Raw genomic sequence first — 56,792 nt, forward strand, 5'->3', positions numbered from 1 at the left:
AGATATATGCAAAAAAATGCTAAGCATTTTTTAATTTTTACAGATAATCCAGATTTTGGCTTGGAGCTCAAGATTAAAATTATGGCAGCAAGTAAATTTCACAATGTGGTGATTTTCCAAAAAGAGATTGAATATTTCAGTGCCGTAAATCGTCAAGCTTTTGAGCTTATTTATATTGATTCTGAACTTAGATTCCAAAAACCTGCATCTATTATAAAAATCGGTAAAGAATCTAAACGTAATAAAGAAACCAATTTTGCACTTCTTTCTCTAAGTGAAGTGAAAGCACTTGAACTTTGAGAGAGAAGGTTTGTAGAATTTATGTTAGATTTTGCATAAAAAGCCTTGTTTTATTTAAGGCTACTTAGGGAAAGTTAGCAAACTTTTGCTACAATCTAGCACATTATTCTAAAATACAATGAGGGGTTTTCTATGAAAGAAGCACAATTTATTTGGAAAGATGGCACTCTTGTGCCGTGGGCTGAAGCTACGACACATATTTTGAGCCATACATTACATTATGGTAATGCTGCCTTTGAAGGCACAAGAGCCTATATGACAAAGCAGGGATTAGCTATTTTTCGTCTAAAAGATCACACAAAGCGACTTTTAGATTCTGCTAAAATTGTATGTATTAAGTCTCCTTATACACAGCAAGAACTAGAACGCGCACACATTGAACTCTTAAGGGCAAATAGAAATGATTATCAAGGCAATGTGTATATGCGCCCGATTATTTATTTGGGCTATGGTGTTATGGGAGTTAGTCATATTAAAGCTCCTGTAAATGTTGCAATTGCTGCGTGGGAGTGGGGAGCATATCTTGGTGATGAGGGCATAAATAATGGTATTAGAGTCAAAACAAGCTCTTTTGTTCGTAATCCCGCAAAAGCTTTTATGGGCAAGGCAAAGGTAGCTGCTAATTATCTTAATTCTCAAATGGCAAAGCACGAGGCGCTTTCTTGTGGTTGTGATGAGGCATTGCTCCTTGATGATAATGGTTTTGTGGCAGAAGGGAGTGGCGAATGCTTTTTTATTGTGCGAAATGGTAAGCTCATCACTCCACCACACGCGAATACTTTAGAATCTATCACTCAAGCGACAACCATAGAAATTGCTAAAGATATGGGAATACCATTTGAGCAGCGAAATATTACGCGCGATGAGGTATATATTGCTGATGAAGCCTTTTTTACAGGCACAGCAGCAGAGATTACACCTATAAGAGAGCTTGATGCTCGTATCATTGGTAATGGCACAGCAGGGGAGATTACAAAATCTCTCCAAAGAGCATATTTTGCTGTTGTTAATGGAGAGAATCCGCGTTATGAGCATTATTTGACTTATATTGACAAGGAGAAATAAAATGCCTATTGACTTAAATGAGCACCTCAAGAAAAAACGTGCGCAGCTTGATGAAAACAAAGCTGAATCCAAAAATGAATCCACAAAAGGTGGCAATGGTGGTGGGAATCGTCCAAGTGGGAATAACAATCGGGGGAATAATAATGGTGGATTCAATATAGAATCTTTCCCTATGCCTTCTATGCCAAGCGGTAAGTCTCTTGGTGTACTTGTGGTTATTGTGTTGTTAATTATTATTTTTATTGCAGCGCGTCCATTTGTGATTGTCAATGCTGGAGAAGTAGGGATTAAAGTAACCACAGGGAAATATGACCCAAAGCCTCTTGACCCGGGATTGCACTTTTTTGTGCCTATCATTCAAGATGTAATCCTTGTAGATGCAAAAGTGAGGACTATCAATTTTTCGCGTAGCGAGGATATGGGTAATGTAGGGCGAGAGCAGAGCATATTACGCAATGATGCGATAAATGTTATGGATACAAGCGGTATGACAATTTCTATTGAACTTACCGTGCAATATCAGCTTGAACGCGATAAAGTTCCTGCAACTATTGCAGAATACGGCACTTTATGGGAGCAAAAAATTATCAATCCTGTTATTCGTGATGTGGTGCGAAGTGCAGTAGGTAATTATCCCACAGAAGAGCTTCCTACTAAACGCGATGAAGTAGCGAGTCTTATTTACACAGGTTTTAAAAGCAAACTTGATGCTACGCCCAATCAGCCTGTAAAGCTTGTATCAATTCAACTCCGCGAGATTGTGTTGCCAGAACAGGTTAAAACGCGTATTGAAGGTGTTGAGCTTGCAAAAAGAGATGCGCAAAAGGCTAAGGAAGAAGCAAATGCTTTGCGTGAGCGTGCAAAAGGTAAGGCTGATGCTTTAGAGATTGAAGCAAAAGGTCAAAGTGAAGCAAACCGACTTGTAAATGAAAGCCTTTCACAACGTTTGCTTGATTTGCGCCAAATTGAAACACAAGGAAAATTTAATGAGGCATTAAAAGAAAATACAAATGCACAAATCTTCCTTACACCCGGTGGAGCAGTGCCAAATATTTGGGTAGATTCCAAAAATAAGCAAAAAAGCACCGCAATAGGACAATAATTTTATGCAAGATGTGGTTGGGCAAATTGATTGGAAACGTTATGAGCTTATTCCAACTATCGTGCAAGAAAAGCAATCTCAACAGATTCTTATGTTGGCTTATTCGTCAAAGCAATCTCTTGAATTGAGTTTGCAAACACATCTTGGACATTACTTTTCACGTTCTAAACAGAGAATCTGGCAAAAAGGTGAGCAAAGTGGGCACATACAACATATCAAAGAAGTAAGGCTTGATTGTGATAATGATAGCTTGCTTTTTATTGTAGAGCAAGTAGGTGCGGCTTGTCATACGGGAGCGCAAAGCTGCTTTTTTCATACATTTTCACTTGATAAGAGTTGTCAAAATATTCCTATTTTTTCACCACAAAAATATCCTATGGGCATATATCATATACTTGATGAGCTTTATCATATTATAGAACAAAGAAGGTATGAGAGCGTAAAGGATTCTTATAGTGCTTCACTTCTTGCCAAAGGTGCAAATGGTATAGGCAAAAAAATCATTGAAGAGGCAGGGGAATTGTGCTTTGCGCTTAAGGATAGAGATGAGGAAGCTATTATCTATGAATGCGCAGATTTATTTTATCATATACTTGTAGGCTTAGCTTTAGAGCATATTGCACCAGAGCGTATTTTGCAAGAGCTTCGTAGGCGTATGGGGCAAAGTGGCATAGAGGAAAAAGCCTCACGAAAGCATTAAAGCATTCATATAGGAATCTAAATGGTAGAAAAACTCAAAACACTCCTTATACAAATGGTGTCTTATTTGTCTATATATGAGATTGCAGTATTGCTTGGGATTTTTTTTGTTTTTATTATGATTTTTACACTTGGTTTATTGCTGCGAGGAAGGAGATTTATCGCAAGTTTTTTCTTTTTTCTTTCTATATTGGTGATTTTTTCTGCTCCTATTGTATTGCAATTTGTAATGCAACGCGTGTTATACCCCATAGATGTAGGTATCACAAGTGCGCACGCTATGCAATATACCAAAGGTTTTTTTGTGGCAGGGCATATCACACATAAGGGAAAAATTGCCATTAATGAATGTCATATTGCTGTGAATGAGGTGCGTGATGATAAGAATAATAAGGTTTTGCAAGTGTTGAATACGATTATGCCAAAAAGCTCATCGGGGACAACTATTAGCATTGATATTGGAGTAGGGCAGAGCAATGATTTTGCGGTAATTGTCCCACATTTTGAAGCAAAAGAACCATTTTTATATAGAATCTATGTGGATTGTTATTTTTCAAATAAATTCGCACAAAAAATGCAAAAAAATAATCACAAGCAAGATATAGATATTTTAAAGCCACAAATTCCACAGCCTGAAGTTTTACCTCAAGCTCCAAAACAAGAAGAACAAGAAAAAGAATCTGAACAAGAGGAACACATAACAGAGCCGATACAAGATTTATCACAAGAGACACAAGAGCGTAGGGAGGAGCAAAATTCTCAACACAATATAGCCGATGAGAGTAGCGAAACTAGTGAAGATAAGAATCTTAACGAGGAGGCACAAGTTCAAGGAGCGTAATTTCGTGCTTGCTCCCTATACGCATAGGTGGTCCCCAAAACCCTGTGCCTTGTGAGACATATACTTTTGTTTGATAAAGATTCTTTAATGTATGTAATTCGGAGATAAAAGGTTGCTGCAAGAGCATAGCAAGGGAGAATGGAAAAATTTGTCCGCCGTGTGTATGTCCGCTTACTACTAAATCAACTTTATCATAAGGTGCTTTGAGGTAATCAATGATTTTAGGTTGATGTGCGAGGAGAATTGTAGGGAGATGAGGATCTATATTTTTAAATGCCTCATCAATATTTGGTTCTAAATATCCTACTCGCCAACCCATAAAATCAGCTATTCCTACAATATTGAGTGTATTTTTGAGAGTGTAATTTTGATTGACAAGTATATGGAATCCAAATGATTTGAGCTCTTTAAGGATATTTTCTACATCGTGGAAGTATTCGTGATTGCCCAATACATAGAATATGCCCTCATTTGCCCTAAGATTTTTGAGCTCTTTGAGGGCATTTTGCACATTTTTTAGTGGTGCATCTACGATGTCTCCGATGAGAAATATCATATCTGCATTAAGCTCATTTGTCATTTTGACAATTTGTTTGACTTTACTTTCCTCCATAAGCCCACCGATATGCACATCACTTAAAACTGCTGCTTTAATAGGTGTGTTTAATCCTTCTAATTCAATATTTATATGCACAATATCAGGTTTTTTTGCGCCATTATAAGTGCCAAAGACAAGGACGATAAGAGTAAGGAGCAAAATACTTACTTTTGTCCTGTGTCTCCAGCGAGCACGAGCGGATTTGGTGCGCAGTGTGATTATGATAATGGAGCAGCATTGATACAAAAAAGCAGCCATTGCAAACAAAAAGGTAATGCCTAAGCAAAGCGAAAGCAGAAAATAAATTACTTGTGGCACATAAGCACTATTGCGTAAAAAGAGATATGCTATACAACTTATAGCATTAAAGTAGGTAAAGATTTTCCACATAAAGCGCACAAAAAGTTTAGCGGAAAGCGATTTGAGTAGTGCTTTGTAAATATAAATATGGAGCACAATAAAAACAAATGAACCTATAAAAGGAAATATAGCATTTTGCATCTGCGCAAAATGTGGTATATCCTGCATAAATGCTCCTTGTAAAGGTTATTTTTGAAGTGAGTGAGATTCTATCAATGTAGGACTTAAAAGTTTATAAGCAAGATTATCAAATCTTGCTTTGTATTTGAGATTATTTGAGTTTATCTTGGACACTCGCAAGGACAGCATTAAATGCATTTATGTCATTCATTGCCATATCTGCAAGCGTTTTTCTATCAAGCTCAATATTTGCAAGTTTAAGAGCGTGTATAAAGCGTGAATAGCTTACTCCATTCATTTTACACGCAGCATTAATGCGCGTAATCCATAATCGCCTAAAATCGCGTTTCTTTTGCTTTCTATCGCGGAAAGCATAGCACATACTGCGTTCAAGCTGTTCTTTTGCTTTTCTAAAATGTTTGCGGCGTCCGCTGTAAAAGCCTCGCGCAAGTTTTAGAATCTTTTTATGTCTTCTTCTTCGGACAACGCCTGTTTTTACTCTCATTATTTCTCCTTTACCTTAATTGAGGTGTAAGCTATCGCTTCTCTTGCCCATAAGTTTTATTTATGGGGAGTGGATTCTCTAAACCATACAAAGTAGGCTTTTTACAGAATCAACATTAGTGCTGTGAACATATTTTGGTGCATTCAAGTTTGCTTTGCGTTGAGGTGATTTTTTTGTTAAGATATGATTTTTAAACGCACTACCACGTTTAATTGCATTTTTCTTAAACTTAAATCGTTTTGCTGCACCGCGATTTGTCTTCATCTTTGGCATTATCTCTCCTTTCATAAGATTTAGTGTTTATCTTTTTTCTTTGGCACATACAGCACATTGAGGTATTTTCCCTCTAGTTTGGGCTCTTTTTCTGCCGTGGCAATATCTTCAAGCATCAGCGCGACTTTGCCAAGTGTCTCCATTCCTGCATCAGGAATATTGAGTTCGCGCTGTTTGAGAAATACTTTAAATTTCACGTGTTTGCCAGATTCTAAAAATTCAATCGCGTGTTTTACTTTATAATTAATGTCGTTTTGGGCAATTTGCGTTGAGAGCTTAATCTCTTTAATCTCAATTTGCTTTTGCTTTTTGCGCGCCTCTTTTTGTTTTTTTTCAGCTTGGTAACGAAACTTACCATAGTCCATTATTTTACACACAGGTGGCTTAGCATTGGGTGAAATGAGTACTAAATCAAGCCCAGCCTTGTTGGCGAGATTCAAAGCTTCTTTAGATGAAATAATGCCATACACTTCACCACTATCACTTACGCAACGCACTTCTTTAAAATCTATCTCCTCATTGAGTAATACTTCTTCTTTGCTCAAAAGCTAACCTCTCCTATTTTTGTTTTTAATGTAGCGATGAACGCTTCTTCAGGGAGTTCATATTGCGATTTCTCCCGCCTATCTCGGATTGAAAGAATCTTGCTTTCTACTTCTTTTGCACCAATAACGACAATCAAAGGCACTCGTTGTTTTTCAGCAAGTCGTATTTTTTTGTTTAGGCTTTCATTTTTATCCATAAGCTCGGCATATGCGCCACTTTGAACAATAATTTTATCACGCAAGATTCTTGCATATTCAAGCTGTGCTTCACCAATAGGAATTAAAATTACTTGTGTAGGTGCGATAAAAAGCGGAAACTCACCACCAAAATGCTCTGTTAATATTGCCACAAATCGCTCAAATGAACCAAGAATGGCGCGATGAATCATAACAGGTTGCACTTGAGTATTATGCTCATCAGTATAGCTAAGCTCAAAACGTTCAGGGAGATTCATATCAATTTGTATTGTGCCACATTGCCATTTGCGTTTAAGCGCATCAGTAATTTTAATATCAATTTTAGGACCATAGAATGCCCCGCCTCCCTCATCAATTTGATAATGTATGTGATTTTCCTCAAGCGCATTTTTGAGTGCAGCTGTGGCATTTTCCCATATTTCATCATTACCGATAGATTTTTGCGGACGCGTGGAGAGTTCCATTTCATAATGGAATCCAAAAGCATTCATAATGCCTTTTGTAAAGTTAAGAATCTGATGAACTTCAGATTTGATTTGGCTTGTCATACAAAAAATATGTGCATCATCTTGCGTAAATTCCCTCACACGCAACAACCCGTGTAACACGCCACTTCGTTCGTGTCTATGCACTATACCATATTCATAAAATCGCAATGGCAATTCTTTGTAACTTCGTGGAGAGCTTTGATAGACTTTAATATGTCCGACACAATTCATCGGCTTAATGCCATATTCTTGTTCATCAATAATTGTAAAATACATATTTTCTTTGTAATTGCTATAATGTCCGCTTTTTTTCCATACATCACTTTTGAGAATCTCTGGTCCTCTGACAGGCTCATAGCCTCGCTCTTTGAGTGCTTTGGTAAGTAAATGCTCAATATTATGCCTTAATCTCGCTCCTTTGGGTAGCCATATAGGCAGTCCTGCACCAATTTCTTCATCAAAGGTAAAAAGTCCCATTTCTTGCCCAAGTTTGCGATGGTCGCGTTTTTTAGCTTCTTCAAGGGCGAAAAGATAATCTTTGAGTGATTGTTTATCGGCAAAAGCAATACCATAGATTCTAATAAGCATTTGAGCATTTTCATCACCACCAAGATACGCACCTGCAACTTTAGTAAGTTTGAAATGTTCTAAAAGTTTTGTATTAGGGAGATGGGGTCCTCTGCATAAATCCTCAAAATCGCCTTGTGTATAAATACTAAGGCGTTCGTCTGGAATGCGACTTATTACCGCAGCTTTAAGCTCATCGTGAGCGAATCGTGTTTGCACTTCTTTGCGCGAAAGTGTCATTTTGGTGATAGGATAGGCATTTTTAGCAACTTCTTTCATTTTTGATTCTATCACTGGGAGGTCTTCTTCGCTGATTTTGGCATTGACTTTGAAATCATAATAAAAGCCTTCATCAACGACAGGACCGACAAAGAATTGTGCTTCAGGATAAAGGATTTTAATTGCTTGAGCCATTAGATGTGCGCAAGAGTGGCGGATAATTGCTAAAGATTCTTCTGAATTGTCAAAAATAATGCAATCCCCGCTAATACCAAGCTCATCTGCTGTGCAGAGGTCATAAATGTGTTGATTGTGTTTGATGCCTATAATTTCACTCATTGCTATACTTTCATCACCTCTTCTTCTTTATGCTTCACCATTTCATCACATTTTTTGACAAATTCATCAGTATATTTTTGAATCTCTTCAAGTGCTTTTTTATTTTCATCTTCAGTAATGCTTTTGTCTTTTTCTAGCTTTTTGATAGCATTATTTGCATCTTGTCGGATATTGCGGATAGCAACTTTTGCCTTTTCGCCCATAGATCTAGCATTTTTGGCTATCTCTTTGCGTTGCTCTTGTGTCATAGGAGGAAAAAAGAGTTTGACGCATTCGCTATCACTATTTGGATTCACTCCGATATTTGCCTCTTGGATAGACTTTTCAATTTCTTTAATGAGTGGCTTTTCCCAAGGAGTGATGATGATGGTTGTAGCATCTTGAGCAATCACAGAGCTTACTTGATTAAGCGGTGTAGGGGTATCATAATAATCTACGCGAATATTATCTAAAATACTTACACTCACTTTTCCGCTTCGCAATGTGCCAAAATCTCTACGTAAAGATTCTATTGTTTTATCCATATGTGATTTAGCATTTTGGTAAATCTCATTGAGCATTCATTATTCCTTTTGGTGCGTGTCTTGATTTTGCCCTTGAATAGGCTCTTGCTGCAAGAGTGGGGCAGATGGAGCAGCATTTTCATCAAGAATGAATGGATTTTGGGTTTGCGCATTTGGTGCAGTTGGCGCTGCAGGGGCTAATGTATTGCTTGGGATAGAATCAAGAATACTTTTTTGGCTTTGGGTATTATAGGTATAGCTTAAAGCAATGGTATTTAACACAAAAAGTAGTCCTAAAAACATAGTAAATTTGGCTAGAAATCCAGCAGGACCCTTTGCTCCAAAGACAGATTCATTACTACCGCTATATGCGCCAAGCCCGATACTTGAGCTTTTTTGCAAAAGCACAATAATAGTGATAAATATCGCTAAGACAATTTGCACAACAAAAAGAGTGGTTGTCATTTATTACTCCAACAAAAATAAGTATTTTCAAAATAAAGCATACGATTGTAGCAAAAAATTCTTATAACAAACTTGTAATGCCTTATTTTTGTGCTACTAAAAAATAAGCTATAATCATACCACAAAATGAAATTCATAAGGAACAAAATTGAGAATTATAGCAATTTTACTGCTTGAAGTATTTTTAACTTTAGGTTGTAGTATGTATTCGGAATATCAGCAAGGACGAGACAATATAGCACGAGAAAAAGAGAACATAAAGCAAGATTGTCTTAAAGAGCATAGTGAAGCTTATTGTAAAGTATTGCTATTAACAATAGAGTAGTGAAAAGAGCAACTATGCAAGAGATACATTATTAATGATTTTTGTTGCTATTACTCTTTTGTAGTAGCTTCCACAGCTGGTTATACCTATGAAAAATATACAATTTATTGTAGAATCTGCACTTCGCATTCTAAAACTATACCGCTTGCCTCAAATACACGCTTTTTGGCAAGTGTAATGAGAGAGAGTGCATCATCAAAAGTGGCTTTGCCTTTATTGATAAGAAAATTTGCGTGTTTTTCGCTAAAGGCTGCATCGCCAATATGATAACCCTTTAAGCCTACAGATTCTAAAAGTCTTCCGGCAAAATCACCTTGGGGATTCTTAAAACAGCTTCCACAGCTTGGTTCTTTAGGGTGGTGTTTGCGCAGGGCGAGAAAATCTGCTTGAAGTGTATTATCAAAACCCTCGCGTTTATAGAATCTAGCAGCAAGAATCACACCCTCTATACCACTATTGCGATAATTCATAGGGAAGGATTCGCTATTGTGCCACTCTCCATTGATATTGACAGCTTGAAGAATCTGTTTGATTTCATAGCTTTTCATTCCTGCATTCATTTTGACTAATCCACCCAAACTTCCCGGTAAAGCTTGAAGGAACTCTGCTCCAGCAAGATTGTGTGATTTAAAATAGCTAAAAATGCGCCCAGAACTATATGCACCGCCAATTTCAAGATAATCACCGCAATCCTTAAGATAGGCAAAATTTTTATCAAGCATAGCAAGGTTTTGTGCAGTAGGCGATATGAGCAGATTATTCGCTTTGCCAATAAGGTGCATATTTTGTGAAAGAGCAGTAATGGCGTCTTGTGGGGTTTGTATGATGGACACCTCAAGTGGCACACCGATTTTGAGGCTTGAATACTTTGCAAAGTTAATAATGTGAGTTTGCACGAGCTTAAAAATTGATATTAGAAATCATCGTAAAAAGCATACGCGTATAGTCTGTTATCATATTTATCATCCACGGCATAGTAAATATGATAACGGCGACAACTGCAAGAATCTTTGGCACAAAGGTAAGTGTCATCTCATTAATTTGGGTAGTTGCTTGAAAAATACTAATAAGCAAACCCACAATAAGTCCAGCTAAAAGCATAGGAAGCGAGAGAATAAGAGTAAGCTTATAAGTCTGAATCGCAAGTGCCATAAGTTGAGCTTCCATAGAGAATCCTTAATGATGTATTTGCAAATCTATTGGCAGGAGAGCGAGAGAATCGAACTCCCCAAGAATTAGACACCTAATCCTTCAATGGGTTTGAAGCCCAAGACGCCCACCAGAGACGTTTGCTCTCCTTGATTTAAGAATCTAAGAAATTCCTCTTAGATTCTGTATATTTTGCTTCCTTAAGCTCTAGTGGCTACAACCACAGCCCCCACCACTATGTCCGCCTCCACCACAGCAGCCACCGCCACTATGCCCACTACCACTACTACAACCACAGCCCCCACCAACACCACCTTGCAAAATTTCCATTTCTGTTGCTTCGCGCACATCAATGACTTTGACATCAAAGTTGAGTGTTTTACCTGCTAGAGGGTGATTATAATCAATAATCACAAACTTATCATTAAAGTCTTTTACGCTTACTTGCACGGTTTGTCCATCTTCTCCCTGTCCAAAGAGTGTCATACCAGCCTTAAGGTCAATACCTTCAAACTGCTCTCGTGCTACCTCTTGGACAAAGTCGCTTTGATAAACGCCATAGGCATCTTCAGGTTTGATAGTAGCTTTGACATTATCTCCTATACTTGCTCCCATAAGAGCGTTTTCAAGCCCACTGATGACTTGTCCTGAACCGACAAGAAATTCAAGTGGCGCACCATTTTTATTTGAATCAAGTAATGTATCATCTGCTTGATTAAAGACTTCGTATTCAATACTGACGATTTTGTTTTGAGCAATCATTTTTTTTCCTTATTTTGAGCTTTAAGTTTTTTGGCATTTTGTGCTTCTTTGCTTGAGGGGTAATTCCCTATCAAAGAATCCAAAAACTTATTATAGTTTTTTATATCTTTGATAGCGTTGAAAGATTGAGCGGTATGAAGCAAAAGTGTAGGCATATATTTTGTTTTATCATTTGCCATTGCGCTTTCTTTATAGTGATAGATAGCAGTATTATAGGATTTATCTGCAAAAGCAATTTCACCAAGATAAAAATGACTATCGGCTTTTTTGTAATCTATTTCAAGTAACCATTCAAAACGTTCTTTAGCAGATTCATATTCTGATTTTTTAAACATTTCTTGAGCTTGGGTAAAAATTTCTGATTTTTTATTTTTATCTTTGAGAAAGGTAGGTTTGTTTGTTGTGTTCTTAGTGGTTTGATTTGCAGGTGTATTATTAAGCTGTTTAAGTCCATCAAGAATGGCTTCATTAAGAGTAGAGAGGCTTTTGTTGATTTCTTGAATCTGTGTAGTAAGCATTTTTATTTCTTGTGTATTTTCATCAACTTTTTGCTTGAGGTTTTTGTATAGTTCATTTAATTCTTCAATGTTTTTTGCTTGTTGGGTAGTTTGGATAACTTGTTGTTGTAGCTTAGAACTTTGCGATTCATAGAGGCTTGAAACTCCCTCTTGTGCTTGCTGAATTGTATCAACTTTTTGCTGAAGATGAGTGATAAGGCTTTGAAGAGTTTTTATATCATTTTTTGTAACACCACTCTGCTTTTCAAAAGCAGAGGGCTCATTTGCATAAAATAAAAGAGGGATAAAAGCGACAAAAAGATAACGCTCTATCAACTCTATTTCCCATTAAATTTATTTTGCAAGTTTAAATTCAACGCGTCTATTTTCTTGATTACATTCAGGTGTATCACTTGTGCAAGTAGGTTTGCTTTCACCATAGCTCACTGTTTTAATTTGAGAAGCATTTACGCCACGTGTTGTCAAAGCATTTTTAACTGCATTTGCTCTTTTTGTGCCAAGCGCATAGTTATAGGCATCTGAACCATAAGAGTCAGTATGTCCTTCAAGCACAATTTTTGCACCTGTTCCTTTAAGGGCAATGGCACTCTTTTCAACACGATCTTCCATATCAGAACGAATATCATATTTGTCAAAATCAAATAAAACTTTTGCATAACCAGCAGCAGCTCCACCAGCTAAATCTACAAAATTATCTCCACCTGCAGCTTTTCCAGAACCAGAATCCGCTGCATCGGGCTCTGAACAACCCACTGAAATTAGTGCAGCTAAAACACCCATTGTAATATATTTTTTCATCATCAATCTCCTTAAAAATAAAATAGCGAGATTCTACGCTATAAAAGTAAATATCTTACCAATCAAAAGCTTGGATTTTCATTTTGGTGAGGGGGAAAAAGTAATTTGTATTATAATCTATGCGAATTATGCCCAAAGCACTTTGTGCTTTATAATATTTAAGATACATAATTGTTCCACCATCATTTGAATATTTGGGCATTTGATTTTTGCCACTTGCTGTTAGTCGGCGGATATAATTTGAGCCCGGTGCGAGTGAAATAAGGTAGAGATTGAAAGTATTAGCACCAAATTCATTATTTGTTTCGCGACTTGTATAAACTGCGTATTTGCCATTTGAGGTAACTGCGCTATTATTGCGTCCGTGAAGTACAACTTGTTCTGTTCCACCTCCATCTACGCGCATCATAAAGATATTAGGATAACCAAGCCTATCGGAGACAAAGATAATTTCTTTTTCATTATTAACAAATTTTCCATCAACATCAATGCCTGAATAGTTTGTAAGCTTACGCAAATTTTTGCTCTTTGTATTGTAAAGATATAAATCAGAAAGAGCAGTGGGAGAGAGACTAAGTATAAGATTCTCTCCATTTTTACTCACATCAGAAACTATGGCAATGCCTTCGCTGCCGACAAGCTGTTCAATGTGTCCTGTGGTAAGATTATGTTTAAGAATTGTTGGGACGTCAAGATATTTTGTGTAGTAAATGCTTTCTTGTTTAGAATCTGCCCATTTAGGGAAAATATTGAGCCCACCTTTAACAACAACTTTTTGATAAGTGAGAGTATAATCAGCTATAAGAATCTCGCTATTGCCTGAAGATGTGTATTGTGAAAGCACAACAAGACGCTGCATCCATTGAATGCTTGGAGCTTGGATATAACTATTAATATCAATGCACATACGATGAGCAATAAAAGGAAAACGTTTGACATCATTTTCTGTGTAATCTTTGACATAGATGCGTTTTGAGGTATTAATATCATAAAGTGATATTGTGCCTGTGAGATTGTTTGCAGATTTACTGACTTTGATTTGAGCGAGCAGGTCAATTTTTTTGTCCGCATAATCTTTATATGCAACTTCTGAATTTTTATTCACCCCGCCATCATACACTTGGAAATGCCCACTTACCTTTAAATCAGCCGCAAGCATTTTTAGCACTTTTGTGCCAAAATCTGTATTCTCACTATCTAATCTTTCAACCACAATATATGGAATCTTGTTGGTATTTTTGATAATCTCCAATGTTGCGTCAATTCCAAATGATTTGACACTTAGTAATAATAGAATTAAACCAATAAATCTCATACAACTCCTTTAGTTTTTAAAAGTTATAGCAATCTCCCTTGTTCCCTTTGGGTGAGGTGGAAAGTGCATTTGTGTACATTCTTCAAGCATCATTTTGAGAGAATCATCAAAAGCTATATTGCTAGAATATTTTACAATTTTATAACTAAAAACTCCATTGTCTGTAATACGAATATGAACTAATGCCTGCATTTTATCTTCAACATAGAATGTTTGCTGCCATTTTTGGTGGATTATTTTTTCAATTTGTGCATACCACTCATCATATTCCCCATCATTTTGAGCACTATTGGTGCTGATAGTCAAATTGCTGAGAGTATTAAGTTTATTCTGCAACTCTTGAGCTGTCGATTGTAGATCTTTGATTTGTTGCTCTTTAGCATTTTGTTCTACTCTATCGCGATTGTCTCCTATGGGGGTATTTTGTGAGGGTTGATTGCTATCTATTCTATCAAATATATCTTTGATTCCTGAACCTGCAAGAGGATTATTTGTTGATGAAGAGTTCTTATTTGGACTTGGAGTGGGCTTATCATCAATAATAGCCTCAATGCTAAGGGCATTGAGTGAAATTGCTGATTCTTTAAGAGAAGAATAGTGTATGGGCGAAACAAAAAGAGTAAAAACAAAAGCAATAATAATAAAACAATAAATACAGAGTGAAATGATGCCACTTGTGATAAATAACAGAGCATTATTCATTTTAGCTACTAGTAACAAGAGATACTTTAAGAAAACCGGATTCTTTGGCAACTTTAAGAATATAAATAATATCTTCATATTTAAGATTTTTATCCGCTCGGATAAAAATATGTATATCTTTATCAAAGTTTTTACTAAAAAGCACGAAGCTATCCGCAAAATTTTTAAATTCATATACTTTATCGCGTATATAGATTTTTCTGTGAGCACTCACACGTATTTCAAGCATAGTATCTTTAGCAATTTTTTTTGTTTTAGAGCCTTTGGGGAGTGTAATATCTTCTTGATAAGTGATTGTAGGTGTGCTGACCATAAGGATTGCCAAAAGCACCAACATAATATCTACAAGTGGTGTGATATTAAGTTCAGGCTTTTCTTCCCAATCAAACTCTTCCATTAGAATCCTATTTGCTTGAAAGCATAATATCAATTTGCATTTGAATACAGGTAATAATATGGTATGACTTGCGTTTAAGAAGTAAATGAAATGAATAGGCAGGAATTGCTACAAGAATGCCTGTTGCAGTCGCTACAAGAGCTTTTGATATAACAGGTGCTATTACATCAAAAGATACATTGCCACCACCAAGATAACTAAAAGCTTCTAAAATTTCAACTACCGTTCCAAAAAGCCCTATAAAAGGTGCAGTAGAAGCTATAATGCTTAAAAATACAAGAGATGAGGTAGCTTTTTGAGTTGCTTTAAGTTTCCATACTTGACATATTTCTTTTGAGATATGTCCTCCACTTTTTTCAAGCAAAGCATTGATAAAAGTATTTTTTGGAACAAGAATACTTTTGGCTAAGAGCATATCAAGATGGTATTTTTCTGATGCTAACCAATCGCCAAGTGTAAAATTTTTATAGATATAAATCCAAAATGTAACAAGAAAATATACAGAAAGCCAGCAAAGCACAAGAATAGTTGTTATTGTGCTTTCTTCAAAAAAAGTTTTAAAAACACTCATAATGCTGCATTTTCTATTCTATGAATTTTTTATAACCACTTTCAACACGAGAAACTACCATACCAAATAAGGCATCATCGTCTGAAGCTTCTTTAAGAAGGGTTTTGGCATCATCAATGGCTAAAGCAATTTCGGATTCCGTATTACCTGCAATAGCGACTGCACCATCAGCAATAATTTTTACATCAGCATTTGATATTTGGGCGTGTCCCCAATTAATTGCTATAAGTCCTTTATCACCTTCTAAGCTTTCAAATTCAATAACACCAACCTTAAGAAGTGAGAGAAGATTACAATGTCCCGGAAAAACACCAAACTCTCCTTCGCTACCGGGCATAATGACGTGTTTGACCGTGCCATTATAGATACTCCCATAAGGAGTTACAATACTGAGTGTGAGACTTTCCATATTATCACCTACGCATTTTTAAGCTTTTGAGCTTTTTCTAGTGCTTCTTGAATATTGCCCACCAAATAGAAAGCATTTTCAGGAATATCATCATATCTGCCTTCTAAAATACCTTTAAATCCTTCAAGTGTTTCTTCAAGTGTTACATACTTGCCGGGGCTACCTGTAAAAATTTCTGCAACAAAGAAAGGTTGGGATAAGAATCTTTCAATCTTTCTTGCTCGAGCAACCACTTGTTTGTCTTCTTCTGAAAGTTCATCCATACCCAAAATAGCAATGATGTCTTGCAAGTCTTTGTATTTTTGTAGCACTTGTTGCACACCTGTTGCAATTTTATGGTGTTCTTCGCCGACAATTTGAGGGTCAAGGATTCTTGATGTTGAACCAAGAGGATCTACTGCAGGGTAGATTCCTTTTTCGGCAATTTTTCTATCAAGCACTGTTGTCGCATCAAGATGTGCAAATACAGATGCAGGAGCTGGGTCAGTTAAGTCATCTGCTGGCACATATACAGCTTGAACCGAAGTAATTGAACCTTTTTTGGTTGAGGTGATACGTTCTTGAAGTTTGCCCATTTCACCTGCAAGTGTAGGCTGATAACCAACTGCCGAAGGAATGCGTCCAAGAAGTGCTGACATTTCAGAACCAGATTGTGCATATCTAAAAATATTATCAATAAACATAAGCACATCAAGTCCTTTTTCATCGCGGAAGTATTCTGCCATTGTCAAACCTGTAAAAGCAATGCGATTCCTTGCTCCCGGTGGTTCATTCATTTGACCATAGCAAAGGGCAACTTTATCTAAAACACCGCCTTCTTTCATTTCGTGATACAAGTCGTTTCCTTCCCTTGTGCGCTCACCCACACCTGCAAAAACAGAATAACCACTGTGTTTATAGGCAACATTGTGGATAAGCTCCATAATAACAACTGTTTTACCTACGCCTGCACCACCAAACAATCCAACTTTTCCACCCTTAGAATAAGGAGCAAGAAGATCAACGACTTTAATGCCTGTTTCAAACATTTCTGTTCTTGTGCTTTGATTCTCAAAGCTTGGGGCTTCTCTGTGAATAGCCCACTTAAGGTCGCTATCAAGAGGTTTGCCTCCATCAATAACATCACCAGTAACATTGAATATTCTTCCTAAGACAGCTTCCCCCACAGGCACTTCAATGGGTTTGCCGCGTGCCTTAACTCCCTGTCCGCGTATAAGCCCTTCTGTCATATCCATAGCAATTGTTCTTACACGATTGTCTCCAAGATGTGCTGCAACTTCTAGAACGAGATTATTTTTTCGTCCCTCTACGTCAAAATCTACATCAATAGCCTCATTAATCATTGGTAAATAGGAGCTGAACTCAACATCTACCACTGGACCCATTACCTGTGTAATTTTACCTTCCATTTATTCTCCTTTGCAAAATTTATTTTATGGCTTCAGCACCAGCATTAATCTCAACGAGTTCTGTCGTGATTGCTTCTTGCCGAGCTTTATTAAGAGAGATTGTGAGGCTTTTGACCAAATCTCCGGCATTATTAGTTGCTGCGTCCATAGCTTGGATTCTCGCGCTGTGTTCGGCAGCTAGAGAATCAACGAGAGCGTAATACATATTGTATTGCACATACTTTTTTGCAAGCTCATCTAGTATGGTATTTTCTTCATCTTCTGGCTCAATATTGAGGATAGAAAATTGTTCATCTTGTTTGATATTGATTGTAAGAGGTAGAATAGCTTGTGATTCTAATTCTTGAGAAATCATATTCTTGAACCCATTATGCACAATTATTACCTGATCAGTCGCACCATTAAGAAAATCCTCAACTACATTTTCTATAAATGCTTCGGCTCTTTCAAAAGTTGGTGTAGCACTTAAGCCTATAGCTTTATCTAGCACTTCAATATCGTTGAACGCAAAAAATGAAATTCCTGTTTTGCCAATACCTCTTAATCGCACTTTAATACCTTGCTGCTTATATGTCTCCATAAGTCGCAGCACTTCTTTGATGGTTGTGATATTAAATCCACCACACAAACCTTTATCAGCAGTAATAAATATAATATCAAGTTTTTTAATTTCACGACCTTCAGAGTTGGCAAAATAGCGACTATTAATATTATCAAGTCCTCGTACGCGAATCTTTGCTACCACATCGTGAAATACTGCGCTTAGTTGCTTGGCATACACTTTTGAGCGTCTTGCAAGCTCTTCGGCTTTTTTTAACTTAGAGCTAGAGACAAGTTTCATAGCCTTAGTTGTTTTTTGTGTGTTTTTAACACTGCTGATTTTTCTTTTAATATCTTTAAGGTTGCCTCCCATAATAGCTCCTCATTACGCTCCAAAGTTAATTTTAAATTCTTCAAGAGCCTTACTAAGCTCAGCTTCAGTTTCTTTATCAAGTGCCTTTTTTGCGCTAATATCTTCAAAAATTTTGGGATATTTTGCTTCAAGGAATGGATAAAGCTCGGCTTCAAATTTTGTAACCCTACTAGCTTGGATATCATCAAGGTATCCGTTTGCACCAGCATAAATAATGATTACCTGCTTTTCAATTGAAAGAGGAGAATAAGGAGGTTGTTTGAGGATTTCTACCATTCTTTGTCCTCGTTCAAGTTGTTTGCGGCTTGATTCATCAAGGTCAGATGCGAATTGAGAAAATGCTTGAAGTTCTCTATATTGAGCCAAATCAAGGCGCAATGTTCCAGCTACTTGCTTCGTAGCCTTAATTTGGGCAGCTCCTCCTACGCGTGAAACAGATAATCCTACATTAATAGCAGGGCGAATACCGGAGTTGAATAAATCTGTTTCAAGGAATATTTGTCCATCAGTAATTGAAATAACATTTGTTGGAATATAAGCTGCCACATCTCCCGCTTGTGTTTCAATAATAGGGAGTGCTGTTAAAGAACCTGCACCAAGCTCATCATTGAGTTTTGCTGCCCTTTCAAGGAGGCGAGAATGGAGATAAAATACATCGCCGGGGAATGCTTCACGTCCGGGAGGTCTTCTTAAAATAAGAGACATTTCACGATATGCCACAGCGTGCTTACTTAAGTCATCATAGATGATAAGGGCGTGTCGTGCATTGTCTCTAAAATATTCTCCAATTGTAACACCTGTATATGGAGCAAGAAATTGCATTGCTGCAGAAAAAGAAGCAGGAGCATTCACTACAACGGTATAGTCCATAGCCCCGTGTTCCTCAAGTTTGCGCACAACTTGAGCAACGGTTGATTCTTTTTGCCCCACAGCGACATAGATACAAATGACATCTTGTCCCTTTTGGTTGATAATTGTATCTATGGCAACTGTTGTTTTACCTGTCTGCCTATCGCCTATGATAAGCTCTCTTTGTCCTCGTCCGATTGGCACAAGCGCATCAATAGCCTTAAGACCTGTTTGAAGAGGTTGATGAACAGATTTGCGTGCCATAATGCCCGGAGCCTTTTCTTCAACAAAGCGATATTCAGTTGCTTCAATTGTTCCTTTTCCGTCAATAGGCTCACCTAGTGTATTAATAACACGTCCAACTACGGCATCTCCTACCGGCACTTTCATTAGTTTTTTGAGACGTTTGACAGAAGTTCCTTCTTTGATTGTGCGTCCAGAACCAAGCACAACCACACCTACACTACTTTCTTCAAGGTTAAAGGCAATGCCTGTATCACCCGTATCAAATTCTACCATCTCATAATACATCACATTATTAAGCCCATATACTTTTGCCACACCATCAGCATAGGCGATAACCTTACCTGTTTCGCTAATATCAATGTTGATATTAAAATTCTCAATTCTCTCTTTGATGATTGAGCTGATTTCTTCTGATTTGATTTTTGTTGTCACTTTTCTCTCCTTGTGTTAAAATTAAAGTGCTTTGAGTATATGATGTTTTAAATCATTGCTAAAGCGTTCTTTGGAAAAAGACACTTCAATACCCAAGTCCTCAACGCTTAACTTAATACCATCTACCTCGTTCAGCTTTTGCTTAATGCTAAGTTTGACACCAAGTTTTTTAGCTAGAGAATCTTGAATTTTCTCCAATGTTTTGGTGTCTAAGTCTTCTCTAGTAGTAAGTGTTGCTGCATATTCTTTTTTGCGTGCAAGCAAACGTTTTTCAAGCTCATCACTGATGTATGGAATAAGTAATATTCTATCAGATTGTGCTAAGAGGCGGAAAAAATTTTGGAGTTTTGTATCAACCTTACCTACAGATTCTAGTAAGAATTGTTCTTTTTGTGTTTTGCTTAAAAATGGTGAAGCAATAATATCAGCATTCTTTTTATTTTTAAGCACAGCAGAGAATCCTTTGAGGATATTCAAAACTTCATCTAAATCACTAACAGAATCCACAAGAGCTTGAGTATATTTTTTTGAGATGATATGGAGCATTATGAAATCCTTTTTGTAATGATATTAACATAATCTTCTTTATTAAGTTGAATATCACCACTTTGTATCAATTTGTTTAAGAGCTCATCAACAGCTTCGTGAGTAACTTTTCTACGCTCAAACTCAATATTTGATTCAAGCATATATTTGAGAGTTTCTATATCTTTTTTAATTTGGTCATTATATTTTTGTTCTACTAAATACGCTTCTTGTTTAGCAGCATTAACAATACTTTTAGCTTTCTCTTTGCTTTCTTCTAAGCGCTTTTGAGTAGCTTCTTTTTCTCGTTTTGCTTTGTGGAGATTTTCTTGTACTTCTTGCAAACGAGCTGAAATAGCATTTCTTCTTTTTACAAAAATACCTTTGATAGAATCAAATGCAAAATACCATAAAATCGCAACAAATATCACAAAATTAATAACGCGCTGAATAAAGTCGCTTTCTTCAATGTTTGCCGATGCAAAAATTAAAGAAGGAAAACTCACGCATATTGCAAAAAAAACTATTTTTTTCATTATCCCCTCCTAAATTTGTTTAAGTTTTGTATTGAGTATTGTTTGAAACAAAGGAAGCTGCTCAAGCAATTCTGCATAAAGCTGCGATTTTTGTTCTTGTAGTTCCTGTTTGTATTGTGTAAGTTTGCTTTCATTTTCGGCTTTTTTTGCATTCATTTTGTGTTCGTATGCAGTTTTTGCTTCTTTTGTTGCAGATTCTAGAATCTGCGCTGCTTCTTTTCTAGCAAGAGAAAGTATTTGAGCAATTTCTTCCTCAAGATGTTGAGTATCACTTTTATAAGTTTGGGTGCTTAATAAATCACGTTCTATGGAATTATCGCGATTATTCATAAAAGTAAGAATAGGTTTAAAAAGCCACTGGTTAAGGAGGTAGATTAAGGCTATAAAAGTTATAAAAACAAGCAACATAAGATAAGGGTTAAGAGTGATACTCATCTAATCTCCTTTAATTCAAGATAAAATTGTAAATATTTTAACAAGTTAAAATATATTAAACCTTAAAGCAAACATTATTTTGACATTTTTTTTATTAAGGTGGTAATTTCCGCATCACTTTGAAAGATAATGCTTATCTTAGATGTATTGATATGACTTTGGATACCCATATCTTTAAATATGTTCTGAAGCGCATACAAAAGCTCTTTGTCAAGGATTTGAGTATGTTTTAAAATATTTTTTTTGGAAAGTGTTTCTTTTTTGTCTTTAATTTTCTTAATTAATGTTTCAGTATCACGCACATTTAATTTTTGCCCGATAATTGAATCTGCTACAAGTTTTTGTTCTTTTTCACCAAGTGTAACAAGCATTTTTGCGTGTCCTTGACTGATTTTGTTTTCATTCAGCAAATCCTTAACTTCATCACTTAATTGCAATAAACGCAAAGTATTGGTAATTTGTGTGCGTGATTTATTGATACGTTTAGAAAGCTCTTCGTGAGTCATATCATATTCTTCAAGTAACTCTTGGTAAGAAAGAGCAAGCTCAATCGCCCCTAAATCTTCTCGTTGAATATTCTCAATAATAGCTAATTCGCGCATATATTTGAAATCAATTTCTGCTACAATCGCTTTAATATTGCTCAATCCTGCGAGTTTAGAAGCGCGCAGCCTACGTTCCCCAGCGATAAGCACATAGTCTCCATCGCCATTATCATATACAATTACAGGTTGGAGCAACCCGTGTTCTTTAATAGATTCTGAAAGTTCTTGAAGTGCTTGTGGATTAAAAGTTTTTCTTGGTTGGTAAGGATTGGGTTTGATAATATCAACATCAAGCTCTAATACAAGTGAAGAATTATCGCTAAGATTCTGTTCATATGCTTCTGCGGTTTCAGAGAGTATTGCTCCAAGTCCCCTACCCATTGCCAATTTTTTTTTAGCCATTACTTTTACGCTCCTTGCAAAATGACACGAGCAAGATTCTCATAAGCTATACTTCCATTAGAGCGAGTATCATAAAGCATAATGGGTTTGCCAAAACTTGGAGATTCGGCAAGCTTGACACTACGCGGGACTATGATAAATTCATCTTTGTCTTTGAAAAGCTCTCTGCTAAAATGTTGTGCAAGCTCTTCAAATACTTGTCTTGAAAGATTGTGTTGCCCTGAATACATAGTGGGCAAAAATCCTTTAATGCTTAATCTCGGATTAATCGTATCTTTAAGAAGTTTAATCGTATTGAGCAGTTGGGCTAAGCCCTCAAGTGCAAAAAATTCACATTGAATTGGCACAATCACAGAATCTGCAGCAGCCAAAGCATTCACGGTAAGCGAGCCAAGTGCGGGTGGAGAATCAATGACAATAAAATCATATTGATTTTTTATTTCTTCAATTTTTTTACTTAAAAGGAGCTCTCGCCCTTTCATATTATTTTTATTATAAAATTCTTTTTCAATACCTGCTAAACCAATATTTGAAGGTGCAATATCAAGATTTGGAATGTCAGTTTTGAGTATGATTTGAGAAAGTTTTTTTGAGCCTGTAAGCACGTGATACATATCAGATTCTATTTTATTGCGGCGGATACCAAAACTTGTTGTTGCATTCGCTTGTGGGTCATAATCAATGATTAACACACTTTTATTTGCTGAAGCCAAAAAGGCTGCCAAATTCACAGTGGTAGTTGTTTTGCCTACACCACCTTTTTGGTTTGCTATGGTTATAATTTCACTCATTTTCTCCCCTTTAACGTAAGCTATAAATTTTATGTCCATCAATGCTCAAAGAACCATCTTCGTTGAGCATTGTATCTTTCAGATAAATGCGTTTATCCTGAAAATGAAAAAAATAAGAGTTATTTTTGTGAAATTCTAACTTATAAATACTAAAAATCTGCTTCCACGATATAAATTTTTCAAAGCTTTGAAAAAAATCGCTTAAAAAGCCCAAGTGTTCTATATTGGCGCTGATTGATTTTTCTAAAGTGGCGTAGTGTTGGCTCTTTGGAACATTAGAAGAATCATAAAGATTTATGCCCATACCACATACAAGGCTATTGCGTATTTTTTGTGTGAGGATACCGCCAATTTTGTGTGTATCTCTATATAAATCGTTAGGGTATTTAAGCCACACATTTGCACCAAGTGAGAGAAGAAATTGTTGCAAAATTACACCAAAAAATATGGAGCTTGATTCTATCTTTAAATCTTGAGGCAAACTCGCTAGCGGCAGGGCAAATGAAAACATAAGTCCTCGTGGCACACTTTCCCATTGATTGCCTCGGCTTCCTATGCCTTGTGTTTGTTGTGTAGCGTGGATACAAAAAGGTGCTTTAAGCGTTTTTGATTTAATTTTTTCAATCGCATAAGTTTGGGTAGAGGGTAATGTATCAAAATGGTATATATGTTCTTTAAGGAGCGCAATAAAAGAAGTTGTAAAAAAGCCTTGTGATGCATTTGAGTTATTGGGACTCTCTTGTGAGTTTAGCATAATATATCACCCACATTCAGTCGTTTGCCGCGCAAATAAATTGCAGCAGTGAGCCTTTCTTTTCCCTCTTGCTGTAATGCACCAATGCATACGCTTCCTTGCTTGCAGCCTATAACAATACCTTGAGTGTCAATGTTTAGAATCTCTCCCATTTTGTGTGAATGAGTAGATTCTATAAGGGTAACATCAAAGAGTTTCAGTATGTAACCTTTTGTGCTTTTGATAAAAATATGGGGCCACTCACAATATGCTAAATATTTATAATACACATTTGTAGCGCAGCTTAAATCTACATAGCCATCAGATTTTTTAATTTTAGTGCAATAGCTTGTATCTGCATTGATTTGCTCTAATGGCTCAATCTCTTGTAAATGTGTGAGAACATATAATGCGAGTTTTGACCCTGCATAGCTTAGTTGAGCAGAGAGTTGAGTGATATTTTGTCGTGTATTTGGCACATAATGTAGTCCTAAAATTGCTCCTTTATCAAGTTCTTCATTCATTTTGATAGCACTTACCCCAAAATAGAGAGGTTGAGTAAGTATCATTTGTTGAATCGGACTTGCACCGCGCCATAAAGGTAAAATTGAGGCGTGAATATTAATACAGGGTGCAATGTCTAAAAATGCTCTAGGCAATATTTTTCCATAAGCTACCACGAGTATCATATCAGGTTTTAATGCTTGAATATGGGCAGTAAATGCTTCATCAATCTTGTTAGGTTGTAAAATTTCTATACCCAAATGGGCGAAACTTTCTTTAGTATGAGGAGCTTTAAGCTCACCTTTGCGCCCAAATGGCTTATCAGGCTGACAGATAAGGGCGAGAATCTTAAATATATTGCTTTCTATTATAGGTGCAAATATTGCCGATGCAAATGCAGGCGTTCCAGCCAAAATGAGTGTCATATAAATGTCTTTATATCTTGAGAATCTGCGGGACAAAAAAGTGTGCCTGAACTTTGTTTCTTATGCAAAAGAAAGTCTCTTAATACATCAAGTTTGCGTCCGTGGCTTAAAAACATCATACATTTGCGTTGAAGTAAAAAGTCTGCCGCGATGAGTTTTGTAACAATCCCTCCTGTGGCAAAATCTCCGTGTGGGCTATGAGTTTGCTCTAATGCGCTTGCAGGGATAGAATGCACGATAGGGAGGATTTGTGCATCATCGTATTGATGAGGGTTTTTGTCAAAATAGCCATCAATATCGCTTAAAATAATAAGGAGTTTTGCACCAAAATAATATGTTACATACGCGCCAAGCCTATCATTGTCGCCAAAAACCATTTCATCTGTGGCGATAGTATCATTTTCATTAATGATAGGTAGCACATTATGTGCTAAAAGGGTATCAATCGTATCTTTTGCAAAAGCTGTATTTCGGCGAGAATCAAAATCACGCCACACAAGAAGCAATTGTGCAGTAGGAATACCATAATCTTTCAATGCCTCACGATAAGATTCCATTAATAAAGGCTGTCCAATACTTGCAAGAGCTTGTTTGTTTTGCAAAGAGTTTCTCTCTATATGGAGTGTAGTATGTCCGCTTGCTACAGCCCCAGAGCTAACAAGAATGACATCATAACGCACTTTAAGCTCACTGATAATGTGTGCAAGTGCTTTAATTTGCATTTTATCAATGATTTTGCCATTGCAGAGATTTGAAGAGCCAATTTTAAGAACTATTCGTGGCTTTTGCATATTGAGAATCTCCATTATAATTTGTAGTATAAGTGTAAAAGCAGATTATATCCTTAAGTCGCTTAAAAACACTTCTTTAAATTATAATTTGTATCGTAGTTGTAACGAATAACTTGCTCCAGCTACTTGGTAAAAATCATAATAGCGATTGTTGGTAATATTAGCAAAACTTGCAGATATATCAATACCATTTTTAAAATTATAGCCACACTTGGCATTGAGCGTAAATTGAGATTCGTAATTACCATAGGTGTCGCTTAAAGCGGGAGTATTAAGATCATCAGCATAAAATGCGGGCGCATAATATGCCCACATTGAAGCATATAATCCATATTGTGGAAGATAATTAAGTGCGATATTTACCATATGTTTTGGTGTTGCTGCGAGTTGTTTGCCCTCTGTATCTTTTTTTGCATTATTTTTGATAATCGTAGCAAGGGTGAGGGTATAATTGCTTTCTATATACAAATCACTAAGAATAGGCACTTGTGCGCTTATTTCTACGCCATGAATGCGTCCGCGCCCAGCATTGACATTTTGATAAGGATTATTTTCCTTGCCTGTGCCAGAGCGATATATCATATCCCATAGCTCTGTATCATAATAATAGAATTTTCCCTCAAATCCTTTATGTTGGTATTCTACGCCAATATCAAAGCTCAATGCACTCTCTTGTTTCAAATCGGGATTAATCTTCCAATATGTATTAGAATGTGTGAATTGATACATATCACGCATAGTTGGCATTCTAAAGCCAGAACCAATGGAGCTTTTAAGTATGATATTTTGCAAAAAGTTTGGAGCATAATTAATGGAGGCTTTAGGACTAAACACAGAGGATATTGCTCCTTGATTGTTGCGATTTGTTGCAGGATTATTATTATCTAAGAGGTATCCATCAAAGTTTTTCCAATAATCATAACGCATTCCAAGAGTGCTAGAGAGATGAGGCAACCACTCTGAATCTACGCTCATATAAGCAGAAGCGACAAAGGCTTTCCCGCCATAGCTACGATAGACATCAGTGCGGCTTTTGTAGTCTTTCCAGTTTGTCATATTGGCATTAAGTTGTGTAAATGTGTAATAACGAAATTGCATTGCGGTGTTTAAAGAATGAATAGAGTTTAAATTGACACGATAGAACATATCAAGATAATTACTTGTAGAATCTATATCTTGTGTTGTCCCTGCACCACCATATCTATCGCCTTCTCCTTGTTTTGCATCTTGCCAGAGGCTAAAAAGATTTAATGTTGAAAAAGCAATTTTAAAATAAGATTCTAAAAAATCGTGTTGATAGGTGAGATTCCCTAATAAATGTGAATATGTCCCCATACCACCAAGTCCAGAGCCCACAAAATAATCTTTGCCATTGATAAGATGAATGTCTTGTCCAGCGCTATCTTTGACAGAGCTTTTAAAATGTCCAAAGGTGTAGTTGTGATTAGAAAAGCTTATCATACTTGAGAGCATATCAGAATCACTTATATCATATTCTGCCCTCAAACGAATGTCATAAATAGCGTAGTCTCGTCTGCCACCATCACCAAGAATATGATTTCCTGCTTTATCGGTGGGTATATTGATATTATTTGGTGCTGTTTCAGAGCTTGGAAGTAGAGTAGGGAAACTAGAATATCCATCGCTATGTGTAAGTCCTGCGCTAAGCTTTACTCTCAATCTTTTATCTATAAATACATCACCCACACTTGCAAATGCACGAATGAGATTTTTTTCGGCGGTGTCTTTATACAATTCATTGCCATAGCTAAGTAGAAATTGAGATTGGAATTGTGTAGGCATAGCAGTGATGAAATGAACTACGCCACCAATTGCTCCAGCACCATAGAGGCTAGAAAGCGCTCCACGAGCTACCTCTACGCGTTCTACATCATAGAGGGAAATTTGATTTAAGATTCTATTCTCTCCCTCTAAATCACTTAGAATCACGCCATCAAGCATAAGGAGAGTGCCATAATTAATGCCACGAATTTTCACTTTTGGACGCGGATTAAATCCTACATCATTATCTACACGCACACCAGAAAGCTTTTTAATTGTATCAGTGATTTTAGTATTTGGTATATATTGAATGTGTTTGTTATCTACCACACTTACATTGCTCGGGATTTTTTCCACATCAGTTGCAAGCGTATTGCCTGTAATAATTGATTTATTGAGAGTGTAAGATTGCATTGAATAAGCAAAACCCATACAAAATGCAAGGTTACATAGGATTTTAAACATCATTTATCCTTTCATATTTTAATATTATTGTAGCATATAGGCTAATTAAATATTACTTAATTAATTTTTTTATGTAATAAATATGATATACTATAATATTTTAGATATTTTGAAGTTATATTTGAAAAGATTAAGGGTATTGAACGAGGAGAAAATATGCGTGTCATAGTAATAGTTTTTATTTGTATAGGTGTATTGTGGGGAAAAAATACATTGATTATGGCAGTGTCTGAAAATATAGGCGCACTGAATCCACAAGGTTATCAAGGTAATGCAATGTTTGCGCAAAATGCTATTTATGAGGGTTTGGTGCGTGTAGATAAGCAAGGGAAAATTATACCAAGCTTGGCACTTTCGTGGCATATAAGCCAAGATGGTTTAAGTTATGAATTTACATTGCGTGAGGGAGTGAAGTTTTCAAATGGTGAAACATTTAATGCTGATGCAGTGGTGCTCAATTTTCAATCTATCCTTAAAAATAGAGCAAGGCATTCGTGGAGTGGCTTGGCTATGGCAATTAAAGACATACAAAAAGTGAGTGAATACAAAGTGCGTCTCCTCCTCAAGCACCCATATAGTCCAACGCTTAATGAGCTCTCTGTAGCACGTCCTTTTAGATTCTTAGCTCCGAGTGCAATGCCTAAGGACTTAGATTTGATTAAGCACAATCCAAAGCCTATTGGCACAGGGGCTTATATGTTAAGTGATTCTAAACTTGGCGTGAGCGATACATTACTTAAGAATCCACATTATTGGGATAAAGAGGCTTATAATGGAATTTATTATGATGAGGTTATTTTAAAGGTAATTTTTGACCCTAATGCTAAGCTTGCGGCACTTAAATCAAAACAAATAGATATGATTTATGGATATGACCAGATTCCATTAGAAATATTTAAAAATATGCAAAATGATAAACATTTTAATACTTACCTTAGCCCTTCTATTTATAGCACGAGCCTTGTCATTAATTCTGCTTCGCCCATTCTTGCTTTGAGCAATGAGAAGTCTTCGCAGAGTTTGCGCAAAATTATTGCGCTTGGCATTGATAAAGCAAAAATTACTCAAGCAGTCTATGGGGGATTACAAGAGAGGGCAGATATGATTTTTGCACCTACTTTTGTTCATTCACTTGGCTCACATAATGCCCCAAAAATACTTCCCTATAAACCAAAAGAGGCTAAAGGGGCTATCGCATTACTCTTACAAGATTCTCAAGCTGTCTTATTGCGCCATAGAGGTGTAGAGATACTTTTTAGTGGAGATAATCCAGCCCATAAGATGATGGCAGAAATTTTACAAAGTGAGTTTAAAACCATTGGTATCAAAGCGCGTTTAAGTGCAAGTGAGCCCACCATTTATCGTAATCGCTTGGTTAAGGGCGCATTTGATATGGCTTTTAGTGAGACTTGGGGTGCGCCCTATGAGCCTTTGAGTATGCTGTATTCTATGCTCATTCCTAGTCATATTGATTTTGCAGCACAAGCAGGTTTAAGTCAAAAACCTTATATTGATAAGCTCATTAGAGAACTCATTGCTCTTAATCCTCGCTCTCAAATATTTTATACCACCTTGAGTGAAGTAATAGCCCTATTGCAAGAGAGTGGTGTGTATATCCCGCTCACTTATCAAAGAAATAAGGCAATCGCCCATAAGAAAATTAAAGGCATTAAAATGGGTGTGGTAAGCTATGAAGTGCCATTTTGGGAAATGTATGAATAAACAAAGGTAAGGTATGAAACGTATTATTTTGTATAGAATCTTATCTCTCGTGCCTATTATGCTTATAACTTCTTTTGGGGTATTTTGTTTGTTAAGATTGGGTGGGAGCGACCCTGTAATGGCATATATCATTCATTCAAATCTCCCTGCTACTCCCGAACTTATTACAGAAATTACACATAGTTTTGGACTTGATAAACCACTTTTGGAGCAATATTTTACTTGGCTGTGCAATGCGCTAAGGCTTGATTTTGGTATTTCTTATATGAATGGGCGAAGCGTAAGTGCGGATTTTTTATATTTTTTGCCCAATACCCTCATACTTGTGGCTTGTGGCTTTGGATTAACTTTTTTGTGTTCTGTGCCGCTTGGGATTATAAGTGTGTATTATCATAATAAATTACCTGATTTTTTGATTAGATTTTTTTGTTTTGTGGGTGTGAGTATGCCAAATTTTTGGCTCGCATTTTTGCTTATTTTGGTTTTTAGTGTATATCTTAACTGGTTACCCGCAGTTGGTATGGAGGGCGTGCAGAGCTTTATTTTGCCAAGTATAAGCATTGCGCTGATGTCTATATGTATTAATGCGCGACTTATCCGAGCAAATATGCTTGAAGTGCAAAAAGAGAGGCATATTATTTATGCAAAAATGCGTGGTGTTAATGGGTGGAGACTTCATATAAAACATATTTTTTATAATGCTTTTCTCCCTATTCTTACAGCAATGGGTATGCACATTGGTGAGCTCCTTGGTGGTGCGCTTGTGATAGAGAGTGTATTTGCATTACCCGGCATTGGGCTTTATAGTATTCAAGGTATTGCAAATCACGATTACCCTGTGATTGAATGTTTTATTGTGGTATTAAGTTTTTGTTTTGTGCTTTGTAATGGCGTAGTAGATGTTTTCTATGGATTGCTTGACCCGCGCATACGCAAGCAAATGGAAAACACACAAAATGCATCAAAAGAGGGGATATGAATAATACTATTAAGATGAGTTGGTGGGGCAAAGGTGCATTTGTAGGTGTTGGGATTCTTATGCTCTTGGCTCTTTTTACTCCATTTCTTGCTCCATATACCCCAGATATGCAGGATTTGGAATATCGGTTTGCACCTATAAGTGTGCAACATTGGCTTGGCACAGATTATTTAGGGAGGGATATATTTTCCCGACTTTTATATGGTGCAAGACTTTCGCTTGGTTGTGCATTTGTTATTTTAGGTTGGATTGTGCTGTTGGGCATAAGTGTAGGTGGGTTATGTGGCTTTATTGGTGGGCGCATTGATACTCTATGTATGCGTGTGTGTGATGTATTCTTGAGTGTGCCAACTATTGCTCTGTCATTGTTTTTGATAGGTATTTTAGGTGCTGGATTAGAAAATGTGATAATTGCCATTGTGCTTACACATTGGGCTTGGTATGCAAGAATTGTGCGTAGCATTGTATTTAGTCTCAAAAATAAAGAATATGTCTTGCTCTCCTATACCTTTGGCACAAGTGGGTGGCAGAGATTTAGGCGACATATTCTCACTCCTATCCTCTGTCAATGTGTGGTGCTTGCAAGTATGGATATAGGGCATATTATGCTTCATATTGCTGGATTGTCATTTTTAGGACTTGGTGTGCAACCACCTACGCCTGAATGGGGCATTATGCTTAGTGAAGCTAAAGATTATATGTGGGATTACCCCTCGCTTATTATTTATCCGGGAATAGCACTTTTTATCAGCGTGGCTTTATGTAATTTATTAGGTGAAGCATTAAGAGATTATTTTGGTGTGCAAAATAGCCTTGATGACCAATCAAGTGAAGAATCTAAACATATAAAAGATACCAAAATACATCTTGATTCTAAGATAACCCCTCTTACTCAAGCACAAATTTTGCACATTCACGATTTAAGTATTTGCCTAGATTCTCATCATCTTGTCTCTCATCTTAATGTATCTATGAAACGCGGTGAATGTGTGGCATTACTTGGCAAAAGCGGAAGTGGAAAGTCTATAAGTGCCCTTGCTTTGCAAGGATTCCTTGCTTCTAATTTAAGCCAGATAAGTGGTAAGATTATGCTTGATGATAAAGTGATTAATCCTGCACTTTATCGCTCGCTTGCTTTTTCTTGCATTATGCAGAATCCACGCACTTGTTTTAATCCACTTTTAAGTATCGCTCATCATTTTAAAGAAACACTTAAATCTCTTCATAAGCCTTATAATCAAACCTTTGTCGCACAATGTGTTAGAGAATCTGGATTAGATGAGCAAGTGCTTACTATGTATCCATTTGAATTAAGCGGCGGTATGTTGCAACGCGTAATGATAGCCTTAGCATTGCTCACCCAAGCTCCATTCATCATCGCTGATGAACCAAGTAGCGATTTGGATAGAGATATAGCATTTGAGATTCTTCAAACCTTGCGTAGGTTACAACAACAGCGAGGACTTGGTATTTTGCTTATCACACACGATTTGGAAGTAGTTGCCTATATGGCTCAATATGTGTATGTAATGGATAAAGGCAAGGTTATAGAAGAAGTTTCTCTTAGCAAAGATTTTTGTTCTTATGTGCCTAAGAGCGCGACTCTAAAGCACTTAAAAGATATATGTGAGAGTAATTTGCTCACAAAGGAAAGTGCGCTATGTTAAGGCTCTGTAATGTATCATATCAATATAAATCATACAGATTCTTTAGCACGACACAAAAAGCAGTGCTCAAGCATATCTCTTTGAATCTTTGTGCGGGAGAGAGTCTTGCAATAATGGGGGCAAGTGGTTGTGGTAAAAGCACATTGGCACAAATTGCTTGTGGATTACTCACTCCAACGCGTGATGAATTAGGGCAAGTGGGCAAGGTATATGTAAATGAACAATTACTTAACCTTAATTCACTTCGTGCAAGACGTTTATTTTATGCACAAGTGCAGATTCTCTTTCAAGATGCCATAGGTTCGCTTAATCCGCGTTTGAATTGTTTTGAGAATCTTATTGAGCCACTTTTGTATTTGCGTGGCATAGCCTATAAAGATTGTTTAAAATATATTGAGCCATTGCTTGAGCGTGTGGGATTACATACAGAGATTTTGGACAAAAATGTAGCAATGATTTCAGGAGGTGAAGCACAAAGAATCTGCCTTATACGCGCTTTGCTCGTTAATCCAAAACTCCTTATCCTTGATGAGAGCACTTCGGGACTTGATTATGAGCTATGTTTGGAGGTTATTGCATTTCTTAAAGCTTGGCAAAAACAACACAAAAGTGCTATTTTGCTTATCACACACGATAAGCATATCGCTCAAAAATTATGCGAGAATCTCAAATATATAAAAAATGGAGCATTATGTGATTTAGCTTAAAGCCAAATCTTTTTTGAATTGAAGCAATCGCTCGCTTTGGGTATCTAATGCTTTAATGATAATAGCTCCATTATTTGTGCTTATACCGACATTTAAGGAGCTATTTTTGATTTTTTCCTCTAAGATGTGAAGGTCTAGTAAATCATCACATATCACCATACTCAAGGTGTGGGTATATTTATCAAAGAGGCAGGGATTTTGCATATCCATTTGCGTGGGTTTAAGATGAGTGTTTTCAAAAAAAACCAATTCATTTTCTTTGTATATGCGAAGCCTTGAGCAGAGTTCCGTAAAATCAAATATTTCACCGCACGCTACTCTGCCTGCGCATATTATCTCGCTGTAATGCAATCTAGCATTTTTACTCAAATAAACATCAGTAGTATTTTTAAATGAAGAATCTTTAAAGGGCAAAAGAGGCAAGGGTGCATAATCTAAAAAGGCATTTTCCTCTACTTGAATGTGAGTATGTTTGCTTGCATAGCCATCTTGTGTGTCGTGTATTTTTTCATAACTTTGTGAGATTAATCGGATTTTGCTTTCTTTGCCAATGTGTATGTGAATATCTTGACAATCATCTTTAAGTAGTCCAGCAGAGACTGATATAAGCATAATTTCAGCTATATCCTCATCTTCTAATGGGCTTATTATCTTAAGAGGAGGCGTAAAAAACATCTCCTCAATGATATTTTTACCATTTAAGCCTTTTTTTGTTTTGAGTTTTAAAGTGCTTTTTTGTGCAAAGTTACTCATATATCTTCCAAAAGCGCATATTTTTTTATCCATTCCACGACAGCACCAATGCCTTCTTTGGCACGGATATTTGTGAATAAAAAAGGCTTATCCCCGCGCATTTTTCTTGCATCTGATTCCATTATGTGCAGATTTGCACCAACATAAGGAGCTAAGTCAATTTTGTTGATAATAAGCAAATCTGAACGCATAATACCCGGTCCGCCTTTTCTTGGGATTTTATCCCCTTGTGCTACATCAATGACAAAGATTGTAAAATCTGCTAATTCTGGACTAAATGTAGCAGAGAGATTATCGCCACCACTTTCTATAAAGAGAATCTCAATATCAGGAAATCGCTCCAGCATTTCCTCTACTGCTTCAAGATTCATAGAGGCATCTTCTCTAATGGCTGTGTGAGGACAACCACCTGTTTCTACGCCGATAATTCTTTCATTTGGAAGCACAGAATTTTTGCTCATAAATTCTGCGTCTTCGTGCGTATAAATATCATTAGTAATAACAGCAAGAGAGTATTGTGTGTGCATTAAACGCGTAAGAGATTCTATTAAAGCAGTTTTGCCGCTTCCCACAGGTCCGCATATACCTATTTTTACCATTTATTCTCCTTTATGACATATATAATCTTGTGTGCAAATATTGATGTTGCATTGCTTTAATATCACTTGCAATAGCGCTATTGCACAAATCTTGCTTTGTGAGAGATGTAAGCTTTTGACATAATATAAAAAATTCCTCGTGTAAAGAAGCAAGTATCTCCTGCCCATCGCTTTGGGCAAGTGGGATAAGTTTCACGCAATTTGTGAGGGTATGAGAGGCTTGAGCATATAAGTAATGTTGTATGCACTCTTGCTCATTAAGTTGATATGAGGTGCAAAATACACCATAGGCAACTGCATAAATATGATGAATGCTTGCTTGTGTATATGATTGAAATAAGGCATTTTGTTGCAACTTCATAGCTTGAATAGTTTTTATAAAACGCGCTCCAAGCTTTTGTATAGCACTTTTTACTTGTTTTGCCACACTTGCTGCTGCGATGATAGATTCTATTTCAAGGATTTCCTCCAAAGAATGAGATTGCTGAATAAGCTTTATAGCTAATAAGTCTGTATGCAAAACTTGAGTATGCAAATAGGCTTTAAGATAATCTTTTGCATCATATTTATTTTTTATCCTTCCTGATTGCACATAGCTCTCTAGTCCAAAAGAATGCGTGTAATTGCCTATGGGAAAAAGCGCATCATTAATTTGTAGAAGCAAAAAATTCACCTTAATCCTTTTTGCATAATTTTATACCAAAATGCGGACTTTGAGTAAGCTTTGGCTCACGCATAAGAGGAGAGGTAAGATTGATTCTATTTTGAGAATCTAACACACACCATTTTTTTTCAAATGCAATACCTCTTTTTTGGCAGATTCTTTGCAATGGCATCTCAAAAGGTGCTTGAAGCTCCATTGTATTTTTATCATAAAAAAGCGGTATATGCAAATTGCCAATTTCATAACAGAGTGTTATCATAGTATCCCAATCTATTGGCTGCATAGAAAGCACCCAAGTGGGCAAAATAGAGATAATAATTGCCCTATGCGTATCTAAAAAGAGTATATCCCCATCATTTAAGCCACCTTTTGGCACTTGGGCAAGCTTCATCGCTATAACTTGCCCATTTTGTGAGCTTAAACGCGCAATTTTTTTTCTTGTATCATACCAATCCACTTGCACTCTATCAATTTCTAAATGTGTTGTATCTATGTCTTTGATATTGCCAAGAATATGCTCCACTTGCATTAATGCCAATATCCTATAAGGATAAGCCACGCAGGAATCCACGCGGTAAAGATTCCCTCTGCAATAGCTAAGTAAGGCACGAATTTAAGTTCAATTTTTAAAACACTTTCAATCCAGCCTGTGAGCCACAAAATGCCCCAAGCAATCCATATATAAGCAAAGGCTATACTTTCTTGTGTGCCTTCGTTATAGCTTAGATAGGCTGCGGGGATAGCATTTATTGCAACAAACAAACTATACCAACCATAAGCTCTTATATCAAGGTTAAAAAGATTGTTGCAGGCTATAAAAAGATAAGTAAAACCAAAGAGTAATCCAGTAGCCGCCGCATAAAAGTCATCAAAGCCATTATCGCTTACACTTCCATGCACAATCACTATGATATTTATAAAAACAGAGAGCAATCCTACAAAAATATTCATTATTGAAGCACTTTTGCCATCAATTTGCGTGAGGCGACAAATGCCATTATTGATAAGCACAATAGCTACATACATTAATACAATACCTAACATATTTTCTCCTTAAAATAAACAATAAAGTTGTCCCAAAGATACCTTATCAACAGGCTTAGAAGTAATTTTTGTATTATTTACTTTCACCTCATAAGTTTCAGGATTGACTTCAATGGGCGTAATCACATCATTAAACTTCATATCTTTTTTTGCAATAGTGCGACAATTTTTTACAGGCAAAAGCATTCTTTCAAGTCCAAGTTCCTCCTTGAGACGAGAATCATAAGCAATTTGTGAGACAAAAGTAATGGCACAATTATATTTTGCTTTGCCATAGCTACCAAACATTGGCGCATAATGAACGGGTTCGGGAGTAGGGATAGAAGCATTAGCATCTCCTATTTTTGCTGCCACAATCATTCCATTTTTAAGAATCATCTCTGGCTTTATACCAAACATACTTGGTTTCCAAAGCACCAAGTCCGCAAATTTACCTACTTCAACAGAGCCTACATATTCTGAAATCCCGTGAGCAATGGCTGGGTTAATAGTGTATTTGGAAATATATCTTTTGATTCTAAAATTATCATTTTCCCCATTTTCTTCTTTTAAAGCTCCAAATTCATTTTTGCATTTATCTGCGGTTTGCCAAGTTCTCGTGATGACTTCGCCCACTCTACCCATAGCTTGAGAATCCGAGCTTGTAATTGAGAAAATCCCCATATCGTGGAGTGTGTCTTCTGCGGCAATGGTTTCTGGGCGGATTCTGCTATCAGCAAATGCGACATCTTCTTTGATTTTTTTATCTAAGTGATGACATACCATAAGCATATCTAAATGCTCATCGGCTGTATTTTTTGTAAATGGAATTGTGGGATTTGTAGAAGCAGGGAGGATATTTGGTTCTCCTGCAGCCTTAATAATATCTGGGGCGTGTCCTCCACCAGCACCTTCTGTGTGGAATGTGTGGATAGTTCTCCCTGCGATTGCCCTCATCGTATCTTCAACACAGCCACTTTCATTGAGTGTGTCTGTATGAATAGCTACTTGCACATCATATTTTTGGGCAACATTTAAGGCGTGATTAATCGCAGCAGGAGTAGAACCCCAATCTTCATGAACCTTTAATCCCAATGCTCCAGCTTTAATTTGCTCCTCTAATGCTTCTTCATTGGAGCTATTGCCTTTGCCCAAAAATCCTAGATTCATAGCATAGCCTTCAGCAGCACGCAACATTTGGTGCATATTCCACTTTCCGGGTGTGCAGGTAGTCGCATTTGTGCCTGCTGCTGGTCCTGTGCCTCCGCCAATCATTGTTGTTATGCCACTATAAAGTGCAGTTGGAATCTGCGTAGGAGAGATAAAATGAATATGCGTATCAATGCCACCAGCAGTAATAATTTGTCCCTCTCCTGCTATAACTTCTGTTGCTGTTCCTACAACCATTGCTTCAGACACATTATCTTGTGTATCTGGATTTCCAGCTTTGCCAATACCCACGATTTTTCCATTTTTAATGCCAATATCAGCCTTGTAAATCCCTGTATAATCAATAATCATTGCATTTGTGATGACTACATCAAGCTCATTTTCATAAGTGCTTGCGCTTTGAGCCATACCATCGCGGATAGTTTTCCCTCCACCAAATTTAATCTCCTCACCATAAAGTGTCCAGTCTTTTTCAATTTCTGCAAATAAGTTTGTATCGCCTAAGCGCACCTTATCTCCTGTGGTTGGTCCATACATAGAAACATATTGTTTTCTTGAAATCTTAATCATTTTTTCTCCTTAATATAAATTAGTGTATAAAATGCTTTTTTGCAGCGTTTGTGAGACATTGTTCTTTGTTTTTTTCGCTTGTGTGCATATTTGTTAAGTCGTTAAATCCAATAATTGTTTGTTTGCCACCAAAATCAATAAGATTCACACTTTTTTCCTCACCGGGTTCAAAACGCACAGATGTGCCAGAGGGAATATCTAAGCGTTTGCCAAAGCTTTGAGCCCTATCAAATTCTAAGAGCGCATTGACTTCAAAGAAATGAAAATGAGAGCCTACTTGTATCGGTCTATCGCCTTTGTGAGTAACTTTGATGCTTATAGATTCTTTATTGGCATTAAGCGTGATGTCCTCATCTTTGAGGATATATTCTCCGGGCGTGAGTTTGCCATTATCTTCAATGGGATTATGAATTGTAACAAGCTTTGTTCCATCAGGAAAACTCACTTCTACCTGCACTTCATCAACCATACTCGCTACACCTTCCATTACCTCATCAGCTTTGAGAATCTCTCTACCTTGCTGCATAAGTTCTGCTACGCTTTTGTTACCCTCTCGCGCAAGCTCCATAATTTCCATACTGATAAGGGCTATGGATTCAACATAATTCAGTTTAATACCTCGTTCTTTGCGGCTTTTGGCTAATGCCCCAGCATAATGTAACATTAGTTTATCTAATTCTTTAGGTGTTAATCTCATACTCTATCCTTTATTTTATAATTTTTACTCTCTTTAGAGGCGCGAGGATTGTAAAATCTTATGATAAATACTTATTAAATAGTGTGTTTTATGGCATCTAAGTATTAAAGGCAGCAAGTTATAATGTTAGTATTTATAAAATGAAAGAATATAGGGTGCAAAATGAGAATCTTAATGAATTGTGTAAAGAAATTGCTTCAAAAAAGGTGCGCTGATGAGACTTTGAATAAAACGCTTCATTATAAAAAATTAAAGATAAAACCTCCAACAAAACTAAAGCCTTTTGAATGGCAGGAGCAGAAACTCAAAAAGAAAGGCTATAAGGGCGATGAGATTTATAAGATTATTATCAATACTGCCACAAACCCAATAAATCAAAAAATGAGCGATAAACCTCAAAAGTGCAAAGAGGATTTGCCTACCCCAAGAGAAGCAGCAGAGCGTGAAAATCTCAATTATCTTATGTGGTGCGATAAAGAATGGAATGAAGATGATGAGGGCAATATGCGCTGGGAGTTTGAGCTGTGGAATTTTGGCTATGAAGATGCCTTGAATTTGTGTGGGGCTATATGGACGATATTTGATTGTAACATTGTTTTATTAGATTTTTATGATTTGGTAGAAACAAAAATTTGGCGTTTTAGTATTAATGATATGCCTTGTTTGTGGTATTTTAATGACTTCCCCGCTTATCATTACATTATTCCATTTGAGCAAACCCAAGAAAATTGCGCCAAACTTGAGGGCTATATGAAAATCCTCGTTGATGAGCTCAATAGAATCGCTATTGAGAAAATCATAGAGCCTTATTGAATAAAAGAAAGAACAGAATGCTTTAATATTGAGGTGATAAAACTTATTTTCCAAATAAGTAGCTTCCAAACCAAAATACCATGCATTTTTTAGCTTTTTGGCTAAAGTTATTGTATTTTTTCTGCACGATAGAATCATCAAAGTAGAGTTCTCTTGCATTTTTCAATGTAAGGGCAAAGCCTATATCCTCACGCCTTTTTGTAATCTCACCTCCTTTTTCATAGATAAAGCCTATGTGAATATAGTTTTGCTCTTCATCATCATAGAATCTTTTTTTAAAATCTAAGCACAAATAATGCGCGATTTCTAGCGGATGATTCTGTTCCTTTTCTTTGCTCTCTCCAAAAAGCACTTCGGCTTTTACATATGAGGTGTCTAGTTCTAAGGGTATGCTTTGGTGTGTAGGGATACCCTCTTTATAATTGGCGGCAGTGAATATTCGCTCTCCTTTGAGATAATCAGTGCAAGCTTTTGCATTGTTTTTTGGCACAAAATCATACACACTTCTCACCCAAAACCAACGATATTCTTTGAATACAGAATCTTTAGATTCAATAGATAATATGACCTGTCTTTTCATTGCAGCTCCTCAAATCGCCAAAGCATAAAGCTTGGCAATTATTATAGTGCAAATAAATCACTAAACTCATTAAATGGCGTGGATTCTAAAGTTTTTTGATTTGCGCATAATTCCTCAATAAGTGCGCATTTTTTCGCACTTAGTTTTCCTGCAATATTGCGTTTAAACTTTTCTACAAGCACAGGGATTCCCTCATCTCTGCGGCGTTTATGCCCAATAGGATACTCAACTTCTACTTTTTGGCTTTTACTACCATCTTTATAGAAAATCTGCACTGCATTGGCAATGGAGCGTTTATCAGATTCTAAATATTCGCGTGTATAGCGCTCATCAACTTCTACTACCATTTTAGCACGCAACGCGTCAATTCTTGAATCTTTTGCTACGCTATCCTCGTAATCATCAGCTGTAAGTCGTCCAAATACAAGCGGCACAGCTACCATATATTGAATGCAGTGGTCTCTATCAGCTGGATTTGCAAGCGGTCCTACTTTGTTAATGATTCTATGTCCGGATTCTTGAGTAGTAATGATGATTTTATCAATATCTTCAAGGCGATTTTTCACTTCATTATGAAGTTTAATCGCACACTCTACCGCAGTTTGTGCGTGAAATTCTGCGGGGAAACTGATTTTAAAAAGCACATTTTCCATTACATAGCTACCAAATTCTTGTGGAATGGTAAGTTTTTGTCCTCTCATTTTCACATCTTCAAATCCCCAAAATGAAGCACTCAATGCGCTTGGATAGCCCATTTCACCGCTTAATGCTTTTAGGGCGAGATTCACTCCTCTACTGCTTGCATCACCTGCAGCCCAACTTTTGCGCGAACCTGTATTTGGGGCGTGGCGATAAGTTCTCAATGCTCCACCATCAATAAAAGCGTGGCTCACAGCATTACGCACTTCATCAAAATTTCCTCCAAGCATAGCACAAGCCACAGCACTAGAGGCAATTCTCACAAGTAGCACGTGGTCTAATCCTACCTTGTTAAAGCAATTCTCTAAAGCCAAGATTCCTTGAATCTCGTGTGCTTTAATCATTGCGCTTAGCACATCTTTTACTTTGAGCGGCTCTTTGCCTGTGGCAATATTTTTGCGACTAAGATAATCTGCCACTGCCCAAATCGCCCCTAAATTATCACTTGGGTGTCCCCATTCTGCAGCAAGCCAAGTATCGTTAAAATCAAGCCATCTGACCATTGCACCAATATTAAATGCTGCTCTCTCTGGCTCTAATTGATAGCTAGTTCCGGGAATCTTTGCCCCCAATGGGCGAAACTCTGCTCCCTCTACCACGGGTCCTAAGATCTTCGTGCAAGCAGGAAAATTCAGTGCTAAAAGCCCACAGCCTATTGTATCCATAAGGCAATATCTTGCAGTCTCGTATGCAAGAGGTGAGTTAATTTCAAACTCTAGCGCATAGCGAGCAATTTTGCTTAATAGTTCATCAAACTCCGGTCGTTTTGTCTCTAAAATACCCATATCTACACTCATTGTGTTCTCCTTATATTTAGATTAAAAATGTGCCTAGCGATTATGCAGTGGCACAAATGCCTTTTTGTCTGGTCCAATATATTCTGAACTCGGGCGAATAAGTTTGTTATTTGCCCTTTGTTCAAAAATATGTGCCAACCACCCCGCTGTGCGAGAGAATATAAAAATTGGCGTAAAGTAGGGTGTTGGAATCCCCATAAAGTGATATGCAGACGCACTATAAAAATCCAAATTTGGAAAAAGCTTTTTTTGTTCCCACATCACTTTTTCTATCATTTCACTAATGGGATAAAGCCCCTCTGTATCGCCCACATCTTCACTAAGCTTTTTGCTCCATTGTTTTATCACTACATTGCGTGGGTCAGCTTTGACATACACGCGATGTCCAAAGCCCATAATTTTATCTTTTTTGGCAAGTTTATCTAAAATGCCTTTTTCAGCCTCTTGTGGAGTTTTATATTCGGTGATAAGCTCCATTGCTGCTTCATTTGCTCCTCCGTGCAAAGGTCCTCTAAGCGCACCAATCGCCCCTGTAATACCCGAATAAATATCCGACATAGTCGCTGTGATAACGCGCGCAGTGAATGTGCTTGCATTAAATTCGTGTTCAGCATAGAGAATCAAACTTATGTGCATTGCTTTTACCCATAAATCTTTTGGTGATTTTTGATGAAGAAGTTCCAAAAAATACCCAGCAATGGAGTCTTGGTGAGATTCTGTGTTTATTTCCTTGCCATTATGGTGATAGTGATGCCAAAAAGTAAGAGCTGAAGGGAAAATCCCCAAAAGCCTTGTAGCAATTTTATGCTGCATAGGAAAAGACATTTTTACAATATCATAGCTTTCAGGTTCAAGGCAGCCAAGCATAGAACAAGTTGTGCGCATAATATCCATAGGGTGTGCATTTTTTGGCAAAAGTTTAAGTGTATCCTTAAGCGCTTTGGGCAAACCTCTTGCTGCTATAAGCTCTTTTTTAAATGTTGCGAGTTCATTGGCATTTGGCAATTTTTCTTTTAAGAGCAAATAAGCCACTTCTTCAAATTCGCAATGTTCTGCTAAATCATAAATATCGTAGCCTCTATAATTGAGCCCGTGCCCTGTGCCAACCGTGCAAATAGCAGATTGTCCAGCAGTAATTCCTGCAAGTCCGCCTACTTTCGTATTTTTGATTGCTTCTCCCATAGTTTCTCCTTATTTCTTATGTTTAAATAATTCATCAAGCTTTTGCTCAAAAGTGTGATAACCAAGCATTTCATAAAGTTCTTCACGAGTTTGCATAGCATCTATACTTTGCTTTTGTGAGCCATTTTTGATAATGTCTTGAAAAACTGCAAGTGCAGCTTTATTCATTGCTCGTGCTGCAGAAAGAGGATAAAGCACCATTTTGACACCCACACTTTGAAGTTCAGTAGTAGTGAAATAGGGTGTTTTTCCAAATTCTGTGATATTTGCTAAAACAGGCACTTTTATATTTTGCGTGAATTGTTTATATTCCTCAAGCGTATGTATCGCTTCGGCAAAAATCATATCTGCTCCTGCCTCTACATAGGCTAATGCCCTCTCAATAGCGCGATTTTGCCCTTCACTTGCGTGTGCATCTGTGCGTGCCATCAATACAAAACTTTCATCAATTTTTGCATCTACTCCGGCTTTAATCCTATCGCACATTTCTTCTAAACTCACAAGCTCTTTATTAGGGCGGTGTCCGCAACGTTTTTGTGCTACTTGGTCTTCAATATGGCAGCCTGCTGCTCCGCTTCGTGTTAAATCTTTGATAGTGCGTGCGATGTTAAATGCCCCACCCCAGCCTGTATCTGCATCAACAAGTAGGGGTAAATCACTTGCTGCTGTGATTCTACGCACATCAATACATACATCTTCTAATGAGCTAATGCCTAAATCTGGCACTCCCAAACTCATCGCAGCTAATGCTCCTCCACTAAGATAAAGAGCTTTTGCTCCACTTTTTTGTGCTTGTATCGCACTATATGCGTTGATTACACCGATAATTTGCAGAGGATTATTGTGTGCTACTGCGTCTCTTAACTTCGTCCCTTGTGATTTCATTTTTCCTCCTTTGTTTTGATTGGATAGCCAAGCGCAGCAAGTGTTTTTTCAATTTCAGGCAAAACGCTTGAATCTTCAATGGTTGAGGGCATCTTCCATTCATTGCCATCGGCAATATCACGCATAGTATTGCGCAAAATCTTGCCGCTTCGTGTTTTGGGAAGTCTTGCCACAACAGCTACAATGTGTAATGACGCTACTGCGCCAATTTCCTCTCGCACAAGTTGCACCACACCTTCACATAGACTTTGTGTATCGCGTTCTAATCCATCTTTAAGCACGACAAAAGCTAATGGAATCTCTCCTTTGAGCTCATCATTCACACCAATAACTGCGCATTCAGCAATATCTGGGTGCTTTGAAATGGCTTCTTCCATACCACCTGTGGAGAGGCGATGTCCTGCGACATTGATTACGCCGTCCATTCGTCCCATTACAAATACATAGCCATCTTTGTCAATATACCCGCTATCACCTGTGAGATAATAACCCGGATAGTGATTGAGATAAGAGCGTTTATATCGTGCGTCATCACCCCAAATTCCACAAAGACACGCAGGAGGCAATGGAAGCTTGATAACAAGATTCCCTAATTTCCCCTTTTTGCATTCCTTGCCCTCTTCGTCAAGCACTTTAAGATTGAATCCGGGCATAGGTTTAGTGGGAGAACCCGGTTTAATAGGAAGTGGCTCTAAACCTAAGGGATTGGCTGCTATTGCCCAGCCGGTTTCTGTTTGCCACCAATTATCAACCACAGGCTTTTTCGTAAGCTTTTCAATCCATTTAAGCGTATTTGTATCACAACGTTCTCCAGCAACAAATACTGCCTTAAGCGAGGATAAGTCATATTTTTTAAGCCATTCGCCCTTAGGATCTTCTTTTTTGATAGCTCTAAATGCAGTAGGTGCAGAGAAGAGGATATTGACCTTATACTCTTCCACAATACGCCAAAATGCGCCGGGATTTGGCGTTTTAACAGGTTTGCCTTCATAGAGGATTGTTGTGCAACCATTCATTAGCGGTGCATATACAATATAGCTATGCCCAACTACCCAGCCTACATCGCTTGCAGCCCAAAATACATCACCGGGTTTGGCATTATAAATATTGTCCATTGACCATTTCATAGCCACAGAATGTCCGCCATTACCACGAATAACGCCTTTTGGTTTGCCTGTTGTGCCTGAAGTATAAAGTATATATAGTGGGTCAGTTGCATTAAGTGGGACACATTCTACACCTTCGGTTTTTTCTTCTTCACTCTCCCAATCTACATCACGCCAAGGGAGCATATTTGCCCTCTCTTGAGGACGTTGCCAAATCAGACAAGTAGTGGGCTTATGACTTGAAGACTTAATGGCTTCATCAAGAATAGGCTTATATTTGACTACACGACTAATTTCTATACCGCACGAAGCACTAATGATTACTCGTGGTTTGGCATCTTCAATACGTGAAGCAAGCTCGTGTGAAGCAAATCCGCCAAATACAACGCTGTGGATAGCTCCGATTCTCGCACAAGCAAGCATAGCAATGACTGCTTCTGGAATCATTGGCATATAAATAAGCACTCTATCGCCTTTGACTATACCTTTATTTACAAGTATCCCTGCAGTTTTAGCTACGCGTTTGCGCAATTCTTTATAAGTGTAAGATTTTTTTGTATCAGTTACAGGCGAATCATAATGAAGTGCTACTTGCTCACCTCTACCATTTTCTATATGCAAATCAAGAGCATTGTAGCAAGTATTCATACAGCCTCCTACAAACCAACGATAATGGTCATTGACAACATCAAGCACCTTATCCCATTCGTGATACCAATGCACTTTTTTTGCAGCTTCTGCCCAAAAGATTTCTGGATTCTCAATGGATTGTTGATAAATTTCTTGATATGTGGGCATTTTTTCTCCTTTATAAGTAAGATTATTGCTTAAAGTTCTATTCTAGCTTGATTGATGAGATTTGCTTTGAACAATTTTTGATTTTTAAACACAAGATTTGAGCATAAATGCTATAATTGAACAAAAATTGTGCATTTTATGTCCAAAATCAGAGAATATGAGAACATCAAGGATTAAAATATGGCATTTGGAGCATTAGAAAAATTGATTATTATCTACCAACAATCAGGCTTAAGTGTGTCAAAATTTGCCCAAATTATCGGAAAAGATAGACGCACACTTACTTCGTGGATTGATAAAAGTGTGCAAAAACAGCCTTCTAGCGAAGTTCTTACAGCAGTGAGTACCTTTTTTCGCTATCCTGAAAATATTTGGGAGCAATGTGATGAGCAGGAGTTTTATGCTCTGCTTAAAAATGTGCCAAAGAGTGAAGTAAAAATCATTGATAAGGGCTATGAAGGCGGTTTAGAGTATATTTTAGATAAAGAATCTAAGAGACGTTTTGTGATTCACCCTCGTTTTCCTTCACCTGCATATCGTGATAAAATTGTTACTTTTCCCTACAAATTTGGACAAAATCCACGCGCAATGCATTTGCGCAAAATGCGTTATGAATTAATGCTTGAACACGGATTTGAGAGTATAGAATGGTATAGTATAGAATCTTTACTGCGTTTTGCATTCTCGCCTATTGGCAATATCTATACTATGAGGCAGAGGCTTGAAGTGTTGGATTTAATGCTCCAAAGTCTTGAGGACAACTATAATAAAAGCCTTTATCTTTTTGATTCATACAGCACGAAGATGTTTGGCGTGGATACAACCTATATTTCCATTAATCCTCACGATAATCTAATGTTTTTCAAAATGCCCATAGATTCACTGATTGTAGAGATTAGCAATAAAACGCTTGTGCATAGAATCCATAAGCATTTCACTTCTCCCTCACACGCGCCAAAGCATATCCCCAAAGATTATGCGCCACAGATTCTGAAAATGTGTGCTGAATGTATCACGAAGAAAAAGGATATGATAGCCTTTTGTGCGCTCATAAATGAAAAAACCCCATATGCACCGCTTTTTATGAGTAGCATTTCAACGGAATATCATCATCTTTTTGTTCAATAGTTTATTTTAATGAGCACTCCCAATCATAAGCACTTTTGACAATCAATCTTAAATCATCGTATTGAGGTTTCCATTGTGTCAGGGAGAGAATCTTGTCATTTTTAGCGCTTAGCTCAATAGGGTCGCCTTCTCTACGAGCAGATTCTATAACTTTAAAATCTACTCCGCTGACTTGCTTGACAATATCAATGACTTCTTTTACGCTATATCCTTTAGAGTAGCCCACATTAAAGATATTTGAAGTATTTGTGCTTTGGAGATAGTGCAAGGCTTCAAGATGCGCACTTGCTAAATCATCAATATGGATATAATCGCGAATACAAGTGCCGTCTTTTGTGGGATAATCTGTGCCAAAGATACTCATACTCTCTCTTTTGCCACACGCACATTCACAAGCGACTTTGATAAGATGTGTGGCATTCTTGCTCCTTTGTCCCAAGCCTTTAGATTGTGATAGAATCTCTGTCGTGTTCTCCATACTTGCCCCTGCGACATTGAAATAACGCAATGCTACATAATTAAAGTTTTGTATAGCCTTTGCTGTATCTGCCAAAACTCGCTCACTCATCATTTTTGAAGCACCATAGGGATTGATAGGTAAAAGTGGAGCATTTTCATCAATGGGGATAAGCGCCATATCGGGCTCTCCATATACGGCAGCAGTGGAGCTAAAGATAAATTTTGTTATGCCGTATTCTACACATAGGGCAATAAGATTTGTGGTGTTGAGCGTGTTGTTTGTATAGTATTCAAGTGGTTTGAGGACAGATTCTCCTACGATAAGCGAAGCAGCAAAGTGAATGACAGCCTCAAATTGATAGTGCAACAACAAAGGGCGCATTTTGGATATATCATTGATATTGCTTTGCACAAAGCTCACTCGTTCTCCAAAACATTCTTGGAGGTAAGCGATGTTTTCTTTAAAGCCTGTGCTTAAATCATCAACGATGAGCAAGTGATAATTTGTGTTTTTCAACAAACAATAGGCAGTGTGCGAGCCGATGTAGCCACTTGCACCTGTGAGCAAAAGATGAGGCATATATGCTCCTTGAAATAGAATCTAAATTGTAGATTCTATCAAGTTTTAGCTAAATATATCCTGCGACTTTTGCGAGTAAATATCCTGCCACACAAGAGATAAGTCTAGGCAAGATAAAACACGAGATTTTGACAAAGCCTAATTATTTAAGTGTTTTTATGGCGTGAGTGTGTTAAAGTGAGGCATTTATATCATATATCTAAGGATTCTAAGTAAATGGCAGCTTTTGAAATTGTGCTTGTTGAACCACAGATTCCGCAAAATACAGGCAATATCGGGCGACTTTGCGTAGCGACAGATTCTATATTGCATTTGATACATCCGCTTGGCTTTAGCACATCACAAAAAGAGCTTAAGCGCGCTGGGCTTGATTATTGGCAGCATTTGCAGGTATATGAATGGGCGGATTTGGATACATTTTGGCATACTTATTCACCAAATGAGCGACATTTTTTCTTTAGCACTAAAGCAGAGCAGATTTATTTTGATGCAGATTTTTCTCAAGGTGGATTTTTGTATTTTGGCAGGGAAGATGCGGGATTAAATGAAAGCATTTTGCATACATATCATACGCAAGTCTATAAACTTCCAATGAAAGCAGGTGTGCGAAGTATCAATCTCGCCACAAGTGTTGGCGCGGCTCTTTATGAGGGAATGCGTCAATGCCAATGTTATAAGATTCTCTAAATTCTGTTTTAGTTTTATATTTGCGTGGCGGCGTGAGTGTAGATTCTCACATCTTCTTTCCCAAAAGCTTGGAGGAGTTTATTGATGATAAATTGTGCTTTTTGCTCATCAATAAACATTCTAAAAAGTCCATATTCTTGCCTGCCACTTACTTGTTCTGAAGCACTTTGTAAAAGGAGATTGGAAGCATATTTAGCACAAGGAATATAGAAAAAATCATCATAGCCATCTTCTAGGAGCATATCTACAATCGCATCTTTGAGTGTATCTTTAAAATAAATATCAATACTTAATGCTTCTTGTCCCATTATATTGCTCTACACATTATGAGATAAGATTGGGAGTTTGCTCACCCCAAGCAATAACTTCTTTGATTTTAAAAATGCCTATAATATAAAAGACACTACCGAATATAGCTAAAATAGCCCCAATAAACAAAATAATGGCATCTATGATAAGTATAAAATTAGTAGAAGCAGGAAGGCTTGAACTGCCTGAATAAGCTGCATAAATAAATAATGCAATGAAAGTTGTAATGCCCACAATAATGGTTCCAAATAAAGCTAATTTAAAACCTTTAAAAAAGAGTGGTTCATTCAAAATAAAGCTTAGTTCTTTGCTTATTTGCCAATAAATATAGATGAGGACAATATAGATAATACACATAATAATGGCACTAATGGTATTATTAAAAGACGATGAACCGCCTAAGAAATTCAATACAAATGCTAAAAAAACTATGAATAAAATAAGCCCAAAATATGCGAGATAGAGATTAAATAAACGTCTTCTTAAACTCAATTTGGAGAGGAGATAATATGAAAAGAATATACATATTATATTGCAAAAACTAAGAATATTAATAGCTATGGTGGCTGTTGATGAGAGCATTATTAGTTCTTCTGCGGATTGTGTGCCCATAAAAATAACGATAGAAAGCAAAATTAGACTGATTAAGATTGGGATAATTTGTAACCATTTAGCGCGTTTAAGTAGTGGCGTGTGTTCAATAGTATGAATGGGGATATTATCAGGGATTGGTGGCATATTTACACGAAATAGGGACATTTAGGTTTCCTTTTGTTTGAAATAAAAAGTGCGCATTCTATCACATTAATTTAAATATTGTTTGGATTTATAATTTGATAATTTTTGCTCCAAAACCACCCATATTGGCAGGTGCATCGCTAAAGGAGAGAATCTTTGGGTGAGCAAGGAGATAATCCCGTACAAGTTTGCTTAAAATCCCTGTGCCAATGCCGTGATAAACAAGCACTTCATCATACCCTGCAATGAGCGCATTTGATAAAAACTCATCAAGCTTTTCCAAAGCTTCCTCTCCACGCATTCCGTGCAAGTCAAGGCTCACACCCACACTTTTATTTTGCTTAAAATTAAAATGAGATTTTGGCGTGAGAGAGGGTGCAAAAGAGGGTTTAAGATTCTCTAGCTTTTCTTTTACTTTAAATCCGCTTTCAAGCTCTATGACACACATTTTGCCTTTTATATTTACAATATGTCCCTTTGTATTTTTATATTTTATTGTATCACCAACTTGAAATATATGAGGATTTTGCGCTGTTTTTTGGGGAGAGGGTGCAGTATGAAGAATCTTATGAGATTGGTTAAAAGCTTTGTGCATTTCTTTGCTCTCTTGCGCTTTGAGGGCAGATTTGAGTGTTTGTGTGGCTTGGTGATAGGTAGATGCTAAATTGTGTTTGAGCTGCTCAAACTCTTCTTTTTGCGCTTGAGCAGATTCATTAAGATTAAGAATCTTACGCTCATACTCTGCAATGAGGGATTCTAACTCAAGGCGCTTTTGCGCAAGCGTGATTTCTAGCTCACTTGAGCGCTCAATAAGCTCATTTAATCGCTCTTTATCTTTGCCATATACAGCCTTTGCTTGAGCAATAAGAGAGGCAGGGATACCATATCTTTGCGCACTTTCAAACGCATAGCTTTTGCCAATACTGCCATCAAGAAACTCAAAGAGCGGCACTTGAGCTTGAATATCATACATCGCTGCACAGAGTTGCACTTTGGGATTATGCGCCATAAGGGCTGCAAGATGTTTATGATGTGTGGTGAGGAGGATTTTTGCATTATGTTCAAGCAAATACTCAAGTAAGACTTTATACAGACTAGCTGCCTCATCTGCGTCTGTGCCCAGCTCAATCTCATCAATACCGAGCAACAAATCAGAGGTATTAAGAATCTCCTTAAACTCAAGCATACGCCCTGCAAAAGTAGAAATATCATTTTTGCTATTTTGAGGGTCAGAGATAATGGCTATAATGTGCTTAAAATATGGAATCTGTGAGTGATGAGCGTTAATTTTCAGCGGAATAAGAAATTTACTTAAAAAACACGCGCTAAGGAGCGATTTTAAAAGCATTGTTTTTCCCCCAGCATTGACACCTGTAATCATCAACACATCACCCTTATATGCAAAATTGATAGGTTTTGGGGATTGTAGGGCAGGGTGGGAAAATTCCGATAAGATAATGTTTTTTTCACGCGTCATTTGATAGATAAAAGAGAGATTATGAGCTTTGGCAAAACTCAATCGCGCATAGATATGGTCAAAAGTATCAAAGGCAGAGTTAAGAAATCGCAAAAATCGCTCGTGTTTATGAAGTATGCTTGAGAGGGATTTGCAGATGGCATAGAGATGTTGCGCTAAGTCATCTTTGAGTTCATTTTGCTTTTCTTTAAGTGCTATAATACTCTCTGGGACAAGGTAGAAAAATCCACTATGTGAGCGTTCAAGCACTATGCCTTTAATGATATGGTTATATCCAGCCTTAAGCAAAAGACATTCGTTTTGATTGATATAATGCACAGAAGAATCCACAAGATAAGGAGCGAGGCTAGAAGAGTGCAAAATGCGTGATATATGCTCATCAATGCGCATTTTAGTGCGTGAAATATGGGATTTAAGCGTATCAATTTCGCTATACACGCCCTCTTTAATCTCTCCTTTTTCATCAAATACATTATCAATCTCTACTAATACATCAGGGATAAGAATCTTATCAAGCCATTCTTTAGTGCGCGGAGCAGATTCGGATATATGTTTTTTAAGATAAATAAAATACCGCATAAGCTTGATAAATGCAAAGATTTCAGACAATCTTAGAGTGCCATATTTTTGCAAAAGTCTTAACGGCTCATTGAGATTCTCAAGTGGTGGAGGGGGGGTTAATGGGTGGGTATCAAGTTCTTGCAAAAGAGCGGCATAAAAATGTCTATCTCCTTCAAAAATAAAAGATTTTTCACGCGCAAAGTATGTTAAAAAATCTGCAAGAAAATCGGATAAATCAAGCTTGGTAATAAGCTTTTCATTATGGTTTTGCACGAGGTATATCCGCTAGAGTGTCATCTTTGTTTTCATCTTGTAGAGATTTTTGTGCAGAATCTTTATCTGTGTCATCTGTATCGCTTATCTTGCAATCTTGCAAAGGTATGATAATGCCATTATAAGGCGTATTTGATTTGCCTTGAAAGCTCATTGTGCCATTGCTTAGGATAAAATGTTCTGCACTAATTGTAAGAGTGCGCGAAGCAAAGGTGCAAGCAAGATTCTTATTGTGCGTAAAAGCATTTTTAAGAAGTGAAAGTTCTTCACTTTCTTTTTCTTGCAAACTATTATAAATCGCAATGAGCAAGGCGATAAGAAGCAAACACACACCTAGAATAATTTTTGTTTTCCGCGATATTTTGTCTTTATTTTGTGCCAACATAAGCCCAATTATCACGAACAACACCAATAGTAGTATGAAAATAATATAGCCCATTATTTTTCTCCTCGTAATTGATACGTAATATCTCCTGCACCAAGCCCAATAATGAGCGCGTTTTGCAAAGTTTTAATGAGATTATCTCCATCATAGAGGTGGATTTGAGAATCTTCACGCTTAAGATGTGTGGCAAATGTGGGATTATAATGTGCAAAAAGTGAAGCAAAATCAATATCTATATGTTCTTCTCCAGCTTTCCATACAGGTAAAATCACAAGTTCATCACACGCATTCTTAAAGCAATCTATGAAAGCTTGCAGATTATCAAGCACACGCGAGTATTTATGAGGTTGCCAAATAGCAATGACTTTGCTATGAGGTTTAAGCGAGTTATAAATCGCTACACTTTTGAGTGTAGCTAGAATCTCTGTGGGGTGGTGGGCGTAATCATCAACGATTGTTGTTTGCCCCTTGCTTATAATATCAAATCGCTTTTTGATACCTTTGAAGTTTTTAAGATTCTCTTTGATTTGTGGCAGGGCAGAATCTCCTAGCTCATCAAGCGCACACAAAATTGCTAAACTTGCATTTTGCGCCATATGTTCTCCAAAGCCCCATACACTAAACTCCCCATAATTTTTGAGACTAAAGGTTGTTTGAGGCTCATCATTATGTAGATTAAAGCGTATATCTTTAATATCTTTATCAGGGCAAAGCGTGATAGATTCTATATCTGCAAGGCTTTGTAAATAAGGGTCGTCTAGGTTTAAAATGCGTTTTTTTGCTTTGCAAATAAATTCATAATATGCGTCATAAAATTCATTTAAGTCGTGATTATAGCTCTCCATATGCTCTGGCTCGGCATTAGGGATAATCGCATAATAGGGATTTGAGTTTAAAAAGCTTTTATCAGATTCATCAGCTTCAAAGACGATACTTTCGCTTTTTGCTTCGCGTACATTTGAACCAAATTCTTTAGAATCTGCGCCAATAATTGCGCCATATTGCGGAAAGATAGCACTTAGGATAGCACTTGTGGTGGATTTGCCGTGAGCACCACATACGCTAAAAACGCGTTTTTCCTTGAGGATAGAGGCAATGGCTTCTTTGCGTGAGAGGACTTTGATTCCCTTTTTTATCGCCTCTTGTATCTCAATATTATCGGGTTTAATAATGGCTGAATGAATCACTACATCTTGATTGGTGATGGCAGCGGCACTATGAGGGATATGAATGCTCACACCTTGTGCGCGGAGATATTTTGTGGCACTTCCCTCTGCAATATCAGAGCCACTCACTTCTATCCCTTGTGCGCGGAGATATTTTGCTAAGCCTGAAATACCAATGCCGCCAATGCCTATAAAATGTATTTTCATTTATGCTCCTGTTTATAAAGTTTGATTGCTTCTTTGAGGGCAAGGAGTGCTTTTTTTGTTGTGTCATTATCATATACAAGGGCGATTCTCACATAACCTTTGCCTTGATTTTCCCTGCCTAGATAGCTACCGGGTAAAGTAAGCACTCCTTTTTTTTCATAGGCAAATTTACAAAATGCTTCATCATCATCTACTTTGAGCCATACATAAAAAGTATAGGGGCTGATTTGTTCTTGCGTAAGTTCTAATATCTCGCGCGCTAAGGCAAGATTCTTGGCATAAATATGGCGAATAGATTCTGGCGTTTGCATATCTCGCCACGCCACGCTTGCAGCTTTTTGTAAAGGGAGTGGTAGAGCGCAACCTAAATAAGTGCGATAAAGATTATAAGCTTTTAAAATCTCGGTATCTCCGGCGATAAAGCCGCTTCGCAAACCCGGAGCAGAGGAGCGTTTGGAGATAGAATTAAGGGCAATAATATTTTTAAATTGTGTGTTTCCTGCTTGGATTGAGGCTTGGAGAATGCTTGGAGGAGGAGAACTCTCATAAATTTCACTATAACATTCATCATTGATAATTACAAAATTATATTCAAGGGCTTGTTTTACCCATTGCGCAAGAGATTGCATATCTAGCACTCTGCCTGTGGGATTATTGGGAGAATTAAGAATAACCAAATGGACTTTTTCAAGCTCTTTTGGTGTGAGTGATGGTGTGAAGTTATTTTGCTCTGTGAGATTCATAAGAATTATTTGTGCTTTTGCAGCAATAGCCGCACCCTCATAGATTTGATAAAATGGATTAGGATAGGCAATGGTAGGTTGGGACAAGTCAAAAAGATAAAATTGTGGAAAATTAAAAAGTGCTTCGCGTGTGCCAAAAGTAGGGATAATTTGGCTTTTGGTAAGTGTGAGATTGTAGCGTTTAGCTATGAAATGCAGTTGCGCATCTTTAAGTTCATCTTCGCCGCTTGATTTGGGGTATTTATTGAGTAAATGTGCGTTTTGCTGCCAAGATTCTATAATATTTGTTGGAGTGGGAAATTGAGGCTCACCAATAGTAAGTGAAAAAACCTCTTTATCACTCGGAGGAGAGCTGTGAGCAAGCAAGGCGCGGAGTTTTTCAAAAGGATAACTTTCAAATTGATATAGCAAAATAGCTCCTTACATTTTAGAGAATCTGTTTTGATATAAATAAGGCGAGTTGCCATTAGATATGCGAATTAAATTCGTGCGATTATATAGTAAAATGATAACTTTTTTACTATATTTTATTTTTACCCTTGATTTTTTTATCAAGCATTGATACAATCATACGCTCAAAAGTGATACACACAAAATATATGCGGGAGTAGCTCAGTGGTAGAGCACAACCTTGCCAAGGTTGGGGCCGCGGGTTCGATCCCCGTCTCCCGCTCCATTTATAGATTATAAAAAGATTTGTGCTTTAAATTGTCTGCACTTTGAGAGTAGTAAATTATGTAAATGCCCGGGTGGTGAAATTGGTAGACACAAGGGACTTAAAATCCCTCGGACATTGCGTCTGTACCGGTTCAAGTCCGGTCTCGGGCACCACCTCAAATGAGGCATTTCAACAAAGAGAAGTGCAACTTACTTTAAAATTGCAAAATGGCGACATAGCCAAGTGGTAAGGCAAGAGCCTGCAAAGCTTTGATTCCCCAGTTCGAATCTGGGTGTCGCCTCCATAAATACAAATAAATCCTCACTTAAGGTATAGCGGGAGATGGCTGAGCGGTTGAAAGCGGCGGTCTTGAAAACCGTTGAGGGTAACACCTCCGGGGGTTCGAATCCCTCTCTCCCGGCCACATTGCTTAATAATTAATATTAGATTCTATCAAATAAAGCAAAAGCGCTAGAAAATACATAAAGCACAAAAATTAAAGGAAACTCAAAGCAAAGACTCTCCATATAAGCCTAAAAACAAAAGAGAGTTTAAAAACTCATTAAAGCTATCAAAATGAGTTGGAAGAAGAGTGTAAATGAGATACAAGAGTGCAAATGCAGTCAAGATGTCAATAGAGCAATATAAGAAATATTCGCACTTCCCTCTAAACCCTTTATAATTTTCAAAATAATCTAATATTGTGAGCAGAATCTTTAGAGAGACAACAAAGCCTATTGCATAGATTACTAAAGAATGAGATAAAAAATCAGGTATAATTTTATTAAGGGCAAAAAACAAAGCTAAGCCAACAATCCGTTCTACAATTAAATTCATTATTTGAGAACGACGAAAAAAGGAATAAAATCTAAAAAAATCAAGGCGTCCTATCATCATAAAGACAGAAGAAAGAGCTATATCACTAGCGAGGAAAAATAAAAGGGGCAAAGCATATATAATAGCCCATATCCCAAAACTATAAAAAAGAAAAGACACACTATCCGCCAAAATACTCATTGCTATGCACCTTATACTTATTAAATTATTTAAGTATTGTAAATTCTATGATATATTATCCAAATTCTTTATTAATAACAAAAATATGAAAACCTTAAGGGGTAAAATACAAAAATACGATGATGCAAAAGAAAATGACAAAGGCGAATTTTAGAGCGCTATTCTCTTGACAAAGCAAGATGAAATCTATATAATTGCAACCTTTTTATTACACATTTGTGATAGAATGCTGGTTTAGCTCAGTTGGTAGAGCATCTGCCTTGTAAGCAGAGGGTCGGGGGTTCAAGTCCCTTAACCAGCTCCATTTTACACTCTAGCGTTATCGCTTTCAGTGTTTGACCAGTTTAGATTATTTTTGGTGAGTTACTCAAGTGGCCAACGAGGGCAGACTGTAAATCTGCTGTCTCCGACTTCCGTGGTTCGAATCCACGACTCACCACCACCTAAAAATCAGAATTCTTTAAAGTATTTGGTGGTAGTCAAAATAGTTAGTTGTAAGTCGCGGGAATAGCTCAGTTGGCTAGAGCATCAGCCTTCCAAGCTGAGGGTCGCGGGTTCGAGCCCCGTTTCCCGCTCCATACTGGGAGCTGAATCTTCTCTTTAATTTTAAGTTAAGATTTTCTCCATAAATGATAGTTTGCCCATATAGCTCAGCGGCAGAGCACTTCCTTGGTAAGGAAGAGGTCGGCGGTTCAATCCCGCTTATGGGCTCCAGTTTTCTATATTATAGAATCTTTTAGATTTGCTGATGATTTTAAAAGATTCTAAATAAATCTTAAAGTTAGGAGATACAAAATGGCAAAAGAAAAGTTTGTGAAAAACAAACCTCACGTAAATGTGGGAACAATTGGGCACGTGGATCATGGTAAGACGACTTTGAGTGCAGCTATCTCTGCTGTATTGGCAACCAAAGGTCTTGCAGAGTTGAAAGACTATGATAATATTGATAATGCTCCAGAAGAAAAGGAAAGAGGTATTACAATCGCTACTTCTCATATTGAGTATGAAACAGAAAATCGCCACTACGCACACGTAGATTGCCCCGGACACGCTGACTATGTTAAAAATATGATTACA

General features: G+C 37.2%; 62 protein-coding genes and 9 tRNA genes (2 of these 71 only partly in view). 21 read left to right on the plus strand and 50 right to left on the minus strand.

What is annotated here, in order from left to right; genetic code table 11:
- The 5 genes from OQH61_RS01425 to OQH61_RS01445 all read left to right on the plus strand — a co-directional run.
- On the plus strand, nt 1-300 hold the 3' portion of the coding sequence (locus tag OQH61_RS01425; RefSeq protein WP_266025451.1) for a hypothetical protein. The gene continues 1,173 nt to the left of window position 1, outside the view; 300 of the gene's 1,473 nt are visible here — the last part of the coding sequence; the start codon falls outside the window, past its left edge; its stop codon occupies nt 298-300.
- A 132-nt stretch (nt 301-432) separates the two neighbouring features.
- Nucleotides 433-1,365 carry a branched-chain amino acid transaminase gene (locus OQH61_RS01430; protein WP_266025452.1) on the plus strand — a complete coding sequence of 311 codons (933 nt, stop codon included), beginning with the start codon at nt 433-435 and terminating at the stop codon, nt 1,363-1,365.
- 1 nt (nt 1,366) lies between these two features.
- Nucleotides 1,367-2,467: an SPFH domain-containing protein gene (locus OQH61_RS01435; protein ID WP_266025453.1), complete on the plus strand. Its 1,101-nt coding sequence runs from the start codon at nt 1,367-1,369 to the stop codon at nt 2,465-2,467.
- 4 nt (nt 2,468-2,471) lie between these two features.
- A complete protein-coding gene (gene hisIE, locus OQH61_RS01440) occupies nt 2,472-3,167 on the plus strand; it encodes a bifunctional phosphoribosyl-AMP cyclohydrolase/phosphoribosyl-ATP diphosphatase HisIE (protein ID WP_266025455.1) in 696 nt (231 codons plus the stop codon).
- A gap of 21 nt (nt 3,168-3,188) precedes the next feature.
- Nucleotides 3,189-4,007, plus strand: coding sequence for a DUF2393 domain-containing protein (locus OQH61_RS01445; RefSeq protein WP_266025457.1), 819 nt, complete (start codon nt 3,189-3,191; stop codon nt 4,005-4,007).
- Here OQH61_RS01445 and OQH61_RS01450 read toward each other — a convergent pair.
- The 30 genes from OQH61_RS01450 to OQH61_RS01595 all read right to left on the minus strand — a co-directional run bounded on the left by OQH61_RS01450 (nt 3,976) and on the right by OQH61_RS01595 (nt 27,916).
- Nucleotides 3,976-5,133: a metallophosphoesterase gene (locus tag OQH61_RS01450; RefSeq protein ID WP_266025458.1), complete on the minus strand. Its 1,158-nt coding sequence runs from the start codon at nt 5,131-5,133 to the stop codon at nt 3,976-3,978. The two genes, OQH61_RS01445 and OQH61_RS01450, sit on opposite strands and share 32 nt — an antisense overlap.
- Before the next feature lie 103 nt (nt 5,134-5,236).
- Nucleotides 5,237-5,590, minus strand: coding sequence for a 50S ribosomal protein L20 (gene rplT, locus OQH61_RS01455; protein WP_266025459.1), 354 nt, complete (start codon nt 5,588-5,590; stop codon nt 5,237-5,239).
- Nucleotides 5,591-5,668: 78 nt separating this feature from the next.
- Complete coding sequence (gene rpmI / locus OQH61_RS01460; protein ID WP_266025460.1) at nt 5,669-5,863, minus strand: 50S ribosomal protein L35; 195 nt, start codon at nt 5,861-5,863, stop codon at nt 5,669-5,671.
- A 20-nt stretch (nt 5,864-5,883) separates the two neighbouring features.
- A complete protein-coding gene (infC, locus tag OQH61_RS01465; protein WP_266025461.1) occupies nt 5,884-6,408 on the minus strand; it encodes a translation initiation factor IF-3 in 525 nt (174 codons plus the stop codon).
- On the minus strand, nt 6,405-8,219 hold the full coding sequence (gene thrS / locus OQH61_RS01470; RefSeq protein ID WP_266025462.1) for a threonine--tRNA ligase: 1,815 nt from the start codon (nt 8,217-8,219) through the stop codon (nt 6,405-6,407). Before thrS ends, infC begins: the two co-directional genes overlap by 4 nt.
- A 2-nt stretch (nt 8,220-8,221) precedes the next feature.
- Entirely contained in the window at nt 8,222-8,779 is a 558-nt protein-coding gene (frr, locus tag OQH61_RS01475; protein WP_266025463.1) for a ribosome recycling factor, read from the minus strand.
- A gap of 3 nt (nt 8,780-8,782) precedes the next feature.
- On the minus strand, nt 8,783-9,187 hold the full coding sequence (gene secG, locus OQH61_RS01480) for a preprotein translocase subunit SecG (protein WP_266025464.1): 405 nt from the start codon (nt 9,185-9,187) through the stop codon (nt 8,783-8,785).
- Between the two features lie 429 nt (nt 9,188-9,616).
- Nucleotides 9,617-10,408: a UDP-N-acetylmuramate dehydrogenase gene (locus tag OQH61_RS01485; protein ID WP_266025465.1), complete on the minus strand. Its 792-nt coding sequence runs from the start codon at nt 10,406-10,408 to the stop codon at nt 9,617-9,619.
- 4 nt (nt 10,409-10,412) lie between these two features.
- The gene (gene fliQ, locus OQH61_RS01490; protein WP_011115280.1) at nt 10,413-10,679 is read right to left on the minus strand and encodes a flagellar biosynthesis protein FliQ; all 267 of its coding nucleotides are present in this window, start codon (nt 10,677-10,679) and stop codon (nt 10,413-10,415) included.
- 33 nt (nt 10,680-10,712) lie between these two features.
- Nucleotides 10,713-10,811 (minus strand) — tRNA-Sec (locus OQH61_RS01495).
- 57 nt (nt 10,812-10,868) lie between these two features.
- Nucleotides 10,869-11,423, minus strand: a complete 555-nt coding sequence (locus OQH61_RS01500) for an FKBP-type peptidyl-prolyl cis-trans isomerase (protein WP_266025466.1) — start codon at nt 11,421-11,423, stop codon at nt 10,869-10,871.
- Complete coding sequence (locus OQH61_RS01505) at nt 11,420-12,256, minus strand: hypothetical protein (RefSeq protein WP_266025467.1); 837 nt, start codon at nt 12,254-12,256, stop codon at nt 11,420-11,422. The genes OQH61_RS01500 and OQH61_RS01505 overlap by 4 nt, the downstream gene beginning before the upstream one ends.
- Nucleotides 12,257-12,274: 18 nt before the next feature.
- The gene (locus OQH61_RS01510; RefSeq protein ID WP_266025468.1) at nt 12,275-12,739 is read right to left on the minus strand and encodes an OmpA family protein; all 465 of its coding nucleotides are present in this window, start codon (nt 12,737-12,739) and stop codon (nt 12,275-12,277) included.
- A 55-nt stretch (nt 12,740-12,794) separates the two neighbouring features.
- The gene (tolB, locus tag OQH61_RS01515; RefSeq protein WP_266025469.1) at nt 12,795-14,054 is read right to left on the minus strand and encodes a Tol-Pal system protein TolB; all 1,260 of its coding nucleotides are present in this window, start codon (nt 14,052-14,054) and stop codon (nt 12,795-12,797) included.
- 9 nt (nt 14,055-14,063) lie between these two features.
- Nucleotides 14,064-14,756: an energy transducer TonB gene (locus OQH61_RS01520; RefSeq protein ID WP_266025470.1), complete on the minus strand. Its 693-nt coding sequence runs from the start codon at nt 14,754-14,756 to the stop codon at nt 14,064-14,066.
- A 1-nt stretch (nt 14,757) separates the two neighbouring features.
- Complete coding sequence (locus OQH61_RS01525) at nt 14,758-15,153, minus strand: ExbD/TolR family protein (protein WP_266025471.1); 396 nt, start codon at nt 15,151-15,153, stop codon at nt 14,758-14,760.
- Between the two features lie 7 nt (nt 15,154-15,160).
- Entirely contained in the window at nt 15,161-15,724 is a 564-nt protein-coding gene (locus OQH61_RS01530; RefSeq protein WP_266025472.1) for a MotA/TolQ/ExbB proton channel family protein, read from the minus strand.
- A 13-nt stretch (nt 15,725-15,737) separates the two neighbouring features.
- Nucleotides 15,738-16,133, minus strand: a complete 396-nt coding sequence (gene atpC, locus OQH61_RS01535) for an ATP synthase F1 subunit epsilon (protein ID WP_266025473.1) — start codon at nt 16,131-16,133, stop codon at nt 15,738-15,740.
- A gap of 8 nt (nt 16,134-16,141) precedes the next feature.
- Entirely contained in the window at nt 16,142-17,542 is a 1,401-nt protein-coding gene (atpD, locus tag OQH61_RS01540; RefSeq protein ID WP_266025474.1) for a F0F1 ATP synthase subunit beta, read from the minus strand.
- 19 nt (nt 17,543-17,561) lie between these two features.
- Nucleotides 17,562-18,455: an ATP synthase F1 subunit gamma gene (gene atpG / locus OQH61_RS01545; protein ID WP_266025475.1), complete on the minus strand. Its 894-nt coding sequence runs from the start codon at nt 18,453-18,455 to the stop codon at nt 17,562-17,564.
- 12 nt (nt 18,456-18,467) lie between these two features.
- Nucleotides 18,468-19,982: a F0F1 ATP synthase subunit alpha gene (gene atpA / locus OQH61_RS01550; RefSeq protein WP_266025477.1), complete on the minus strand. Its 1,515-nt coding sequence runs from the start codon at nt 19,980-19,982 to the stop codon at nt 18,468-18,470.
- Nucleotides 19,983-20,003: 21 nt separating this feature from the next.
- On the minus strand, nt 20,004-20,528 hold the full coding sequence (locus tag OQH61_RS01555; protein WP_266025478.1) for a F0F1 ATP synthase subunit delta: 525 nt from the start codon (nt 20,526-20,528) through the stop codon (nt 20,004-20,006).
- The gene (locus tag OQH61_RS01560) at nt 20,528-21,043 is read right to left on the minus strand and encodes a F0F1 ATP synthase subunit B (RefSeq protein WP_266025479.1); all 516 of its coding nucleotides are present in this window, start codon (nt 21,041-21,043) and stop codon (nt 20,528-20,530) included. Before OQH61_RS01560 ends, OQH61_RS01555 begins: the two co-directional genes overlap by 1 nt.
- Nucleotides 21,044-21,052: 9 nt before the next feature.
- On the minus strand, nt 21,053-21,478 hold the full coding sequence (locus tag OQH61_RS01565; RefSeq protein ID WP_266025480.1) for a FoF1 ATP synthase subunit B': 426 nt from the start codon (nt 21,476-21,478) through the stop codon (nt 21,053-21,055).
- A gap of 74 nt (nt 21,479-21,552) precedes the next feature.
- Nucleotides 21,553-22,425: a ParB/RepB/Spo0J family partition protein gene (locus OQH61_RS01570; protein WP_266025481.1), complete on the minus strand. Its 873-nt coding sequence runs from the start codon at nt 22,423-22,425 to the stop codon at nt 21,553-21,555.
- Nucleotides 22,426-22,430: 5 nt separating this feature from the next.
- Nucleotides 22,431-23,216, minus strand: a complete 786-nt coding sequence (locus OQH61_RS01575) for a ParA family protein (RefSeq protein WP_266025482.1) — start codon at nt 23,214-23,216, stop codon at nt 22,431-22,433.
- Between the two features lie 10 nt (nt 23,217-23,226).
- Nucleotides 23,227-23,970: a biotin--[acetyl-CoA-carboxylase] ligase gene (locus OQH61_RS01580; protein WP_266025483.1), complete on the minus strand. Its 744-nt coding sequence runs from the start codon at nt 23,968-23,970 to the stop codon at nt 23,227-23,229.
- On the minus strand, nt 23,964-24,878 hold the full coding sequence (locus OQH61_RS01585) for a methionyl-tRNA formyltransferase (RefSeq protein WP_266025485.1): 915 nt from the start codon (nt 24,876-24,878) through the stop codon (nt 23,964-23,966). The genes OQH61_RS01580 and OQH61_RS01585 overlap by 7 nt, the downstream gene beginning before the upstream one ends.
- Nucleotides 24,875-25,669 carry a glutamate 5-kinase gene (gene proB / locus OQH61_RS01590; protein WP_266025486.1) on the minus strand — a complete coding sequence of 265 codons (795 nt, stop codon included), beginning with the start codon at nt 25,667-25,669 and terminating at the stop codon, nt 24,875-24,877. Before proB ends, OQH61_RS01585 begins: the two co-directional genes overlap by 4 nt.
- An 81-nt stretch (nt 25,670-25,750) precedes the next feature.
- On the minus strand, nt 25,751-27,916 hold the full coding sequence (locus tag OQH61_RS01595; protein WP_266025487.1) for a TonB-dependent receptor: 2,166 nt from the start codon (nt 27,914-27,916) through the stop codon (nt 25,751-25,753).
- Between the two features lie 156 nt (nt 27,917-28,072).
- Here OQH61_RS01595 and OQH61_RS01600 point away from each other — a divergent pair, with 156 nt between their 5' ends.
- From OQH61_RS01600 to OQH61_RS01615, 4 genes are read left to right on the plus strand one after another with little or no spacing between them, the layout of a single operon-like run.
- Entirely contained in the window at nt 28,073-29,638 is a 1,566-nt protein-coding gene (locus OQH61_RS01600) for a nickel ABC transporter substrate-binding protein (protein WP_266025488.1), read from the plus strand.
- Nucleotides 29,639-29,651: 13 nt separating this feature from the next.
- Nucleotides 29,652-30,617, plus strand: coding sequence for an ABC transporter permease subunit (locus OQH61_RS01605; RefSeq protein ID WP_266025489.1), 966 nt, complete (start codon nt 29,652-29,654; stop codon nt 30,615-30,617).
- The gene (gene nikC, locus OQH61_RS01610; protein ID WP_266025490.1) at nt 30,614-32,284 is read left to right on the plus strand and encodes a nickel ABC transporter permease subunit NikC; all 1,671 of its coding nucleotides are present in this window, start codon (nt 30,614-30,616) and stop codon (nt 32,282-32,284) included. Before OQH61_RS01605 ends, nikC begins: the two co-directional genes overlap by 4 nt.
- On the plus strand, nt 32,278-32,991 hold the full coding sequence (locus tag OQH61_RS01615; RefSeq protein WP_266025491.1) for an ATP-binding cassette domain-containing protein: 714 nt from the start codon (nt 32,278-32,280) through the stop codon (nt 32,989-32,991). The genes nikC and OQH61_RS01615 overlap by 7 nt, the downstream gene beginning before the upstream one ends.
- Here the strand turns inward: OQH61_RS01615 and OQH61_RS01620 are convergent.
- The 7 genes from OQH61_RS01620 to ureA are packed head-to-tail and all read right to left on the minus strand — an operon-like array spanning nt 32,983 to nt 38,467.
- Complete coding sequence (locus tag OQH61_RS01620; protein WP_266025492.1) at nt 32,983-33,744, minus strand: urease accessory protein UreD; 762 nt, start codon at nt 33,742-33,744, stop codon at nt 32,983-32,985. The genes OQH61_RS01615 and OQH61_RS01620 overlap by 9 nt on opposite strands.
- The gene (ureG, locus tag OQH61_RS01625; protein WP_266025493.1) at nt 33,741-34,343 is read right to left on the minus strand and encodes an urease accessory protein UreG; all 603 of its coding nucleotides are present in this window, start codon (nt 34,341-34,343) and stop codon (nt 33,741-33,743) included. The genes OQH61_RS01620 and ureG overlap by 4 nt, the downstream gene beginning before the upstream one ends.
- Before the next feature lie 10 nt (nt 34,344-34,353).
- A complete protein-coding gene (locus OQH61_RS01630) occupies nt 34,354-35,016 on the minus strand; it encodes an urease accessory protein UreF (RefSeq protein WP_266025494.1) in 663 nt (220 codons plus the stop codon).
- Between the two features lies 1 nt (nt 35,017).
- The gene (gene ureE / locus OQH61_RS01635; protein WP_266025495.1) at nt 35,018-35,536 is read right to left on the minus strand and encodes an urease accessory protein UreE; all 519 of its coding nucleotides are present in this window, start codon (nt 35,534-35,536) and stop codon (nt 35,018-35,020) included.
- Complete coding sequence (locus OQH61_RS01640; RefSeq protein WP_266025496.1) at nt 35,536-36,051, minus strand: AmiS/UreI family transporter; 516 nt, start codon at nt 36,049-36,051, stop codon at nt 35,536-35,538. Before OQH61_RS01640 ends, ureE begins: the two co-directional genes overlap by 1 nt.
- A 9-nt stretch (nt 36,052-36,060) precedes the next feature.
- Nucleotides 36,061-37,770 carry an urease subunit beta gene (ureB, locus tag OQH61_RS01645; RefSeq protein ID WP_266025497.1) on the minus strand — a complete coding sequence of 570 codons (1,710 nt, stop codon included), beginning with the start codon at nt 37,768-37,770 and terminating at the stop codon, nt 36,061-36,063.
- A 19-nt stretch (nt 37,771-37,789) separates the two neighbouring features.
- Nucleotides 37,790-38,467: an urease subunit alpha gene (gene ureA / locus OQH61_RS01650; protein WP_266025498.1), complete on the minus strand. Its 678-nt coding sequence runs from the start codon at nt 38,465-38,467 to the stop codon at nt 37,790-37,792.
- A gap of 162 nt (nt 38,468-38,629) precedes the next feature.
- Between ureA and OQH61_RS01655 the strand changes: the two genes are divergently transcribed.
- Nucleotides 38,630-39,280, plus strand: coding sequence for a hypothetical protein (locus OQH61_RS01655; protein WP_266025499.1), 651 nt, complete (start codon nt 38,630-38,632; stop codon nt 39,278-39,280).
- Nucleotides 39,281-39,323: 43 nt separating this feature from the next.
- Here the strand turns inward: OQH61_RS01655 and OQH61_RS01660 are convergent, their stop codons facing one another.
- The 5 genes from OQH61_RS01660 to OQH61_RS01680 are packed head-to-tail and all read right to left on the minus strand — an operon-like array spanning nt 39,324 to nt 45,327.
- Entirely contained in the window at nt 39,324-39,860 is a 537-nt protein-coding gene (locus OQH61_RS01660; RefSeq protein WP_266025500.1) for a hypothetical protein, read from the minus strand.
- 41 nt (nt 39,861-39,901) lie between these two features.
- Nucleotides 39,902-41,356, minus strand: coding sequence for a 2-methylcitrate dehydratase (gene prpD / locus OQH61_RS01665; protein ID WP_266025502.1), 1,455 nt, complete (start codon nt 41,354-41,356; stop codon nt 39,902-39,904).
- Nucleotides 41,357-41,389: 33 nt separating this feature from the next.
- On the minus strand, nt 41,390-42,538 hold the full coding sequence (gene prpC, locus OQH61_RS01670) for a 2-methylcitrate synthase (protein ID WP_266025503.1): 1,149 nt from the start codon (nt 42,536-42,538) through the stop codon (nt 41,390-41,392).
- Nucleotides 42,539-42,547: 9 nt separating this feature from the next.
- Entirely contained in the window at nt 42,548-43,423 is an 876-nt protein-coding gene (gene prpB / locus OQH61_RS01675) for a methylisocitrate lyase (protein WP_266025504.1), read from the minus strand.
- Entirely contained in the window at nt 43,420-45,327 is a 1,908-nt protein-coding gene (locus OQH61_RS01680) for a propionyl-CoA synthetase (RefSeq protein WP_266025505.1), read from the minus strand. Before OQH61_RS01680 ends, prpB begins: the two co-directional genes overlap by 4 nt.
- Before the next feature lie 180 nt (nt 45,328-45,507).
- Between OQH61_RS01680 and OQH61_RS01685 the strand changes: the two genes are divergently transcribed.
- On the plus strand, nt 45,508-46,455 hold the full coding sequence (locus tag OQH61_RS01685; protein ID WP_266025506.1) for a hypothetical protein: 948 nt from the start codon (nt 45,508-45,510) through the stop codon (nt 46,453-46,455).
- 1 nt (nt 46,456) lies between these two features.
- On the opposite strand, the gene galE is transcribed toward OQH61_RS01685, so the two are convergent.
- Nucleotides 46,457-47,494, minus strand: a complete 1,038-nt coding sequence (gene galE, locus OQH61_RS01690; RefSeq protein ID WP_266025507.1) for a UDP-glucose 4-epimerase GalE — start codon at nt 47,492-47,494, stop codon at nt 46,457-46,459.
- A 216-nt stretch (nt 47,495-47,710) separates the two neighbouring features.
- On the opposite strand from galE, the gene OQH61_RS01695 reads away from it, so the two are divergent.
- Nucleotides 47,711-48,181, plus strand: a complete 471-nt coding sequence (locus tag OQH61_RS01695; RefSeq protein WP_266025508.1) for a tRNA (cytidine(34)-2'-O)-methyltransferase — start codon at nt 47,711-47,713, stop codon at nt 48,179-48,181.
- A gap of 14 nt (nt 48,182-48,195) precedes the next feature.
- On the opposite strand, the gene OQH61_RS01700 is transcribed toward OQH61_RS01695, so the two are convergent.
- From OQH61_RS01700 to OQH61_RS01725, 6 genes are all read right to left on the minus strand, one after another.
- A complete protein-coding gene (locus tag OQH61_RS01700) occupies nt 48,196-48,489 on the minus strand; it encodes a DUF3240 family protein (RefSeq protein WP_266025509.1) in 294 nt (97 codons plus the stop codon).
- 16 nt (nt 48,490-48,505) lie between these two features.
- Nucleotides 48,506-49,249, minus strand: coding sequence for a hypothetical protein (locus OQH61_RS01705; RefSeq protein ID WP_266025510.1), 744 nt, complete (start codon nt 49,247-49,249; stop codon nt 48,506-48,508).
- Nucleotides 49,250-49,316: 67 nt separating this feature from the next.
- Nucleotides 49,317-51,539 (minus strand): endonuclease MutS2, encoded by a 2,223-nt coding sequence (locus OQH61_RS01710; protein ID WP_266025511.1) that lies wholly within the window; start codon nt 51,537-51,539, stop codon nt 49,317-49,319.
- A complete protein-coding gene (locus tag OQH61_RS01715) occupies nt 51,526-51,978 on the minus strand; it encodes a hypothetical protein (protein ID WP_266025512.1) in 453 nt (150 codons plus the stop codon). Before OQH61_RS01715 ends, OQH61_RS01710 begins: the two co-directional genes overlap by 14 nt.
- Nucleotides 51,978-53,297 carry a UDP-N-acetylmuramate--L-alanine ligase gene (gene murC, locus OQH61_RS01720; RefSeq protein WP_266025514.1) on the minus strand — a complete coding sequence of 440 codons (1,320 nt, stop codon included), beginning with the start codon at nt 53,295-53,297 and terminating at the stop codon, nt 51,978-51,980. The genes OQH61_RS01715 and murC overlap by 1 nt, the downstream gene beginning before the upstream one ends.
- A complete protein-coding gene (locus tag OQH61_RS01725; protein ID WP_266025515.1) occupies nt 53,294-54,451 on the minus strand; it encodes a succinyldiaminopimelate transaminase in 1,158 nt (385 codons plus the stop codon). Before OQH61_RS01725 ends, murC begins: the two co-directional genes overlap by 4 nt.
- A gap of 190 nt (nt 54,452-54,641) precedes the next feature.
- On the opposite strand from OQH61_RS01725, the gene OQH61_RS01730 reads away from it, so the two are divergent.
- The 4 genes from OQH61_RS01730 (at nt 54,642) to OQH61_RS01745 (ending at nt 55,122) form a co-directional block, all read left to right on the plus strand.
- Nucleotides 54,642-54,716 (plus strand) — tRNA-Gly (locus OQH61_RS01730).
- A 67-nt stretch (nt 54,717-54,783) separates the two neighbouring features.
- Nucleotides 54,784-54,871, plus strand: a tRNA-Leu gene (locus OQH61_RS01735).
- A gap of 56 nt (nt 54,872-54,927) precedes the next feature.
- Nucleotides 54,928-55,002, plus strand: a tRNA-Cys gene (locus OQH61_RS01740).
- 32 nt (nt 55,003-55,034) lie between these two features.
- Nucleotides 55,035-55,122, plus strand: a tRNA-Ser gene (locus OQH61_RS01745).
- Nucleotides 55,123-55,205: 83 nt separating this feature from the next.
- On the opposite strand, the gene OQH61_RS01750 is transcribed toward OQH61_RS01745, so the two are convergent.
- A complete protein-coding gene (locus OQH61_RS01750) occupies nt 55,206-55,715 on the minus strand; it encodes a hypothetical protein (protein ID WP_266025516.1) in 510 nt (169 codons plus the stop codon).
- Between the two features lie 228 nt (nt 55,716-55,943).
- Here OQH61_RS01750 and OQH61_RS01755 point away from each other — a divergent pair.
- The 5 genes from OQH61_RS01755 to tuf all read left to right on the plus strand — a co-directional run.
- Nucleotides 55,944-56,019 (plus strand) — tRNA-Thr (locus OQH61_RS01755).
- A 53-nt stretch (nt 56,020-56,072) separates the two neighbouring features.
- Nucleotides 56,073-56,157 (plus strand) — tRNA-Tyr (locus OQH61_RS01760).
- A 59-nt stretch (nt 56,158-56,216) separates the two neighbouring features.
- Nucleotides 56,217-56,293, plus strand: a tRNA-Gly gene (locus tag OQH61_RS01765).
- A 61-nt stretch (nt 56,294-56,354) separates the two neighbouring features.
- Nucleotides 56,355-56,429: transfer RNA gene (locus OQH61_RS01770), tRNA-Thr, on the plus strand.
- 81 nt (nt 56,430-56,510) lie between these two features.
- A protein-coding gene (tuf, locus tag OQH61_RS01775; RefSeq protein WP_011115211.1) for an elongation factor Tu crosses the window boundary here: on the plus strand, nt 56,511-56,792 show its 5' end (the start). Its footprint extends 918 nt past the window's final position; only the first 282 of its 1,200 coding nucleotides appear in the window; the start codon lies at nt 56,511-56,513; its stop codon lies beyond the right edge, outside the window.

It is taken from the genome of Helicobacter sp. MIT 21-1697, from assembly GCF_026241255.1.
Classification (GTDB): domain Bacteria; phylum Campylobacterota; class Campylobacteria; order Campylobacterales; family Helicobacteraceae; genus Helicobacter_C.

Excerpts from the sequence above, each read along its gene's own strand:
- rplT (WP_266025459.1), bottom strand. The coding sequence starts at position 5,590 with ATGAGAGTAAAAACAGGCGTTGTCCGAAGAAGAAGACATAAAAAGATT.
- frr (WP_266025463.1), bottom strand. The coding sequence starts at position 8,779 with ATGCTCAATGAGATTTACCAAAATGCTAAATCACATATGGATAAAACA.
- OQH61_RS01615 (WP_266025491.1), top strand. The coding sequence starts at position 32,278 with ATGTTAAGGCTCTGTAATGTATCATATCAATATAAATCATACAGATTC.
- OQH61_RS01565 (WP_266025480.1), bottom strand. The coding sequence starts at position 21,478 with ATGAGTATCACTCTTAACCCTTATCTTATGTTGCTTGTTTTTATAACT.
- OQH61_RS01500 (WP_266025466.1), bottom strand. The coding sequence starts at position 11,423 with ATGATTGCTCAAAACAAAATCGTCAGTATTGAATACGAAGTCTTTAAT.
- galE (WP_266025507.1), bottom strand. The coding sequence starts at position 47,494 with ATGCCTCATCTTTTGCTCACAGGTGCAAGTGGCTACATCGGCTCGCAC.
- OQH61_RS01570 (WP_266025481.1), bottom strand. The coding sequence starts at position 22,425 with ATGGCTAAAAAAAAATTGGCAATGGGTAGGGGACTTGGAGCAATACTC.
- OQH61_RS01605 (WP_266025489.1), top strand. The coding sequence starts at position 29,652 with ATGAAACGTATTATTTTGTATAGAATCTTATCTCTCGTGCCTATTATG.
- OQH61_RS01520 (WP_266025470.1), bottom strand. The coding sequence starts at position 14,756 with ATGAATAATGCTCTGTTATTTATCACAAGTGGCATCATTTCACTCTGT.
- OQH61_RS01750 (WP_266025516.1), bottom strand. The coding sequence starts at position 55,715 with ATGAGTATTTTGGCGGATAGTGTGTCTTTTCTTTTTTATAGTTTTGGG.
- OQH61_RS01620 (WP_266025492.1), bottom strand. The coding sequence starts at position 33,744 with ATGAGTAACTTTGCACAAAAAAGCACTTTAAAACTCAAAACAAAAAAA.
- tolB (WP_266025469.1), bottom strand. The coding sequence starts at position 14,054 with ATGAGATTTATTGGTTTAATTCTATTATTACTAAGTGTCAAATCATTT.
- OQH61_RS01660 (WP_266025500.1), bottom strand. The coding sequence starts at position 39,860 with ATGAAAAGACAGGTCATATTATCTATTGAATCTAAAGATTCTGTATTC.
- OQH61_RS01530 (WP_266025472.1), bottom strand. The coding sequence starts at position 15,724 with ATGAGTGTTTTTAAAACTTTTTTTGAAGAAAGCACAATAACAACTATT.
- OQH61_RS01555 (WP_266025478.1), bottom strand. The coding sequence starts at position 20,528 with ATGCTCCATATCATCTCAAAAAAATATACTCAAGCTCTTGTGGATTCT.
- OQH61_RS01430 (WP_266025452.1), top strand. The coding sequence starts at position 433 with ATGAAAGAAGCACAATTTATTTGGAAAGATGGCACTCTTGTGCCGTGG.
- fliQ (WP_011115280.1), bottom strand. The coding sequence starts at position 10,679 with ATGGAAGCTCAACTTATGGCACTTGCGATTCAGACTTATAAGCTTACT.
- OQH61_RS01640 (WP_266025496.1), bottom strand. The coding sequence starts at position 36,051 with ATGTTAGGTATTGTATTAATGTATGTAGCTATTGTGCTTATCAATAAT.
- atpC (WP_266025473.1), bottom strand. The coding sequence starts at position 16,133 with ATGGAAAGTCTCACACTCAGTATTGTAACTCCTTATGGGAGTATCTAT.
- hisIE (WP_266025455.1), top strand. The coding sequence starts at position 2,472 with ATGCAAGATGTGGTTGGGCAAATTGATTGGAAACGTTATGAGCTTATT.
- rpmI (WP_266025460.1), bottom strand. The coding sequence starts at position 5,863 with ATGCCAAAGATGAAGACAAATCGCGGTGCAGCAAAACGATTTAAGTTT.
- thrS (WP_266025462.1), bottom strand. The coding sequence starts at position 8,219 with ATGAGTGAAATTATAGGCATCAAACACAATCAACACATTTATGACCTC.
- OQH61_RS01585 (WP_266025485.1), bottom strand. The coding sequence starts at position 24,878 with ATGACACTCATTTTGGCTGGAACGCCTGCATTTGCATCGGCAATATTT.
- prpB (WP_266025504.1), bottom strand. The coding sequence starts at position 43,423 with ATGAAATCACAAGGGACGAAGTTAAGAGACGCAGTAGCACACAATAAT.
- OQH61_RS01680 (WP_266025505.1), bottom strand. The coding sequence starts at position 45,327 with ATGCCCACATATCAAGAAATTTATCAACAATCCATTGAGAATCCAGAA.
- ureA (WP_266025498.1), bottom strand. The coding sequence starts at position 38,467 with ATGAGATTAACACCTAAAGAATTAGATAAACTAATGTTACATTATGCT.
- prpC (WP_266025503.1), bottom strand. The coding sequence starts at position 42,538 with ATGGGAGAAGCAATCAAAAATACGAAAGTAGGCGGACTTGCAGGAATT.
- OQH61_RS01435 (WP_266025453.1), top strand. The coding sequence starts at position 1,367 with ATGCCTATTGACTTAAATGAGCACCTCAAGAAAAAACGTGCGCAGCTT.
- ureG (WP_266025493.1), bottom strand. The coding sequence starts at position 34,343 with ATGGTAAAAATAGGTATATGCGGACCTGTGGGAAGCGGCAAAACTGCT.
- ureB (WP_266025497.1), bottom strand. The coding sequence starts at position 37,770 with ATGATTAAGATTTCAAGAAAACAATATGTTTCTATGTATGGACCAACC.
- OQH61_RS01655 (WP_266025499.1), top strand. The coding sequence starts at position 38,630 with ATGAGAATCTTAATGAATTGTGTAAAGAAATTGCTTCAAAAAAGGTGC.
- OQH61_RS01510 (WP_266025468.1), bottom strand. The coding sequence starts at position 12,739 with ATGAAAAAATATATTACAATGGGTGTTTTAGCTGCACTAATTTCAGTG.
- OQH61_RS01525 (WP_266025471.1), bottom strand. The coding sequence starts at position 15,153 with ATGGAAGAGTTTGATTGGGAAGAAAAGCCTGAACTTAATATCACACCA.
- murC (WP_266025514.1), bottom strand. The coding sequence starts at position 53,297 with ATGAAAATACATTTTATAGGCATTGGCGGCATTGGTATTTCAGGCTTA.
- atpG (WP_266025475.1), bottom strand. The coding sequence starts at position 18,455 with ATGGGAGGCAACCTTAAAGATATTAAAAGAAAAATCAGCAGTGTTAAA.
- OQH61_RS01595 (WP_266025487.1), bottom strand. The coding sequence starts at position 27,916 with ATGTTTAAAATCCTATGTAACCTTGCATTTTGTATGGGTTTTGCTTAT.
- OQH61_RS01560 (WP_266025479.1), bottom strand. The coding sequence starts at position 21,043 with ATGAAAAAAATAGTTTTTTTTGCAATATGCGTGAGTTTTCCTTCTTTA.
- prpD (WP_266025502.1), bottom strand. The coding sequence starts at position 41,356 with ATGAGTGTAGATATGGGTATTTTAGAGACAAAACGACCGGAGTTTGAT.
- OQH61_RS01450 (WP_266025458.1), bottom strand. The coding sequence starts at position 5,133 with ATGCAGGATATACCACATTTTGCGCAGATGCAAAATGCTATATTTCCT.
- atpD (WP_266025474.1), bottom strand. The coding sequence starts at position 17,542 with ATGGAAGGTAAAATTACACAGGTAATGGGTCCAGTGGTAGATGTTGAG.
- secG (WP_266025464.1), bottom strand. The coding sequence starts at position 9,187 with ATGACAACCACTCTTTTTGTTGTGCAAATTGTCTTAGCGATATTTATC.
- ureE (WP_266025495.1), bottom strand. The coding sequence starts at position 35,536 with ATGCAAGTGGAGCATATTCTTGGCAATATCAAAGACATAGATACAACA.
- OQH61_RS01700 (WP_266025509.1), bottom strand. The coding sequence starts at position 48,489 with ATGGGACAAGAAGCATTAAGTATTGATATTTATTTTAAAGATACACTC.
- OQH61_RS01445 (WP_266025457.1), top strand. The coding sequence starts at position 3,189 with ATGGTAGAAAAACTCAAAACACTCCTTATACAAATGGTGTCTTATTTG.
- OQH61_RS01685 (WP_266025506.1), top strand. The coding sequence starts at position 45,508 with ATGGCATTTGGAGCATTAGAAAAATTGATTATTATCTACCAACAATCA.
- nikC (WP_266025490.1), top strand. The coding sequence starts at position 30,614 with ATGAATAATACTATTAAGATGAGTTGGTGGGGCAAAGGTGCATTTGTA.
- OQH61_RS01600 (WP_266025488.1), top strand. The coding sequence starts at position 28,073 with ATGCGTGTCATAGTAATAGTTTTTATTTGTATAGGTGTATTGTGGGGA.
- OQH61_RS01695 (WP_266025508.1), top strand. The coding sequence starts at position 47,711 with ATGGCAGCTTTTGAAATTGTGCTTGTTGAACCACAGATTCCGCAAAAT.
- OQH61_RS01575 (WP_266025482.1), bottom strand. The coding sequence starts at position 23,216 with ATGAGTGAAATTATAACCATAGCAAACCAAAAAGGTGGTGTAGGCAAA.
- OQH61_RS01580 (WP_266025483.1), bottom strand. The coding sequence starts at position 23,970 with ATGCTAAACTCACAAGAGAGTCCCAATAACTCAAATGCATCACAAGGC.
- OQH61_RS01715 (WP_266025512.1), bottom strand. The coding sequence starts at position 51,978 with ATGGGCTATATTATTTTCATACTACTATTGGTGTTGTTCGTGATAATT.
- OQH61_RS01705 (WP_266025510.1), bottom strand. The coding sequence starts at position 49,249 with ATGTCCCTATTTCGTGTAAATATGCCACCAATCCCTGATAATATCCCC.
- proB (WP_266025486.1), bottom strand. The coding sequence starts at position 25,669 with ATGCAAAAGCCACGAATAGTTCTTAAAATTGGCTCTTCAAATCTCTGC.